56 protein-coding genes (2 of these 56 running past the window's edge) are annotated in these 57,671 nt (G+C 40.3%); 40 read left to right on the forward strand and 16 right to left on the reverse strand.

The window, feature by feature from the left end; translation table 11 throughout:
* The 3 genes from treC to AAYR28_RS03700 form a co-directional block, all read left to right on the forward strand.
* Nucleotides 1-1,003, forward strand: the 3' portion of a protein-coding gene (gene treC / locus AAYR28_RS03690; RefSeq protein ID WP_041116184.1) for an alpha,alpha-phosphotrehalase. 698 nt of this gene lie to the left of the window's left edge; the window shows 1,003 of its 1,701 coding nt (coding positions 699-1,701); the start codon falls outside the window, past its left edge; its stop codon occupies nt 1,001-1,003.
* A 19-nt stretch (nt 1,004-1,022) separates the two neighbouring features.
* Nucleotides 1,023-1,751, forward strand: a complete 729-nt coding sequence (gene treR, locus AAYR28_RS03695) for a trehalose operon repressor (RefSeq protein WP_061110564.1) — start codon at nt 1,023-1,025, stop codon at nt 1,749-1,751.
* A gap of 65 nt (nt 1,752-1,816) precedes the next feature.
* Complete coding sequence (locus AAYR28_RS03700; protein ID WP_111927623.1) at nt 1,817-2,251, forward strand: terpene synthase; 435 nt, start codon at nt 1,817-1,819, stop codon at nt 2,249-2,251.
* Nucleotides 2,252-2,289: 38 nt separating this feature from the next.
* On the opposite strand, the gene AAYR28_RS03705 is transcribed toward AAYR28_RS03700, so the two are convergent.
* Nucleotides 2,290-6,582, reverse strand: a complete 4,293-nt coding sequence (locus tag AAYR28_RS03705; protein WP_254001611.1) for a multifunctional 2',3'-cyclic-nucleotide 2'-phosphodiesterase/3'-nucleotidase/5'-nucleotidase — start codon at nt 6,580-6,582, stop codon at nt 2,290-2,292.
* A gap of 253 nt (nt 6,583-6,835) precedes the next feature.
* On the opposite strand from AAYR28_RS03705, the gene AAYR28_RS03710 reads away from it, so the two are divergent.
* Nucleotides 6,836-7,354, forward strand: a complete 519-nt coding sequence (locus AAYR28_RS03710) for a type 1 glutamine amidotransferase domain-containing protein (protein WP_070326778.1) — start codon at nt 6,836-6,838, stop codon at nt 7,352-7,354.
* A 107-nt stretch (nt 7,355-7,461) separates the two neighbouring features.
* Here the strand turns inward: AAYR28_RS03710 and AAYR28_RS03715 are convergent, their stop codons facing one another.
* The gene (locus tag AAYR28_RS03715) at nt 7,462-7,677 is read right to left on the reverse strand and encodes a DUF1128 domain-containing protein (protein WP_003214000.1); all 216 of its coding nucleotides are present in this window, start codon (nt 7,675-7,677) and stop codon (nt 7,462-7,464) included.
* A 77-nt stretch (nt 7,678-7,754) separates the two neighbouring features.
* Complete coding sequence (locus AAYR28_RS03720) at nt 7,755-9,110, reverse strand: alanine/glycine:cation symporter family protein (protein ID WP_217008924.1); 1,356 nt, start codon at nt 9,108-9,110, stop codon at nt 7,755-7,757.
* 173 nt (nt 9,111-9,283) lie between these two features.
* On the opposite strand from AAYR28_RS03720, the gene AAYR28_RS03725 reads away from it, so the two are divergent.
* The 3 genes from AAYR28_RS03725 to AAYR28_RS03735 are packed head-to-tail and all read left to right on the forward strand — an operon-like array spanning nt 9,284 to nt 10,944.
* On the forward strand, nt 9,284-9,754 hold the full coding sequence (locus tag AAYR28_RS03725; protein ID WP_024425273.1) for a low molecular weight protein-tyrosine-phosphatase: 471 nt from the start codon (nt 9,284-9,286) through the stop codon (nt 9,752-9,754).
* A 20-nt stretch (nt 9,755-9,774) separates the two neighbouring features.
* On the forward strand, nt 9,775-10,098 hold the full coding sequence (locus tag AAYR28_RS03730) for a YtxH domain-containing protein (RefSeq protein ID WP_111927625.1): 324 nt from the start codon (nt 9,775-9,777) through the stop codon (nt 10,096-10,098).
* A gap of 27 nt (nt 10,099-10,125) precedes the next feature.
* A complete protein-coding gene (locus tag AAYR28_RS03735) occupies nt 10,126-10,944 on the forward strand; it encodes a YihY/virulence factor BrkB family protein (RefSeq protein ID WP_024425272.1) in 819 nt (272 codons plus the stop codon).
* A 207-nt stretch (nt 10,945-11,151) separates the two neighbouring features.
* Here the strand turns inward: AAYR28_RS03735 and AAYR28_RS03740 are convergent, their stop codons facing one another.
* A complete protein-coding gene (locus tag AAYR28_RS03740; protein ID WP_120208611.1) occupies nt 11,152-11,658 on the reverse strand; it encodes a GNAT family N-acetyltransferase in 507 nt (168 codons plus the stop codon).
* Nucleotides 11,659-11,674: 16 nt separating this feature from the next.
* Nucleotides 11,675-12,838, reverse strand: coding sequence for an MFS transporter (locus tag AAYR28_RS03745; protein ID WP_046314260.1), 1,164 nt, complete (start codon nt 12,836-12,838; stop codon nt 11,675-11,677).
* A gap of 75 nt (nt 12,839-12,913) precedes the next feature.
* Here AAYR28_RS03745 and AAYR28_RS03750 point away from each other — a divergent pair, with 75 nt between their 5' ends.
* The 3 genes from AAYR28_RS03750 to AAYR28_RS03760 all read left to right on the forward strand — a co-directional run bounded on the left by AAYR28_RS03750 (nt 12,914) and on the right by AAYR28_RS03760 (nt 15,274).
* Complete coding sequence (locus AAYR28_RS03750; protein WP_046314262.1) at nt 12,914-13,291, forward strand: OsmC family protein; 378 nt, start codon at nt 12,914-12,916, stop codon at nt 13,289-13,291.
* Nucleotides 13,292-13,356: 65 nt separating this feature from the next.
* Nucleotides 13,357-14,424: a calcium/proton exchanger gene (cax, locus tag AAYR28_RS03755; RefSeq protein WP_034283700.1), complete on the forward strand. Its 1,068-nt coding sequence runs from the start codon at nt 13,357-13,359 to the stop codon at nt 14,422-14,424.
* A gap of 67 nt (nt 14,425-14,491) precedes the next feature.
* Entirely contained in the window at nt 14,492-15,274 is a 783-nt protein-coding gene (locus AAYR28_RS03760) for a YfkD famly protein (protein WP_024425268.1), read from the forward strand.
* A 353-nt stretch (nt 15,275-15,627) separates the two neighbouring features.
* Here AAYR28_RS03760 and AAYR28_RS03765 read toward each other — a convergent pair whose 3' ends face one another.
* The 3 genes from AAYR28_RS03765 to yfkAB all read right to left on the reverse strand — a co-directional run bounded on the left by AAYR28_RS03765 (nt 15,628) and on the right by yfkAB (nt 18,535).
* Nucleotides 15,628-16,347 (reverse strand): YebC/PmpR family DNA-binding transcriptional regulator, encoded by a 720-nt coding sequence (locus tag AAYR28_RS03765; protein ID WP_024425262.1) that lies wholly within the window; start codon nt 16,345-16,347, stop codon nt 15,628-15,630.
* Between the two features lie 222 nt (nt 16,348-16,569).
* On the reverse strand, nt 16,570-17,406 hold the full coding sequence (locus AAYR28_RS03770; RefSeq protein WP_024425846.1) for a mechanosensitive ion channel family protein: 837 nt from the start codon (nt 17,404-17,406) through the stop codon (nt 16,570-16,572).
* A 7-nt stretch (nt 17,407-17,413) separates the two neighbouring features.
* Entirely contained in the window at nt 17,414-18,535 is a 1,122-nt protein-coding gene (yfkAB, locus tag AAYR28_RS03775; protein ID WP_041106321.1) for a radical SAM/CxCxxxxC motif protein YfkAB, read from the reverse strand.
* Nucleotides 18,536-18,681: 146 nt separating this feature from the next.
* Here yfkAB and AAYR28_RS03780 point away from each other — a divergent pair, with 146 nt between their 5' ends.
* Nucleotides 18,682-18,873 (forward strand): SE1561 family protein, encoded by a 192-nt coding sequence (locus tag AAYR28_RS03780; protein WP_012009274.1) that lies wholly within the window; start codon nt 18,682-18,684, stop codon nt 18,871-18,873.
* A gap of 101 nt (nt 18,874-18,974) precedes the next feature.
* On the forward strand, nt 18,975-19,766 hold the full coding sequence (gene pdaA / locus AAYR28_RS03785; protein WP_034283706.1) for a delta-lactam-biosynthetic de-N-acetylase: 792 nt from the start codon (nt 18,975-18,977) through the stop codon (nt 19,764-19,766).
* A 97-nt stretch (nt 19,767-19,863) separates the two neighbouring features.
* On the opposite strand, the gene corA is transcribed toward pdaA, so the two are convergent.
* Nucleotides 19,864-20,823 carry a magnesium/cobalt transporter CorA gene (corA, locus tag AAYR28_RS03790; protein ID WP_024425843.1) on the reverse strand — a complete coding sequence of 320 codons (960 nt, stop codon included), beginning with the start codon at nt 20,821-20,823 and terminating at the stop codon, nt 19,864-19,866.
* A 133-nt stretch (nt 20,824-20,956) separates the two neighbouring features.
* A complete protein-coding gene (locus AAYR28_RS03795) occupies nt 20,957-21,466 on the reverse strand; it encodes a stress protein (RefSeq protein ID WP_345808932.1) in 510 nt (169 codons plus the stop codon).
* Between the two features lie 434 nt (nt 21,467-21,900).
* Between AAYR28_RS03795 and AAYR28_RS03800 the strand changes: the two genes are divergently transcribed.
* The 13 genes from AAYR28_RS03800 (at nt 21,901) to AAYR28_RS03860 (ending at nt 35,066) form a co-directional block, all read left to right on the forward strand.
* Nucleotides 21,901-22,770, forward strand: coding sequence for a DNA-3-methyladenine glycosylase family protein (locus AAYR28_RS03800; RefSeq protein WP_111927629.1), 870 nt, complete (start codon nt 21,901-21,903; stop codon nt 22,768-22,770).
* Nucleotides 22,771-22,872: 102 nt separating this feature from the next.
* Nucleotides 22,873-24,270, forward strand: coding sequence for a 23S rRNA (uracil(1939)-C(5))-methyltransferase RlmD (gene rlmD / locus AAYR28_RS03805; RefSeq protein WP_120208598.1), 1,398 nt, complete (start codon nt 22,873-22,875; stop codon nt 24,268-24,270).
* 967 nt (nt 24,271-25,237) lie between these two features.
* Nucleotides 25,238-26,257, forward strand: a complete 1,020-nt coding sequence (locus tag AAYR28_RS03810) for a DUF4062 domain-containing protein (protein WP_120208595.1) — start codon at nt 25,238-25,240, stop codon at nt 26,255-26,257.
* Between the two features lie 51 nt (nt 26,258-26,308).
* The gene (locus AAYR28_RS03815; RefSeq protein WP_217008931.1) at nt 26,309-26,488 is read left to right on the forward strand and encodes a hypothetical protein; all 180 of its coding nucleotides are present in this window, start codon (nt 26,309-26,311) and stop codon (nt 26,486-26,488) included.
* A 3-nt stretch (nt 26,489-26,491) separates the two neighbouring features.
* Complete coding sequence (locus AAYR28_RS03820; RefSeq protein ID WP_120208591.1) at nt 26,492-27,343, forward strand: LPO_1073/Vpar_1526 family protein; 852 nt, start codon at nt 26,492-26,494, stop codon at nt 27,341-27,343.
* A 275-nt stretch (nt 27,344-27,618) separates the two neighbouring features.
* The gene (locus AAYR28_RS03825; RefSeq protein ID WP_120208589.1) at nt 27,619-28,029 is read left to right on the forward strand and encodes a DUF6508 domain-containing protein; all 411 of its coding nucleotides are present in this window, start codon (nt 27,619-27,621) and stop codon (nt 28,027-28,029) included.
* Nucleotides 28,030-28,310: 281 nt separating this feature from the next.
* Nucleotides 28,311-28,580: a hypothetical protein gene (locus AAYR28_RS03830; RefSeq protein WP_254001613.1), complete on the forward strand. Its 270-nt coding sequence runs from the start codon at nt 28,311-28,313 to the stop codon at nt 28,578-28,580.
* 289 nt (nt 28,581-28,869) lie between these two features.
* Nucleotides 28,870-29,691: a MerR family transcriptional regulator gene (locus tag AAYR28_RS03835; protein WP_120208587.1), complete on the forward strand. Its 822-nt coding sequence runs from the start codon at nt 28,870-28,872 to the stop codon at nt 29,689-29,691.
* A 26-nt stretch (nt 29,692-29,717) separates the two neighbouring features.
* Complete coding sequence (locus tag AAYR28_RS03840; protein WP_120208584.1) at nt 29,718-30,905, forward strand: MFS transporter; 1,188 nt, start codon at nt 29,718-29,720, stop codon at nt 30,903-30,905.
* Between the two features lie 250 nt (nt 30,906-31,155).
* Nucleotides 31,156-32,340, forward strand: a complete 1,185-nt coding sequence (locus AAYR28_RS03845; protein ID WP_120208581.1) for a DUF1835 domain-containing protein — start codon at nt 31,156-31,158, stop codon at nt 32,338-32,340.
* Nucleotides 32,341-32,565: 225 nt separating this feature from the next.
* Nucleotides 32,566-33,135, forward strand: a complete 570-nt coding sequence (locus AAYR28_RS03850) for a hypothetical protein (RefSeq protein ID WP_034283720.1) — start codon at nt 32,566-32,568, stop codon at nt 33,133-33,135.
* A gap of 23 nt (nt 33,136-33,158) precedes the next feature.
* Nucleotides 33,159-34,442, forward strand: coding sequence for a hypothetical protein (locus tag AAYR28_RS03855; protein ID WP_120208579.1), 1,284 nt, complete (start codon nt 33,159-33,161; stop codon nt 34,440-34,442).
* Nucleotides 34,443-34,784: 342 nt separating this feature from the next.
* Complete coding sequence (locus AAYR28_RS03860; protein ID WP_024425245.1) at nt 34,785-35,066, forward strand: hypothetical protein; 282 nt, start codon at nt 34,785-34,787, stop codon at nt 35,064-35,066.
* 53 nt (nt 35,067-35,119) lie between these two features.
* Here the strand turns inward: AAYR28_RS03860 and AAYR28_RS03865 are convergent, their stop codons facing one another.
* Complete coding sequence (locus tag AAYR28_RS03865) at nt 35,120-36,628, reverse strand: helix-turn-helix domain-containing protein (protein WP_098676640.1); 1,509 nt, start codon at nt 36,626-36,628, stop codon at nt 35,120-35,122.
* A gap of 709 nt (nt 36,629-37,337) precedes the next feature.
* Between AAYR28_RS03865 and AAYR28_RS03870 the strand changes: the two genes are divergently transcribed.
* The 4 genes from AAYR28_RS03870 to AAYR28_RS03885 all read left to right on the forward strand — a co-directional run bounded on the left by AAYR28_RS03870 (nt 37,338) and on the right by AAYR28_RS03885 (nt 45,622).
* A complete protein-coding gene (locus AAYR28_RS03870; protein WP_345808933.1) occupies nt 37,338-43,490 on the forward strand; it encodes a SpaA isopeptide-forming pilin-related protein in 6,153 nt (2,050 codons plus the stop codon).
* A 17-nt stretch (nt 43,491-43,507) separates the two neighbouring features.
* Nucleotides 43,508-44,110, forward strand: a complete 603-nt coding sequence (locus AAYR28_RS03875; protein WP_065215141.1) for a class D sortase — start codon at nt 43,508-43,510, stop codon at nt 44,108-44,110.
* Entirely contained in the window at nt 44,103-44,429 is a 327-nt protein-coding gene (locus tag AAYR28_RS03880) for a hypothetical protein (protein ID WP_101676716.1), read from the forward strand. Before AAYR28_RS03875 ends, AAYR28_RS03880 begins: the two co-directional genes overlap by 8 nt.
* A 380-nt stretch (nt 44,430-44,809) precedes the next feature.
* Nucleotides 44,810-45,622: a leucine-rich repeat domain-containing protein gene (locus AAYR28_RS03885; RefSeq protein WP_101676717.1), complete on the forward strand. Its 813-nt coding sequence runs from the start codon at nt 44,810-44,812 to the stop codon at nt 45,620-45,622.
* Between the two features lie 93 nt (nt 45,623-45,715).
* On the opposite strand, the gene AAYR28_RS03890 is transcribed toward AAYR28_RS03885, so the two are convergent.
* The 3 genes from AAYR28_RS03890 to AAYR28_RS03900 form a co-directional block, all read right to left on the reverse strand.
* Complete coding sequence (locus AAYR28_RS03890; protein WP_041116238.1) at nt 45,716-46,030, reverse strand: DMT family transporter; 315 nt, start codon at nt 46,028-46,030, stop codon at nt 45,716-45,718.
* Nucleotides 46,031-46,375 carry a DMT family transporter gene (locus AAYR28_RS03895; RefSeq protein WP_034283735.1) on the reverse strand — a complete coding sequence of 115 codons (345 nt, stop codon included), beginning with the start codon at nt 46,373-46,375 and terminating at the stop codon, nt 46,031-46,033.
* An 81-nt stretch (nt 46,376-46,456) separates the two neighbouring features.
* The gene (locus AAYR28_RS03900) at nt 46,457-47,035 is read right to left on the reverse strand and encodes a TetR family transcriptional regulator (RefSeq protein WP_046314349.1); all 579 of its coding nucleotides are present in this window, start codon (nt 47,033-47,035) and stop codon (nt 46,457-46,459) included.
* Between the two features lie 176 nt (nt 47,036-47,211).
* On the opposite strand from AAYR28_RS03900, the gene AAYR28_RS03905 reads away from it, so the two are divergent.
* The 4 genes from AAYR28_RS03905 (at nt 47,212) to AAYR28_RS03920 (ending at nt 50,197) form a co-directional block, all read left to right on the forward strand.
* Nucleotides 47,212-47,757, forward strand: coding sequence for a VanZ family protein (locus AAYR28_RS03905; protein WP_034283737.1), 546 nt, complete (start codon nt 47,212-47,214; stop codon nt 47,755-47,757).
* The gene (locus tag AAYR28_RS03910) at nt 47,758-48,222 is read left to right on the forward strand and encodes a DUF6884 domain-containing protein (RefSeq protein WP_041116240.1); all 465 of its coding nucleotides are present in this window, start codon (nt 47,758-47,760) and stop codon (nt 48,220-48,222) included.
* Between the two features lie 151 nt (nt 48,223-48,373).
* Nucleotides 48,374-49,003: a rhamnogalacturonan acetylesterase gene (locus tag AAYR28_RS03915; RefSeq protein ID WP_120208574.1), complete on the forward strand. Its 630-nt coding sequence runs from the start codon at nt 48,374-48,376 to the stop codon at nt 49,001-49,003.
* A 153-nt stretch (nt 49,004-49,156) separates the two neighbouring features.
* Nucleotides 49,157-50,197 (forward strand): NAD(P)/FAD-dependent oxidoreductase, encoded by a 1,041-nt coding sequence (locus AAYR28_RS03920; RefSeq protein WP_061110584.1) that lies wholly within the window; start codon nt 49,157-49,159, stop codon nt 50,195-50,197.
* A 67-nt stretch (nt 50,198-50,264) separates the two neighbouring features.
* Here AAYR28_RS03920 and AAYR28_RS03925 read toward each other — a convergent pair whose 3' ends face one another.
* Nucleotides 50,265-50,591, reverse strand: coding sequence for a YnfA family protein (locus AAYR28_RS03925; RefSeq protein WP_034283743.1), 327 nt, complete (start codon nt 50,589-50,591; stop codon nt 50,265-50,267).
* 356 nt (nt 50,592-50,947) lie between these two features.
* Here AAYR28_RS03925 and AAYR28_RS03930 point away from each other — a divergent pair, with 356 nt between their 5' ends.
* The 6 genes from AAYR28_RS03930 to AAYR28_RS03955 all read left to right on the forward strand — a co-directional run bounded on the left by AAYR28_RS03930 (nt 50,948) and on the right by AAYR28_RS03955 (nt 54,795).
* Nucleotides 50,948-51,514, forward strand: coding sequence for an RNA polymerase sigma factor (locus tag AAYR28_RS03930; protein ID WP_061110585.1), 567 nt, complete (start codon nt 50,948-50,950; stop codon nt 51,512-51,514).
* Nucleotides 51,511-52,257 carry an anti-sigma factor gene (locus AAYR28_RS03935; protein ID WP_034283745.1) on the forward strand — a complete coding sequence of 249 codons (747 nt, stop codon included), beginning with the start codon at nt 51,511-51,513 and terminating at the stop codon, nt 52,255-52,257. Before AAYR28_RS03930 ends, AAYR28_RS03935 begins: the two co-directional genes overlap by 4 nt.
* Before the next feature lie 100 nt (nt 52,258-52,357).
* The gene (locus AAYR28_RS03940; RefSeq protein ID WP_034283746.1) at nt 52,358-52,861 is read left to right on the forward strand and encodes a hypothetical protein; all 504 of its coding nucleotides are present in this window, start codon (nt 52,358-52,360) and stop codon (nt 52,859-52,861) included.
* A 90-nt stretch (nt 52,862-52,951) separates the two neighbouring features.
* Complete coding sequence (locus AAYR28_RS03945) at nt 52,952-53,977, forward strand: zinc-binding alcohol dehydrogenase family protein (RefSeq protein ID WP_345808934.1); 1,026 nt, start codon at nt 52,952-52,954, stop codon at nt 53,975-53,977.
* Nucleotides 53,974-54,501 (forward strand): YfiT family bacillithiol transferase, encoded by a 528-nt coding sequence (locus AAYR28_RS03950; RefSeq protein WP_061110586.1) that lies wholly within the window; start codon nt 53,974-53,976, stop codon nt 54,499-54,501. The genes AAYR28_RS03945 and AAYR28_RS03950 overlap by 4 nt, the downstream gene beginning before the upstream one ends.
* A gap of 12 nt (nt 54,502-54,513) precedes the next feature.
* Nucleotides 54,514-54,795 (forward strand): hypothetical protein, encoded by a 282-nt coding sequence (locus tag AAYR28_RS03955; RefSeq protein WP_034283749.1) that lies wholly within the window; start codon nt 54,514-54,516, stop codon nt 54,793-54,795.
* 22 nt (nt 54,796-54,817) lie between these two features.
* On the opposite strand, the gene AAYR28_RS03960 is transcribed toward AAYR28_RS03955, so the two are convergent.
* Nucleotides 54,818-55,297: a MarR family transcriptional regulator gene (locus AAYR28_RS03960; protein WP_120208572.1), complete on the reverse strand. Its 480-nt coding sequence runs from the start codon at nt 55,295-55,297 to the stop codon at nt 54,818-54,820.
* A gap of 168 nt (nt 55,298-55,465) precedes the next feature.
* Here AAYR28_RS03960 and mprF point away from each other — a divergent pair, with 168 nt between their 5' ends.
* A protein-coding gene (mprF, locus tag AAYR28_RS03965; RefSeq protein WP_120208570.1) for a bifunctional lysylphosphatidylglycerol flippase/synthetase MprF crosses the window boundary here: on the forward strand, nt 55,466-57,671 show its 5' portion. It continues 365 nt past the right edge of the window; the window shows 2,206 of its 2,571 coding nt (coding positions 1-2,206); its start codon is at nt 55,466-55,468; its stop codon lies beyond the right edge, outside the window.

Consider the following 57,671-nt stretch of genomic DNA (forward strand, 5'->3'; position numbering starts at 1 on the left):
CGGGCCGAGAATTCATGAATTTCTGCATGAAATGAACCAGGAGGTTTTTTCGAAATACGATAGCATGACAGTTGGAGAAATGTCTTCAACGAATATCGCAGACTGCATTCGGTATACAAGACCTGATCGGCAGGAGCTGGATATGACGTTTAACTTCCATCATTTAAAGGTGGATTATCCAAACGGCGAAAAGTGGGCGATCGCACCATTTGATTTTCAAGAATTAAAGTCGATTCTGTCTGAATGGCAGACGAAAATGCATGAGGGCGGCGGCTGGAATGCGCTGTTCTGGTGCAATCATGATCAGCCGCGTATCGTCTCAAGATATGGTGATGATGACACGTATCATCAGCAATCAGCGAAGATGCTGGCGACCACGATTCATCTGATGCAGGGGACTCCTTATATTTATCAAGGTGAGGAAATTGGCATGAAGAATCCTCGCTTTGAGGACATTTCGTCTTACCGTGATATCGAATCACTCAATATGTACGAAGTCATGCTTGAAAAGGGAAAATCAAAGGAAGAAGCACTCGCCATTTTACAGGTCAAGTCAAGAGATAATGCGAGAACTCCAATGCAGTGGACCTCAGAGAAGAATGCAGGCTTCTCAACAGGAACGCCTTGGATTGAGCCAGCCGATAACGACATTTCGGTCGAAGCTGCGTTAAAAGACCGGACGTCCATTTTCTATCATTACCAAGCCCTTTGCAGACTGCGTAAAGAACTTGATGTGATCACATATGGCAGCTTCTCCTTACTTTTAGCAGAAGATCCAAAGATTTTTGCTTATGTTAGAGAAAGCAAGAATGAGAAGCTCCTCGTGATCAACCACTTTTATGCAGGGGAGGCGGACTTTACGCTTCCTGATGAGCTTGTGCAGGCTGTAGATGAGATGGAGGGGCAAGTCCTGTTATCCAATTATGAGGATGTGCCGGCACATATCAAGGGATTTACGTTGCGCCCATATGAGTCAATCGTTTATCATTTAACCAAACGCTAGAAAATGGGGCGGAGGGAAAATGAAAGAGAATAAGTTTCGAGTGATTTATGATCAGCTCGCAAGACGAATTGAGCAAGGTGAATGGCAGGATAAAGGCATCCTCCCATCAGAGCATGAACTTTCTATCATGTACGACACGTCCCGGGAGACGGTGAGAAAGGCATTAAATATTCTGGTGCAAAATGGCTATATTCAAAAAATCCGCGGGAAAGGTTCTGTATTGCTGAATCGGGAGAAAATGCAGTTTCCTGTTTCAGGTCTTGTCAGCTTTAAAGAGCTTTCCCAAACGCTTGGCCGAAAGACGGTCACAACAGTTCATGAATTTGGTTTAATCAAACCGGATCAGTATATTCAGTCTCAGCTGAAAATTGATGAACAGACAGACGTCTGGAAAGTCATTCGATCTCGCAATATTAGCGGTGAAGAGGTGATTTTAGACAAGGACTACTTTTTGCAAAAGCATGTCGAAGTATTGTCTAAAGACATATGCGAAGGATCAATCTACGAGTATATTGAGGGAGAACTCGGTGTATCGATCAGCTATGCTCAAAAAGAATTTGTGGTAGAGCCATGTACAGAAGAGGACGCCAAGTACCTTGATTTGAAGGGATTTGACCATGTCGTTGTGGTAAAAAATTATGTGTTCTTAGAGGATACGAGTCTATTTCAATACACAGAAAGCCGTCACCGATTAGACCGCTTCAGATTCGTCGATTTTGCTAGAAGAGAAAGAACGGACAGAGCCTAGGCTCTGTCCTTTTCAGGTTATGGGAAAAGTAGATGACGAATAGATCACTACTTTCTGGAGGAAAGATGATGAGAGTAAATAGACCATTAAAATTAAGAGATTTAGAAATATTCAGTGTGATGAAAGATCAGCAGATTTTATGTTATGTCATCATTGAAGATACTCGAAAACCGTTTACGGCAGAAGACAGAAAGCTGGAACCTTTATGTTATATGGATGAAGAAGATATACAAGCGTATTTGAATGTTTTTCATATTTCCATTATCAATGATGAAAAATTAAGTGAAGAGGATTTAACTCTTGTAGAAGATTATTTTGCAGACTTTGTGAATAATACAAACTTAACGAATTTTATTATAAGAGATTATGTTCAAGAGGATTTATATGCCGTCGATGATGAAGATGACATCACGTTCTTCAATAGAATGCTGCGTCATATAGGATCAGATGAGGTGAAACAATTTGATAAACGCAATTGGATTTATTTATCCCAAGATTGAGATGAGAAAAGACAGAGCATAGGCTCTGTCCTTTTCTTTTAGGATGATACATTTTTTCTTGTACGCTTGCGCTGGTAGTAATATAGGATACCGCCTGAGGCAAGCATGAGTACGCCAATCAATACAGCTGTATACATCATTGTTGCTGTATTCGGGAGTGTGCCGCCTGGGAGTCCGGTTCCATCTTGGTTTGGATCTGTACCTGTACCTCCGCCTGGCGCTGATGTACCGCCGTCTCCGCCAGTTTGATCTGGCGTTGTTCCAGCTGCCCCGCTTTGGTTGAGTACGGTATATTCGCTGAAGTGTTCAGTTTGACCTGATACGACACCATTTTCGAACGATCCGTTACTTGTTTTTGCATAACGGTTTTTCTTGCGGTCTACATAATATACACCAGGTTTCTTCGCCTTTTGAGGCTCATCTAATGTAAAGGATAGTGTGACAGAATCTTTAAAGGTAGAAACCTTTTTCTGATCTTGTTTGATTTGGAAATCATACGTATCCGTTAATGCATTTTTCACCTTATCCGTCTTTGTCATCCATATATCTGCGCTTTTCTCGGACAAGTTAGAGAGCGGTAATGCGAGTCCCACTTTGTCATGATAGATGGTGACGTTTGGATCTTGCTCTCTTTTCTTCAGCTCGGCTACCTGCGCTTTTGATAGAGACAATTGAACGTTTTTCGCTTCGCTCGCTTTGTCTAAATAGAGCAATGCTTTGTTTGTATGCTGCACATACGTTTGGAATTTCTCATCATCTTGAATGTCATAGGTGCCTTTTCCTTTCGCACGCGGAAGGAACACTTCTTTCACCCTGTGATCGATGACAGGAGAAATATGCCCGCCGTCTGCCTGTTCAATTTGCTCTTTGAAGATTTCATAGTCAACATAGCCTAAGTCTTCGCCGTGAGAGGCTTCTGTAAAGACACTGTAGCCATCTCCGCCTGTGCCGACAAATGCGTTTGTCGCCACGCGGTATGTTTTCTTATCATCAATGTCTGTTAGTTTGCCGTTTTCGTCTTTCAGTTTGACATCAATGAGTCTGCTGCCAGCTGGTTTACTCAGTGTAAACGTATATTCAATGCCGGCTACATGAGGGAATGCGCCGCCGCCTTCCTCAATGCCTGAAAGCCCTTGTTCGAGTGCTTTCTTAATTTGGCTGCCTTTTAAATCTGCGACATAGAGTGTGTTTCCGAATGGCATGACCGTTAAAATATCACCTAAAGTGATATCTCCTTTTTCAATGCTGCCTCGAATTCCGCCGCCGTTTGTGATGGCAAGATCAGCACCAGCAGATTCTTGCGCTTTCTTCAGCATGCCGTCAGCAATAAAGTTCCCAAGGTTCGTTTCCTTCGCACGGACATGCTCGCGTTGTCCATCTAAGAGGACATCAGCAGACCCGACTTTTTCCGTTTTTAAATCTTGAATATCTGCCTTGTACTGATCGAGGATCGCTTTTGCATCAGCATCTTCTTTGACAGAGTCATCGATGGTGATGAGATCAAAAGAAGATTCCTTTGGCTGTACGACTCCTTTTTGATTAAAGGCCACGTCTACTTTTCCTAAAAATTGTCCGTAGTCTTTTACCTGTGCGACAATCGTTGGTTCTTTCTTATTGACGACCTTTAATTTTTCAACAAGGGTGTGCGTGTGACCGCCAATGATTAAATCAATACCATCTACTTTTTGAGCAAGCTCAAGGTCACGGTTATAGCCAATGTGTGTTAAAGCAATGATTTTGTTGATTTTTTCTTCTGTTTGAATCGTGTTAACTGTTTCTTTTGCTTTCTTGTATGCATCCTTGAATTGAATGTTGGGACCGCTGCTGGATGTAATGGCCGTGTCTTCAGTGGTTAAGCCGAATACAGCCACCTTTTCACCGTTTACATCAAGCAGGATGTATGGGTATATCCCAGCTTCTTTTTTCTCACCAGCTTTAAATGTCGCTGGCTTTTTCACTAAGCCGCTCAATTGTTTTTCCTTAGAGACATCAACGTTTGATGACACAATTGGGAATGCAGGCTTTTCAAATTGGTGACGGTTTTTCGCATCTACATCTGAAGCATCACCCGTCAGGAATTGACGAAGAACAGAAGGACCTTTGTCAAATTCATGATTACCAAACGTCATGGCATCATATTTCATTAAGTTCATTAGTTTTAGGTCGGCAAGTCCTTGCCATTTTGTGAAATATAGGTCACCAGAGAAGACGTCTCCAGCATCTAATAAAATGTTGTTTTTGCTTTCTGCTCGAACTTCTTTAATCTTTGTTGCACGTCTTGCCGCATCATCAAGGTGGGCATGTGTATCGTTTGTATGCATCACCGTTAAATTCCAGTTGTCTGATGAAGGCGGTTCTGTTGTGCCATCCTCTTTAAAGGCGAGCTTGTACACGCCAAGACCATCTGTGCTGGCGTTACGAACAAAGTCTACGCTGCTTGATTTTTCAGCAAACGGCTTAGCTAAAAGAGAAGATTCGAATGTGACTGTTGCTCCTTTGATTGGTGCAATGGACCAGTTTTGATCCGCACTTGGGTTGATGGTTTTTTGTTCGATAATATAATCCATCAGTACTTGGCGGTTCTCATCAGCTGAGGCAAGCACCACTTTATCTTGCGTCAGATGCGGGAAGCCTCCGCCGCCAGAAGCTCGATAGTTGTTCGTCACGACTAAAAATTCTTGATTGTCAGAGACTGGTTTCCCGTTGTAGGACAGGTTTTTGATGCGGTTTGCATTTGCATTGACAAGGGTGCCTGTTGTGCTGTACTTAGCAGGCTGCGTCACATCGACTTGATAGGTGATACCATCGATCACATCAAAGTTATACGAGCGGTATTCTTCGTTTAAAATAGGCTGTTCATTTGAATCGTTTGGTTTGATTTGATTAAACTGTCCGGCAGACATCTCGAGCCAGTCTTTGACTTCACTGCCTCTCAGTTTGACAATCTGCACGGTGTTATCGTAAAGGTAGAGATCGCCGATATTTTTAATCGCTAAATCACCTTTTGCGATATTCGTATAATAATTCACACCGTTTCGACCGCCGGCTTTAAACGGGGCGCCTGCAGATAAAATCGGTAAGTTTTTGTACGCGGTATCCTTCATTTTTTCTTGTGCATACCATTTTTGTGCATCTGTCACAATTTGAATAGAGGGGTCATCCATCACTTGAGCAAAAAAGCTGTTAATGTCTGCTTCTGTTTTACCGACAGGTTTTCTCACATAATCAAGTGTGTTTTGATGCGTTGTTTGAATGGCATCTTTCACAGTGCTGTTTTGAGAAGTGACTCCTGCAACAGGTTCAATCTTTCCTGTTCCGTCTGTGACCTTCCATTTGCTGCCGTCAGGCTCTAATGTTAAATCAATGACTCCGAGGTAGCTTCCCCAGTTTTTTGACATGACGACTGGAATGCCGTTGATCGTTCCTTTTGAGACATCGAATTTGTCGACGCCGCTATATTCAGCGCTTGGGAATGTGCCGTGCTGGTGGCCGGACACGATCGCATTGATGCCTTTTGTTTTCGTGGCAAGATCAAAGATCATATTTTCTGACCCTTTAGGCGAAGCGGTTTTTTCAATTCCTGTATGGGCAAGAGCGACGATGATATCTGCCCCTTTTTCCTTCATTTCAGGAATGGTTTCATTGGCAGATTCGACGATATCCTGCACTTGAACTTGTCCATCTAAATGTTTCTTATCCCACGTCATAATTTGCGGTGGAACGAATCCTATGTAACCGACTTTTACAGTTTGTGAAGCTCCGTTTGCATCTTTAAAGGTTTTATCTTGGATCACATAAGGCGTAAAACGGTGTTCTCCATTTAATTTTTTGACGTTCGCATTGACAATCGGGAAGTTAGCGCCGGCAATGGTACCATCAAGAAATGATAATCCGTAGTTAAATTCATGATTGCCAAGTGTTCCTGCATCGTACTTTAGTTTGTTGAGTGTATGAATAATGGGGTGAACCTTTGTTTGATTAATGATGCGGTCTTTCTCATTTTTGTAAACGTATTCTCCAAGAGGGGTTCCTTGAATCAGGTCTCCGTTATCAACAAGGAGTGTATTAGGATTTTGTGAACGGTGCTTTTCTATCAGCTCGGCTGTTTTTGCCAAACCAAATTCATTTGTTTCTTTGTCGCTGTAATAATCGTAATTCATCATGTTGGCATGTACATCCGTTGTGGCTAAGATGCTGACTTTTACGGCATCGCCGTTTTCTATTGCTGCATGAGTAGGTACTGCTGGGAGAATGAGACTAATCATCATAATGGAAGTGAGCAGAATAGACAGGTTTTTCCTTCGTTTAGACCTATGTGCTTGCTTCTTCACCTGATCTCCGCCTTTCTAATTTTTTTGACCACAATACCTATTGTAGAAATGTTTCGTTAACTTTTGTAGTTATTTTTTGCAGATTATTGTAAAGATAACATAAATCATACGAATTACCTTGTTGAGGGAATATAAATAAGTCTAAATGCTTATTTTCATCATAAGGGGTTTTCTGATCGGGATAGGATGTTTGATTTCAATGTACCCGGGTATAGTGTGTAATGTAACGATAATCAAGCAGGAGGGTTTCTACATGGGTAAGAAAATTGCAGTTGTATTAACAGATTACTTTGAGGATGTTGAATTCACCGAGCCTGCAAAAGCCTTTAAAGATGCAGGCCATGAGGTCACAGTGATTGAAAACGAAAAAGGAAAAACAGTGAAAGGGAAGCAAGGAGAAGCAGAAGTGAGAGTGGACGCGTCCATTGATAACGTGAAGCCTGAAGACTTCGATGCACTTCTGATTCCTGGCGGGTTCTCACCAGACATTCTGCGTGCAGATGATCGCTATGTCCAATTTACAAGAGCATTTATGGACGAGAAAAAACCAGTATTTGCGATCTGTCACGGACCGCAATTGCTCATTACAGCGAAGTCGCTGGAAGGCAGAGGCGCGACTGGCTATACATCCATTCAAGTAGATATGGAAAACGCAGGCGCAAAATTCAAAGATGAAGAAGTTGTCGTTTGTCAGGATCAGCTTGTGACAAGCCGTACACCTGATGACATTCCAGCATTTAACCGTGAATCATTAAAACTGCTCGCAAAATAAGCAGTTTTGACAGGATAAACAAAGCCAGCACCTTGCGGGGTGCTGGCTTTTTCTGCGCATGGATGGAAGAAAACGGCGTAAACCGCAATCCAGTTTCCTTTGCACGATTATTTTCTTAAGTTTTTTAGCTCGCTTGCGATGGCTTGCATTTCACTTGGGCTGAATGAAGATTTTTTCATCACCATTTGGTGTAGAAATTCAATATCTTCGTACTTGTCTGGACTGAAGTCCTCGGCTTTGATGACTCCAATGTTCAGCATATTTAACTTTTGCGAAATGTCTTCAATCAGCTGATTGACTTCAGCCGCTTTTTGCTCTGACAAGGGCGGCACGTCCTTTCCTGCATATGTGTTGAATAATATGTCTATTTTAACAGAAATGCAAAAGAATAAAAGGGCTATTAAGACGACACCGAGATGTTTTTCTCCTTTTTCTCCTGCTTGATCTTATCAATGATTAGTTTAGATTCAAACACGACAACCCCAGATAAACCGATGAGGCCGATTAAGTTAGGAACAGCCATCAGTCCGTTTAGCATATCAGCCACGCCCCAGACGAAATCATTCTTAAACACGGCACCGAAAAAGACAGCAATAACAAACACAACACGATAATACATCACATATGAATCTTTCGCCAAATATGTAAAGCATTTTTCGCCATAATAGGACCAGCCAATAATGGTGGAATAGGCGAATAAAAGTAAGCCGATTGCAACAATGATTGAGCCGATTGGACCAAGGAAATGAGCAAAGGATAACGAGGTGAGTGCATCACTTTTTTCTGTGACGTACATATCGGCCATGACAATTGTGATCCCTGTAATGGAACAAACAATCATCGTATCAATAAAGACTTGCGTCATTGACACAAGCGCTTGACGAGCAGGCATATCTGTTTTGGCAGCAGCTGCAGCGATTGGTGCAGAACCAAGACCCGCTTCATTGGAAAATACCCCTCTCGCCACACCCCAGCGGATTACGGTGCCGATTGCACCGCCTGCAACGGCTTGACCTGTAAATGCATCCGTAAAAATGAGCCCGACGGCACTTGGGACAAGATCCGCATTCATGACAAGAATGATCAGTCCGCAAATGACGTAGAATAAAGCCATGACCGGTACAAAAATAGCCGTCACACGGCCAATGCTTTTAATCCCGCCTAAAATCACGAGGGCAGTAAAGGCCGTAATAATAATGCCGGTGATCCATGTTGGAATTTGAAAGGTTGAATTCATGACACCAGAAATCGAATTTGACTGCACGAGATTCCCAATCCCAAAGGCAGCCGTAGCGCCAAAAATAGCAAACAGCACCCCTAGCCATTTTTGCTTCAAGCCATGCTCCAAATAGTACATCGGCCCGCCGGACATTTCCCCTTTTTCATTTTTGACACGGTATTTCACTGCGAGAACAGCTTCAGCATATTTTGTCGCCATTCCAAAGAACGCTGCAAACCACATCCAAAACACAGCGCCTGGTCCGCCGGCAATGACAGCAGAGGCGACCCCTACAATATTTCCCGTTCCAACCGTTGCAGCAAGGGCTGTCATTAATGCTTGGAAGTGAGAAATATCACCTTCTGATGTCTTATCTTGCTTTGAAAATGCCAGCTTAAGCGAATAGGGGAGCAGCCTAATTTGAATGAAGAGCACGCGAAAGGTAAGGTAAATCCCTGTCCCCACGATCAAAAACAAAAGCGGCGGTCCCCATAATACATCATTGATACTGCTGACAATCTGTTCTACCCATCCCATATGTATCCCCCTTTATTTGTTTATTTCTCCTAAAGTGTCACCTTTTTTTGTATAATGTGTCAATGCCGATGGGAGTTTTTCTTGCAAAGTTTTCAAAAGAAAAAGGGCTTGATATGATAGAGAAAAGGTTTCCGAAAGCAGTTCTTAGGGAAAAGATAGGAGGAGAATGAAGGATGATTCATGTATTATTCGTATGTCTTGGCAATATTTGCAGATCACCGATGGCAGAGGCCATGTTTAGAAAACGAGTAGAAGATGAGGGGCTAAGCGAGCACTTTGTCATTGATTCAGCAGGCATTGGCGGCTGGCATCAAGGCAGCCCTCCGCATGAAGGAACACGAAAGCTGCTTGATGAAAAAGGGATCAGCTATGAAGGGATGTCCGCAAGACAAATCATAGATGAGGACATCACAGCATACGACTATATCATTGCGATGGATGCTGAAAATGTAGGAGCACTTCGCAGTATAGCCGGATATGGGAAACATCACTTTATTGGCCGTCTTCTTGACTTTGTTGAAGACGACGATCGTGATGATGTGCCAGACCCTTATTACACTGGAAACTTTGAGGAAGTACATGATTTAATTGAAAAAGGAATTGATCGTTTTTTGACGTATGTAAAAAAAGAGAAACACCTTTAACTGAAAGGAGATCAGACGAGATGGAAGAAAAAAATCAAATCATGCTTCGAGGAGCTGTGATAGGAGCAGCTTGCGGCGCACTGCTGACATTATTTCATCGGCCAACGAGAATCGCGCTCAAAGACAAATGGAATGACTGTCAGGAAAAGCTGGCGGAATACCGTCAGGAGCCAGCCAGAATTTCTGCTTGCATGAAAGAAAAAATGGAAGAAACGAAGCAGCTGATGCGAACAGTCTCAGATGATTTGTCATTTTTAAATGAACAAGTCAATCAGTTAAAGGAAACAACCCCAAAAGTATTAGAGATTATTGAAGAAACAAAGGATCACTTTCGATCGAAATAGAAAGATTGATCATTGGAGATGAAGCGTATGGGTTTTATTAAAGCGTTAATTGAACGCTTTTTGCTGCATGAAGGACCGGCAAAATCTGCTGAGCTTGCTTACTTCTTTTTGCTTTCATTATTTCCGTTTCTCATCTTCGTGCTGACGCTCGTTGGATATTTGCCGCTGACGTCGAAGGATGTCCTAAGCGTCATCTCTGGTTATGCGCCAGAAGGAGCGCTTTCGATGATTGAATCCATTGCCGAAGAGACACTGAACAGCCGTAACGGCGGATTGCTGTCATTCGGGATTATTGCCGCCCTTTGGTCTGCATCTAACGGGATTAATGCCGTCGTCAGAGCATTTAACCATGCTTACGAAGTTGAGGAAAATCGTTCCTTCATTCTCGTACGTTTAACATCCATCATCTTAACCATAGCAATGGTTCTTACGATTATTTTTGCCTTAATGCTGCCTGTCTTTGGAAAAGAACTTGGCTTATTTCTCGCTGAATTAGTCGGGCAGTCAGATGCCTTTCTCACCATTTGGACGGCCATGAGGTGGATCATTAGCCCGCTGATTTTATTGATTGTGTTTACAGCCTTGTACTATTTCGCCCCAAACATTAGATTGAAATTGAAATTTGTTCTGCCAGGCGCTATTTTTGCCTCGATTGGATGGATTTTGGTGAGCATGCTGTTCTCATTTTACGTAGGCGAGTTTGCTAATTACAGTGCGATGTACGGAAGTATTGGGGGAATCATTATTTTAATGATCTGGTTTTATTTAACCGGCATCATGATCATCCTTGGCGGCGAGCTCAATGCGCTTTTACATAAGCGTAAAATCGTACCAGGCAAGGTGTGAAGAAATCCGGGCATCCTAAAGAAGAACGAACATGTTCAATCTTGATGGATGGGGGAATCACATGTGTCCAAACAATCGAAAAAAGGCGGAAGCAACACGAAACAAAACAAAGGCCATCAGCCAAAGCACAAAACAAGCGGCAGTGCAAACGGGCAAAATGGTTATCATTAAATGAAAAAACTCCTCTGCATAGATGCAGGGGAGTTTTTATTTCGACAATCGTATATATCGCTTAAGAATAAAAGCTGTATCAGGTTTTGACTGGTAATGAGGATCATGCTGAAACCCTGCGTTTATCGCTACACGTTCACTTCTGACATGGCCAGCAGGACAAAAAATTTCAAATCCATCGACTTTAGGAGCAAAGGTATCTGTCATATATTTCACGATGGCTGTCACAATGCCCTGTCCCTGCGCGTCTTCATCAATCCAATAACCGATATTGCCTAATTGTTGATCAAATGTCAGACGGAACACACCGATTAATTGCTCGTTCAGCTGAATGCCAGCTTCCAACCCTTTTTGTTCATCGTAAGTGGTTTGAGTTGATTGAATAAACGTTTTGACCGCTTCTATGCTTTTGCAGTGATGAACCCAAGGCAGCCACTCCCCTAAATGGGCCTTATTCTTTTGAATAAGGCTAAATAGTGAGTCCGCATCATCTAATTGTAGAGATGCCAAAGTCAATTCATTTGTGATGTGATATGTAAACAACGATTGATCCCCCATTTTAGTGACTTTCCAGCACTGCCTGCGTTCTCCCAAATCGAACGCAGCAAAACACAAATAATATCACGATGCTGACAAGGTAAAGTAAATTCATTCCTTCAAACGTTTGCACAAAGAATCCTCCGAGTACCGGCCCGAGAATACTGCCTGCACTAAACGCCATCCCGCACATTAAATTCCCGGCGGGAAGAAGATGCTTTGGCAATAAGTCGGTCATAAAACTGATGCCAAGCGAGAAGGTAGAGCCTACAGCCATTCCAGCGATAAAGAAACAGATGGCCACAGCCAAAACGGATTGAATGAAAATCCCTGCCAAAAGGAAAAAGAATGATCCAGCGAGTGTCACACATAAAATGATGCGGCGCCTGCCAAACCGGTCACTAAGCATCCCAAGAGGAAGCTGAAAGACAATGCTCCCAATGGCAAACGCAGGTAAAATAAACGCAACTGCATCTACTGTCACACCGCTCCTGAGTGCATACACAGGGAAGTTACTATTAAGCGTCGTTTCTAAAAAGCCGTAGCAAAATGGCATCATAAAGGCGACCCAGCCAAATTGAAAGGCCTTTTTAAAGCGCTTCAAACTGTTTGTCTGCTCTGACGTTTGCACTTCGCCTGTATCTGGATATGTATTTTTTAAAACAAACACAAGCAGCCAAATACATAAACTAACGGCACCAGAAACAATAAAAGGCAAGGCTGGATTGATCTCAATGAGCGGCGTTAAAAAAGGGCCGGCGGCAAAACCGAGTCCAAATGATAATCCATACAATGAAATATTTCGTCCGCGATTTCTTGATGATGAAGCATAGGTCACCCACGTCTGTGTAGAGAAATGCAGCATATGGTCACCAATCCCGATCATGAGCCGGAGGAAGAACCAGACGACATAAGATTCAAAAAACACAAAGCTAAACAAGCTTAAAAAGACAGCAGCGCCTCCAATGACGATTAACGGCTTAAATCCAAACCGGCGAAGCGGTGCTTCCATAAAAGGAGACGCAAGCAGCACACCGAGATATAAGCCTGTGGCATGCAGGCCGTTTAACGTAGGAGAAGTACCGGCATGTTCAAAGATAATGGAAATGACAGGAAGTAATGCACCCTGTGAAAAACCAGATACGGATACCAGTAAAATTAAAATCATAAAGTGAATTCTCGACATAAGATGCTCCTTACAAGTTCATGCTTTCATCGTACAATGGAACCAGAGGGGTTTCAATAGAAAGGTGGAAAAGGAATGAAGCTGACATACGAAAAGGATCATTGGAACGCACTTATTGAGGACAGGCAGCTGCCTATTTCAGGAACAGAAGAACTGGGGTACCGCCCATCTCAATTGCTCACCTCAGCCATTGCAGGCTGCTTTGGAGAAATGCTCATTCATGTATGCCGTAAAAAGCGAATATCCTATGAAGGGATGACGATCACACCTGAAACGACAAGGGCAGGAGCTGTAAACAACATTTCCTGCATTCATTTACATATCTTATTTGAAGACATCAATACATCTGATGAACAAATCGATAAAATGATCACCCTTGCATTGAAGCACTGCTCTATGGTGCAGTCCGTGAAAGAGAGTATTGATATCACCTTCTCACACGCGCGAATCTAAAATGTATACGATGACGGCACTCACGAAAGAATAACAGTCAGACATATGTAAAGGAGAATGGCTGTATGAATCGTTTATTTCTTGTGATTGTTGCAATCGGTGTTCCGCTATCGGTGATTGGCAGTTTTCTTCATTTCCCGCAGGTCATCATGTTTACCGTTTATTGTATCGCCATTATTGGTCTTGCTAGTTTTATGGGAAGAGCCACAGAAAGTCTTGCCATCATTGCGGGACCTAGAATTGGCGGACTTTTAAACGCCACATTCGGAAATGCAGTGGAATTAATCATATCGTTTTTTGCCTTAAAACAAGGACTGACGGCCATCGTACTTGCTTCATTAACTGGATCAGTCATCGGAAATTTACTGCTTGTGGCGGGGCTGTCTTTTTTTGTTGGCGGATTAAAATATAAGCGCCAAGTGTTCAATGTCCATGATGCAAGGCACAATTCAGGCTTGCTCATGTTTGCCATCATTGTAGCGTTTGTCATTCCAGAAGTGTTTTCGATGGAGATGGCAGAGAATAAGCAGTTTGTTTTAAGCATTGGGATCAGCATTGTGATGATTTTGCTTTATGTCGCGGCGCTCTATTTCAAACTGGTCAGCCACCGCGGAGTCTATGTTGCTAAGCAGGACAGTATGCAAGGTGAAGCGGAGACGGAAGAAGAAACACCTGAATGGTCTGGAAAGTTTGCCACTGTCATTTTGCTGCTTTCGACGATTGCAGTTGCGTACATTTCAGAGCGTCTTGTTCATACTTTTGATACGGTAGGAGAACAGTTTGGCTGGAGTGAGCTGTTTATCGGTGTCATTATTGTGGCCATCGTCGGCAATGCCGCAGAACATGCCTCAGCTGTCATCATGGCGTATAAAAACAAAATGGATGTAGCAGTGGAAATTGCCTTTGGCTCCACACTTCAGGTTGCCATGATGGTCGCGCCAATCCTAGTCATTAGCTCGCTATTTTTTGATAAGCAGATGCCGCTCATTTTCTCCTTGCCAGAGCTCATTGCGATGGCATCCTCTGTGCTGCTCACGGTCATTTTATCTAATGACGGGGATACAAACTGGTTTGAAGGCGCCACATTACTCGCTGCCTATTTTATTATGGCGATTGGATTTTTCCTTTTATAATCTTTTGTGGATAAGGGACGTCTTTGCGGAAAATACTATGGAAAAATGAATGAGAAAGAGTGATGATATGAAAAAGATGCTCCGCATCATGTTTGTTGTTCTCTTATCCTTAAGTTTTCTATACAGCTTTCCAGCGGAGGCGGCAAAGCCATTTAAAGTGCCATCCTCTGTCGCCAGTATCTCCAAGGAGAATACGTATCCCAACGCGTCACAGGATCAGCCGCTGCTCCAGCCGAGCGAGCTGACGGCTGAATTGTTCAAAACAACAAGTGTACCGATTGAGAATACTCATTTGATTAAAATGCTGAATGAATCCAGCATTTCAGGGACGCCATTAGCTGTTGGATACCGTGCGACCATTTTCCTCGGAAGATGGGCGCTGAGCTACGATTCAAACGAAACGGTCGCCAACTGGGAATACAAAAAAGTGAATACGAACCACATTGATAACAGAGGCGGCAACAAAACAGCCATTGGAAAATACGTTCAAAAGCAGCAAGTGAAAGTAAGTGGCGGCCTCACAGCAAAAGTGCCGAACCCAGAAGATGTGAAAACATTGATGATGCAAAAAGCGATTCAAAAAACAAAGCTGCCCCTCGCTTTTGACACCGTGATTGGTGCAGGAACAAAACGAGATCAGTCATACCACGTCTCTCCGAAAAAAGCAGCATCGCTTCATGCCTATGCACCAGCGATTAACGAAAAAGGTAAGGTCACATACGGAGAAGTGTACCTTGTGCTAAAAGGAAATAAACGAAAACTCGTCGTAAAAAACGTGACCTCACAAGGAATCGGCGCTTGGATTCCTGTTCAGGATCACTTGACGTTTGGGTTTCAAGGGATGAATTAAAACAGTCATCTCCTCTTATCAAAAGAGGAGATGACTGTTTTTTTCTAAGAGGTTTTCTCTTTTTTTCTTTTTAGTTCATTCTTGTAAAAGTCAAAGGCGTTATATAAATACCAAATGATAAAAAGAAAGAAGATAACTTTAGTCAATATCGGTAAGTTGTTGAAAATAAGACATAGGCCAAAATAAGGGATGATCATAAATCCATAATAAGAAAACCACCATGTTTTAAAGATGAAACTCATCTCCTTGAAAATTGTAGACATTAACATCTTTATACATATATTACATTTTTTTTGAGAAAAAAACCATAGTAGAAGTTGAATGAACTCAACGACTACTATGGCTTAAATTTTTTATTCCCCTAAATCCACATTATGATAAACCTGCTGCACGTCTTCAAGCTCTTCTAATACATCGATCAGCTTTTCAAATTGTGCTTTCGATTCATCGTCTAATGTCACTTCGTTTTGCGGAAGCATTGTGATTTCAGCGACAGTGAATTCTTCTACGCCGGCTTGTTTGAATGCTTCTTGTACTTGATGGAATTGATCTGGTTCAGCGTACACAATCACCGTTTCATCTTCTTCCATGATGTCACGTACATCAACGTCTGCTTCCATTAATAGCTCAAGCGTTTCTTCTTCGCTTTTCCCTTCGACACCGATGACAGCTGTTTCGTCAAACATGTAGGCAACAGAGCCGCTTACGCCCATGTTTCCACCGTTTTTCCCAAATGCTGCTCGAACATCTGAAGCTGTCCGGTTTACGTTATTGGTGAGGGCGTCAACGATCACCATTGATCCGTTTGGACCAAATCCTTCGTAGCGCAGCTCATCGAAGTTCTCTTCCGCACCGCCTTTGGCTTTTTCAATGGCACGGTCCACAATATGTTTTGGGACACTATATGTTTTTGCACGTTCTAGGACAAAACGAAGTGCTTGGTTTGATTCTGGGTTTGGCTCACCTTGTTTGGCAGCCACATAGATTTCACGCCCGAATTTTGCGTAAATACGACTTGTACTGGCATCCTTTGATGCTTTCTTTTCTTTAATGTTGTTCCACTTACGACCCATCTTATTCACTCTCTTTCACTTAGAAAATACACAGTATGAGGGTCCCCATGCTGCATGAAATCATTCTGCTATCTATTATACATGAATCAGTCAAGAGGATAGAAGTTAGAGGGGCTGAAATGAAGAGAATTGTTAGCGAATGTTCAAGTGTTCCATGTTTCTCACAAGCCCGAGTCAGCCCGGCAACTTGTATATAAAAAAATAACCCCATCATAAATGAGGTTATTTTGCAGGCTGAGGATAAGCGAGATCCTCAAGCAATTTGACATCATGCTGATGAAGTTGTTTGATCATTTCTTTTCGCACAGCGAGGGCGGCGTCGAAGTATTTTTCGTCTTCGACCATTCCCTTTACTGTGATTTCAATCCCGCGATTCAGCTTATTCAGACCCATAATTCCATGAACTTGAAAGGGTTCAATGGCGTTTTGAAATTCGTCTTTTTTAAGAAAATCATGATGCATTTGATTTAAATTGTCACATGCTGTTTCAAGTGCTTGAAAGGCGATATCTGGGTTTTGATTCGCGCTAATTAACACAGATTCCGTAATCCGCATGTAGTGCATGTTATAGTTTTGGATTTGACGGATATCTCCGTTAGAAATGGTTAACAGCTTGCCGCTCCATTCTCTAATTTGCAATGAGCGGAGACCAATCTCTTCAATGGTTCCATTAAAGAGGTTATTCACCGTCACATAATCCCCTTTATGAATCTGGCGTTCATAGATGAGGAAAACGCCTGCTAAAATATCACGAATCAGCGTCTGGGCGCCAAAACCGATGACGATCCCAGCAACACCAGCACCCGCAAGAATTTTCCCAAAGTCATGAAAGAACAGAGAAATGACATAGAGCACAAAGCAAATCGAAGCGGTGTATTGCGTGACCGATTTGACTAAGCTCTCGATCGTTTTCTTCTTCTTGTCCTCTATAAACTCAGTTCGTTTAAAGAAAATTTGAAGGGCTTTGTTAATCATAAAGACAGCAAGCCAAAGAATGAGTCCAACAAGGAGAATTTCAATGTATTTGTTTTTGACCACTGTCAGAAATGTATCGTCCATCTATCGGTTACCCCCTGGCTGTACGAGAAGTAAAATCAACATCTTGATAATAGCTGTTTTTCACTAAAACATTCGGACCGAGGCACTGCACGCTTGGGCAATGACAATTCAATTCTTTTGCTAATTTTGTGTCCATCCAGCGTGTATAGGCTGATTGCAATGTATCAGTTGCGATGTTTCCAAGCGGCGGAGTATCGCCAAAGTCTGTCACAATAATATTCCCATCAAAAATATTCACATTCAACCGTGAACGTCCATCAGGGTCATTTCGTACCGTGACATTTTTCTCCTGGCGCAATCGGTTGAGGAGTCGCTGGTCTTCTTCATCTGTGCTGCATGAATAAAATGGCAGGGTGCCAAACAGCATCCATGTGTTTTGATCACGAATATCAAGCAGCTGATGAATCGCATCCCGCATTTGCGGAAGCGTCAATGATTCAAGGGCGCTGGCGAAATCACTTGGGTACATCGGGTGAACTTCGTGGCGCTGGCATTTCATTTCCTCGACGATTTGCCGGTGGATGTGTTCGATATATGGAAGCGTGCGCTTATTCAGCATGGTTTCAGCGGATACGGTTACGCCCGCTTTGACAAGTGCTTGACTATTTTCAATCATGCGGTTAAATAATTTCTCGCGCTGCTCAAAGGTTGGTTTTCGATCCATCATGGCAAAACCGACCGTTGCAAACTCTTCGACAGTGCCCCAGTTATGTGAAATGTGAAGGACATCTAAGTATGGAATAATTTCTTCATACCGGGCTAAATCAAGGGTTAAATTTGAATTGATCTGTGTACGGACGCCGCGTTCATGGGCATACTTTAATAAAGGGACGACATATTCCCGTACAGATTTAAGAGAAAGCATGGGCTCTCCGCCTGTAATACTGAGTGAGCGCAGAAGCGGAACTTCATCTAAACGGCGAAGCAGTAAATCTATCGGTAGCGCATTCGGGTCTTTAGGCTGTAAGGTATAGCCGACCGCACAATGCTCACATCTCATGTTACACAGCGTTGTTGTCGTAAATTCAATATTAGTCAGCTTCATTTCTCCGTAATCCTGCACATCGAGATAGGCTTCCCAAGGGTCGTATGCAGGTGTGATCGGACGAAGTGCTGTTTTTTGGTTCATGGTATCTATCTCCTTTTCATTCGGGCAAACGTAGACCCGCCAACAGTTAATTTTAAGCCTCATCACGGTTATACGCAAGAGGGACACAATTGATTTGCAAGGGAAAAAAAGATAAGCTATAAACAAACGCTAAAGGGAGTGTATCGATGGGTAAGGCAGCAGACAGCAAAGAGCAGCAGGTTGATTATTTAAAGAACCGATTAGATATGTTTATGAATGTGATTGATTCATTAGATCCTGAATCAACAGACGTTGAGGATATAGACAGACTGATCCAGATGATTGACGACCTAGAAGCGAAATATGAACGGTTTAAAAATGATTGGAAGGAAGAATAGCTCGCGCGGTGCGGGCTTTTTTCTTTAAATTGGCAGGTGAATCGGTGTATGAGTCTCGGTCTTATTCTGCACAATAGAAGAAAAACCGGGAAGTGACGTAAATGAAAAAATTCATGCTGATCTGTTTATGTGCGCTTTTTGTTTCCATGCCTCTCTCAGAAGCGGAAGCCGTGTCTAATAAGCCCATTAACTGGGGATTTGCGAAAAGTAAAGAGCACAGACCGCCGGATGCGGGCAAAGAATTGACGGCACTCTTAAAAAAGTATGATGCGTTCTATTTAGGCAACACGAAAAAGAAAGAGATTTATTTTACCTTTGACAATGGCTATGAAAATGGGTACACACCCAAGATCTTAGACGTGCTGAAAAAACATCAAGTACCAGGCACCTTTTTTGTGACAGGTCATTTTGTAAAGGACCAGCCGGGGCTTGTCAAACGTATGGCAGAGGAAGGTCATATCATTGGCAACCATTCTTATCACCATCCTGATTTAACAACAAAGAGTACAAAAGAAATCAAAGAAGAACTGGACCGTGTCAATGAAGATGTGTACAAAATCACAGGAAAACAGGATAACCTCTATCTTCGTCCGCCGCGCGGTGTGTTCAGTGAAAGGGTATTAAAAGAAACAAAACAGCTCGGCTACCAAACCATTTTCTGGTCAGTGGCGTTTGTGGACTGGCATATCCATCATCAAAAAGGAAAACAGTATGCATACGATCAAATGATGAAGCAGGCACACCCAGGTGCCATTTACTTACTTCATACCGTCTCAAGAGACAATGCAGAAGCGCTGGATGATGCCATCACCGCTCTGAAAAAACAAGGATATTCCTTTAAAAGTCTAGACGATCTCATGCTTGAAAAAGTATGGCATCTGCCACAGCTATAGAAAGAAGCCTGCAGAAGACCTGCAGGCTTTTTGATTTTCCCTCTCTGATTTTACGCTGAAACTAAAGAGGATGATGAGGTGAAAAAAGAGTCAAACACTATTTAAAAATCCTAAACCACCCTTTATGTTTAAACCACAAAAGCATCCCCGTGACGAGGAGGCCCATAAAAATCAGCACGCCAAAATAGCCGTATTTCCAGTGTAATTCAGGCATGTTGTCAAAGTTCATTCCGTACACCCCAACAATAAAGGTCAACGGAATAAAAATGGTCGATACAATGGTCAATGTCATCATGATCGCATTCATCCGGTTGGAATTCAGCGTCTGATAGCTGTCTCGCAAATCGGCTGTCATATCACGGTTTGACTCAACGATCTCGGTTAACTTCAAAAGATGATCATAAATATCATTAAAATAAGCATGGCGGTTTGGATCGCTTTTCATCATATTCGTGTTCACAATACGATATAAAAGGTCCCTCATTGGGATAATCGTTCTTCGCAGTTTGAGCAAATCGGATCGAATCCCAAATACTTCGTTCATCAGCGTGCCATACGTTTTATGCCCTTCTTCATCCTCAATTTCATTCAGCCTGTCTTCAATTTGATAAATAATAGGGAAATAATCATCAACAAGCTCATCAATCAGCATGTAGGCAATATGCTCAGGTCCGCTGTTTCTCGCTTTATCAGAGCCTTTGAGCTTTCGAATCACACGTTCAACGTACGGCGCTTCTTTCAAATGAAAGGTCACGATATAGTTTTCACCAACAAACAGATCGACTTCCTCAGAACGAAGCGTTTTTTGATTAAGGGCATGCAGCACGAAAAACAAATATCCTTCATAAAAATCAAGCTTGGGCCGCTGTAAATAATGAAAACAATCTTCAATCGCGAGTGGATGGAAATGAAAATATTCCTTTAAAAGCGCTGCTTCCTTTTCCGTTGGCGCATGAAAATCAATCCAATACCAGGCGATATCGGGGCTTGAAAGCTGCTGCAATGTTGCATGTTCAATCAAGTCGCCGTTTTTTGTCACTGCAAGTTTTCTCAGCATGTGCACCCCTCCAGACTTGCATTATATCATGAAGCAGCGCCGGTGAACTTATACGTTTTCTTCATAAAAAAAGCCGATCTCATTTTTGAGATCGGTTCAATGTGCGTGTATGATTGATGGATAAAACCGAGAATTAAGGGCGACGGAAGTTGACGAAACCACCATTACGGTCGAACCAGCCTCTAAATGCCCAGTTGATGTAGCCGCCGTCACCTTTGTTTGTGAAAGATCCATTTTCAAATACCCAGACTCCGTACGTAATACTTCCGTATTTCACAGTAGCAAACGTTTTGACGCCGTTGAAACGAGTCTCATAACCTTGACTTAAGTTAAATACCATGACATTGTATTTTGCGCCGGCAGCATAGAAAGCAGACTCCATTAATCCTTTGACAAAGCCTTCACGGTTTGTGTTAGCATTTGCAGCATTGATTAATGCATTTGCAATACCAAGTACATCAAAGTTAATATTAACGTTTCCTGCAGTTGTAGATGCTTTACCTTCAGCAGCTTTGTTTAAGACAGTTTGCTGAAGTGTAGTAGAAACAGGTCCTGAAGTTTTTGGCTCAGCAGCGTCAGCGAATACTGGCAGTGTCGAAGAAACAGCAGTGGCAAGGGCAACAGAAAGAATTGTTTTTTTCATTGGTCGGATCTCCTTTGTTTTTAAATTTTGGGTCTTCTTTTTTGTAAAATGTGAAACTAAGTGAAGCCGGTCATCAATGAGGTAAATATGTTCCTGCAAGATAAAACAAATGATTGCCTAATCCGCTAATTTCTTTGTTCACCTCCTTGATATGTCATAATTATACAAATATTTTTGGAATGGAAGATATCACCCAGAGGTTCTATTTCTAATTTAAGGAAAATGAGCCTAAAATGTTGCAGGATGCTGTCGAATTTTAGCTGAATTCGACTAAAAACTTTCATCTATCCAAAAGGAGAATGACCACAAATAAGGAAGATATAACTGATAAATTCTTGTACTCTTTATGTTTAAAAGTATTCAATCTAGAGAATCATTCATGCAAAATGAAACAATCACATCTGCGTATGTTTGCAGAAAGGAAGAGGACATGTATGTGGGAAAAACAGCTTGCGGTAGAGCCGCCGTATCATTTCGATCAAGTGCTTAGACGCTTATCAAGTGATCCATTAAAAGCAGTCGATTTGAGTCAAAGAGAAATAAAAGTGCCGATCAGATTAGAGCAAAAACCGTACGTGGTCATCGTTCAAGCTACTGGAACAAAAGATGCGCCTATGTTCCGTGTGCGATCAAACGGCCCAGAGGAACCCCTTCTTTCTGAGGTGAAACGGATATTTGGCATGGAGCATCAATTACACATGATTCAAGACCATTTTTCTCAAACCAATCTAGGGTCCATTTTTGAGCAGCATATTGGAACGCCGCTCATGCTGGATTTTCATTTATATCATTGTTTAATGAAATGCATCATTCATCAGCAGCTTAATCTTTCGTTTGCTTACGAGCTCACGAAACGATTTGTCCATACGTACGGCGAGCAAATAGAAGGTGTATGGTTCGATCCTTTACCAGAAACCATTGCTTCTCTTGAAACAGATGATTTGAGAAAGCTTCAATTTAGTCAGCGAAAAGCAGAATATGTCATCGATGTATCGAAACGAATTGTGAGCGGCTCACTTTGTTTAGAGGAATTACACGATTTATCTGATCTGGAGGTGGAAGAGCGATTGCTTCCGATTAGAGGGATTGGACCTTGGACGGTTCAAAATGTGCTTATGAATGGGCTTGGAAGACCAAATCTTTTTCCGGTGGCAGATATTGGCATTCAAAACGCAATCAAACGACACTTCGACCTGCCTGAAAAACCGACAAAAGAAGAGATGGCAGCGCTAAGCAAGGAATGGACACCATATTTAAGCTACGCTTCTTTATATTTATGGAGAAGCATTGAGACAGATAAATAAATGAAAGGCATTTTCTCTCTTTGTCTAAGACGTGGTATACTAATGAGATGGAATAAAATGAAGACAACCTATTAAGGGTTCAAATAGAACGGAGAGAATAAAGTGAAAGAAAAACAGCAAGGTGCCCTTTTGCAAAAGGGACAGCAGTTCCCGCTTACCATTAAACGCCTTGGCATTAATGGTGAAGGGGTCGGTTATTTTAAAAAGCAAGTGGTCTTTGTCCCAGGCGCGCTTCCAGGTGAGGAAGTGGTGGTTGAAGCAACGAATGTCCAAGCAAAATATGCAGAAGGCACAGTGAGAAAAGTGCGAAAGCGCTCCGAGCATCGAGTCAAACCGCCTTGCCCAGTATACGAACAGTGCGGCGGCTGTCAGCTTCAGCATTTGGCGTATGAGCAGCAACTAAATGAAAAGCGTGATATTGTCATTCAATCAATGGAGCGTCATACAAAGCTATCTGTTGAAAAGCTTGATATTCGGCCAACGATCGGCATGGAAGATCCGTGGCACTACCGAAACAAAAGTCAGTTCCAAGTAGGACGTTCTCATAGCGGAGACATCATTGCAGGACTTTATGGACTAAATTCCCATAAGCTTGTACCGATCAAGGAATGTATCGTGCAGCATCCAAAAACGAACAAAACAACAGGCGTTGTCCGCAAAATTTTAGAGAAATTCGGCGTATCGGTCTACAATGAACGGACAAGAAAAGGCGACGTACGATCGATTGTCGTGCGTGTCGGCTTTGAAACAGGGGAAGTACAAGTCGTTCTTGTCACATCAAAACCTGAATTTCCAAAGAAAAAAGAAATAGCCGAAGCCATTCAAAAACGTCTGCCTGAAGTGACGTCCATTATGCACAATATTAATGGTGAAAAAACGTCGGTCATCTTCGGCCATAAAACATCTCACCTAGCTGGCAATATGGTCATTCAAGAATTTTTAGGAGACGTCTCATTTGAATTGAGTGCACGTGCTTTCTTCCAATTGAATCCGAAGCAGACGCTAAAGCTTTACGATGAAGCGAAAAAAGCGGCCAAACTGACAGGCAAAGAAAAGGTTGTCGATGCATATTGCGGCGTTGGGACCATTGGGATGTGGCTCTCAGATGGCGCCAAAGAAGTACGAGGAATGGATGTCATCAAAGAATCGATTGATGATGCCAAGAAAAATGCCAAAAAACACGGCATGAAAAGCGCGACCTATGTAACAGGAACAGCTGAACATTGGCTACCAAAATGGGTCAAAGAAGGCTTCCGCCCTGACGTCATCGTCGTCGACCCGCCAAGAACAGGCTGCGAGCGCACCTTCTTAGACACCGTCAAACAAGTCAAACCAAAACGCTTTGTCTACGTCTCTTGCAACCCATCCACACTAGCAAAAGACCTTGAATACATGTCAAAAGACTACAAAATCGAATACATGCAGCCAGTCGATATGTTTCCGCATACGGCGCATGTGGAAGTGATAGTTAAGCTTGTTTTAAAAGATACAGTCCATTAAACTGTATCTAATAAGAGAAAAGAGAGAGGGAAGGTTGTAATGTACTTTAATCTTCCCTATTTCTAAATGAGCGGGTTTTTCTACTGTTTTATCCATTTTTTTTAATCACTTATAGTATGCTTGTCAAACAGATTTTTCAAGTGCAGTTTCATATAGCTTCAAATCTTTCTGCAAGTTTTAGAGCCTTTAACTTATCTTTCTTTATCCTCTTACGGATAGTTTGTTTTTGACATATAATACTCCGCTACAGTTTCATCGAAATAAAATTTTCCAAGTTCATTTATCACTATTACCCCAAACCAACATTGATATAAACTTAGTCATTCTGTAGCACTCATACCGAACTGCCTACTTTTAATAAGAGAAATATCATTTGTATTGTTGAGTACATAAACTCGATCTTCAGATAGCTTTAAGATTTTAGCAACCTCAGAAATCTTTAATAGTTCTAATAATTTAATCTCCTATCGTTCTATCTACAACACTTAAAAATGAGGAATAAAAAACTAAAGGTGGTAGAAGATGAGTGAACAAGGTCACTTTTAATAAAATTTAAATGGCTTATTTTGTATGATAATTAAAGTTTATTTTAGACGGTCGTAGCGGATAAACTTATCGATTTCCATGAAATTTCAGTGGTACTTGCTTATTTGTTAAGGTATCTACAGAAGACATTGTGAATTTTTTATGATATTTCACAGGGGGAAGTAAGGGTATTTATTCTTAAGTTGAGATATATTAATATTTGACAAAATTATTCGTGGATAAAGTAGAGATAATTGTTCTAAAAGTGAGATAGTTTATTTAATTGGTAGATGATATTTAGCGGCAATCCATACTAATTATTTTATCTCGCGACAATACTTGTCATTTTTTTGAACTTTCTTTTGATTTAGGAGATGTTTTGTGATTAAACTTTAATTTCTTTTTTATTATTTGATATAGAAGATTATCGGGAGGTTAGACCGTGTGTAAAAAGCTACAAGTATTTGTTTCTTCTACTTACTTAGATTTAATAGATGAAAGACAAGAAGCTGTTGAAGGTATTTTGAGAGCGGGTCATATTCCTGCAGGAATGGAGTTATTTATTCCTGCAAACAAAAATCAATGGACTATTATAGAAAAATGGATTAAAGAGTCAGATATACTCATGTTGATACTTGGTGGTAAGTATGGTTCAATCGAGCCGAGAAGCGGTAAAAGTTATACTCAGTTGGAATACGAATTTGCATTGAAAAATGGAATTCCTGTCTTTGCAGTAGTTTTAAATGAACAATACTTAGCAAATAAGAAGAGTCTTAACATTAATTTAAAGGTCTATCAACATGAGGTTGATAGTCATAATATTGATAAGTATGCAACATTTAAAGAATTGGTTACTTCAAATTTAGTTAGCTTTGTTCAGGATATAAATCAGATTTCGACCGAAGTTACTCTAGCTTTAAATGAATTTATGAAAAATGATGAAAAGGAATATAATTTTAAAGGTTGGATTAGAGGAACAAAAAAATTCAAAGATTTATTACAAGTAGAAAATGGTAAAAATAAGATATTAGAATTAGATGAATCCTTGTTAGATAAGATAATTATTCTTATAGAAGAAGGTAATTTTATTTCTCAAATAGAAACGATAGCTCTTCAAAGGTCTTATGTTCACGAAGGAAGAGAGATTGAGGAGCTGCTGTATTTTGCTGAAAAACCCAGCACCCATTTTTATAATAAAGATGTTCAGAGATTATTTGAAAAAATAATTGAAAAGTTAAATAAATATTTTTATTTTATATCAGTCAATTTTTTTACTTTACGTGGCACTTTAGGAGATAGGAAGTATTTATATCCTGACTTAAATGATAACTTTGGATTTGTAGATGATGAGAAAAGATTGAAATATCAAAAATATTATAAGGAATTGAATGATATAACGAATGAAACTATTGAAGAAATAAAAAATTTTGTTCGTCATTCAAGATTTGTTTTGTATAATTAATACAATTAGAAAATAAACGCTTACATATTATACAATTAATGGAGGATGACGATGATGGAATGGTATACATGGGTGTTTAGTGGGATTGGGGTTTTTGCTTTAACTTTTTTGACTAGTAAGCAGATGTCTAAATCAAAAAAGGTACTACAAAAGCAAAAAGGTGGGAATAATTCCAATAATTACCAATCTTCTGGAAGTATGACGATAAATGCACCTAGAAAGGAGGATTGAATTATGAAGCAAAGTGGTGGTAAGGATAGCACTAACTATCAAGCTCAAGTTATTAATGTTGGTGTTACTGCAGACGAGGCAAGAAATATTGCACTAGATTTGTTTAAGGCGAATTTTTTAGAACTTTCTCAGCAGGCTGCGGAAATTGCTGCTTATAGAGCTGAGAAATTAGTAATTGATACTCTTGAAAAGTTAAAGCAAGAAAATCCTATTGGAATTGAAAAAATGAAAAATCCTGATATGCAATTTGCAATGTACACTGCTCAAAAAGAATTTGCAAGAACAGGTGATGAAAATTTAGAAGAGGTATTAATTGAATTGCTTGTGGAAAGAACAAAAGAAGATGATAGGTCGTTAAAGCAAATTGTATTGGATGAGTCACTATCAGTGGTTACGAAGCTAAATCAGAAGCAAATTGATATACTCTCTTTAGTTTTTATTATCAGAAGAACTGTCAATAATCTATACATAGACTCTGATAAAGAAATTGATGAAATATTAGATTACTATGAGAGAATTTATTGTAAGTTTATTAATGAACTACCAACTGTAGAAGAAGTTACACTTTTAGAACATCTTATCTATGCTGGATGTGGAAGGTTATCAATCGGTCAAACTAAATATGAGGAATGTTTTAAGAAAAAGTATCAGAAGATATTTGATTCTAAAAATAACGCTGAAATAGTTCATAAAATTAACGGTTTCCCTTTATCTTCTCAGATAATGAAATCATGGAATGAAACATCTTTGAAAAATATGGATATCACTTCAGTTGGAATTGCAATTGGCCATACTAATTTAACTAGAAAAGTTGGTTCCTCGTATGGTGATTTAGATATCTGGATTGTAGGATAAAATTTTTGATTTTGATATTCTTATAATAAAACTTGAATAGATTTTTTGTGAATTACTTGTTTTTAATGTACTAATGAAATTTCTGTATATTCTATAACCCAATACTGTGGAGACCGTTGTATCAATGGTGAGAGTGTAAAAAAGTGAAGTGAATAAAGACTGTCCGTGATTTGAATACTGGTGTCTAGCCGGTAGGATAATCACGGATTTTTTATATACTGATCCATAGGTGTCGATCAGAGTAAACCATATGAATGAGGTAGAGGAGGATGGAAATGAGCCAATTCGAGAGTCTAACAAAATACATACCGATGCTCCGCGAGGACCATATCGGAGAATGGGTGATCGATCAAGAAAATGATGGAACAGCTGAACGCCCAATCCAGATGCCTTTTGTCCATTATTCCGAAACGGTCCGTCACTTTATCGAAGATGTCTATACCTTTGTAGAACAACATCAAGAGCTGGAGCTTACCCGCTACAGAGAGATCCTAAAAGATAATGGCATTGAAGGTGGATTGAACGATATCGAGAATGGGGACCTCTCAAATTTAAATGCGCAGTGTGTACTTGCTCTCATCATGGGAGTGGTGAGAGCTGAGCGATTTAGTGAGGGAGCCATATTCAATTTCTTTAAAAGTGGAAACATGTTGAAGTGTCTTGAAAGATTGGATTGTTTGGAGTAAGAGCGGTGGGCGGTTTATTTCAATTATTGGAGTGATCAAATGAAAAATAAAACCGATGTAGTCGATACTTTTCCTCCTTTGAAAATAGAAGAAATTGATCAAATTTTATTATATGAACTTGATGCAATAAAAATTTAAAAAGAAGATGAACGTATAAAATTCATTTTACAAGATCCCTATTGTCCTGATAAAAGTCATATTCACAGTGTGTATGTCATTTATAAGAAGTCTATACTCAATTTACTTGAAGGTACGATTCGTTCTATTCATAGGATGAATTCATGAGTGCTAAGAAAAAAGATCGAACGATTTCTAAAGAAGATATAGAATATGTATTAGAGATGGCTACAGTTGTGGTTCCTGCAAGTGAAAATAATGGAGTATTGACGAATTATTTTTATAGTGGAAATGGAGAAAGGTTAGATAGTATTTTTAATATATGCTTAGGTTATTCAACAGATTTACAAAAAAAAGAGCATAAAGTAAGTTTACAACGATTTATGAATGATATAAAGATTGTTGAACAGATGGGATTGTTAGAAAAACTTTAATCGATATATAGATGTAAATTTACAAAGTAACTCAAATTGTGTGCATGTAATGTAATCAGAATCAAAAAATTAGCAAAACCTAGATTTTAAGAAATCTAGGTTTTTTTACGTAACAGCAGTTATTTCATGGTGACTGAATGCTTAATAGATAATGAATGTGAAGTTGGAGTCTGTATTCTTCAACTTAATCTAATGATAATACGAATGAATATTAAATTCTTCTATTGACTTTCCCCTTTACTGAAAGGTTTATACTTTGATCAGATCAACAAATCGGAGGAGATGCAGGATGTTCAAAATCGGCGATTTTTCTATGTTAAGTAAAGTCCCTGTAAAAACCTTAAGGTATTATGACCAAATAGATTTATTAAAGCCTAAGCAGATCGATCAAGAATCTGGATACCGGTATTATTCAGCTGAGCAGCTGCTTGAGGTCAATCGAATTTTTCTGTACAAGGAATTAGGTTTTACGTTAAAGCAAATGGGACAGCTTCTTCGTGAAGATATTTCTGTCGAGCAGATTCAGGGCATGTTTCTCTTGAAAGAGAGTGAGATTCAGCAATTGATCGAGAGAGAACAACAGAAATTAGCGCGTATTAAGGAGCGGATGCACCTCATCAAACGAGAGGGGTGTGTTGAAAAAGAGCAGGAGGTTATCATCAAATCGGTTGAAAGCAAACGTTTCATGTCTTTTCAATCCAACGGAACTGTTGACGAAATCCCTTCCTTCTTTCAAACGTTTCATCATTTGTTACATCCGCAAGAATTGAACTCTGAGCCGCAAATCGTGCTGTGGAGGGAATCAATTGCTAAAGAAAGTGAGTTCGAATTTGAGGTTGGGTATTCCGCGAAAGCGATAAGGGGCTCTCTGCCTAAAAGCATCACGATACGTACGTTACCAGCCGAAGAAACCATGGCGACGCTCTTATTTCATTCAGATTCTCCATTTGCACAAACTGCTTGTGTTGATCTGGCGACATGGATTGAACATAACGGATATCGCATGAAAGAAGATCAGCCGGGGAGAGAGATTTATTACCCGTTGGCTGAAAATGGAGAAGGAAGACTCATTGAAATTCAAATTCCTATAAAAAATGAAGTCAAATCGTAAACATTGCCCAAAGGAGAAACGTCACGATGAAAAATAAAGCCGTTGTCTATTTACTTGCTTTAGCAGCCTTTTTAATCGGAACAATCGAATATATCATTACAGGAATTATTCAAATGGTCGCAGATGATTTACAGGTCACGACATCAGCTGCTGGTTTATTGGTCACATCACTAGCACTTTCCGCAGCAATTGGCGCGCCGATTGTCATTGCACTGACCATCAATATCGACCGCAGAAAAATATTATCATGGATGCTGATCATTTTTACTTTAAGTAATATCATCACAAGTGTCAGCCATTCGTTTGAAATGGTGCTAATGACAAGGGTTTTACAAGGAATTAGTGGAGGGACGGCCATTGTGGTGGCAATGGCAGTGGCTACTCGTCTTGTCGAACGAGAAAAAAGAGGAACAGCGATTGGCATCATTTTAATGGGATTAAGCAGCTCCTTAGTTTTAGGTGTGCCAATCGGGACGTTTCTAAGCAGCATGATTGGATGGAAAGCATTATTTGCAGCCATTGGATTGATCACGCTCATTCCGCTGATTGTTGTGTATAGGCGCATCCCTTCTATGAAAGAACAAGAAACGGTGACGCTAGGTATGCAGTTATCGATATTAAAGGATAAGAGAATTTTGCTGGCAGTGACAGTGACGCTGTTCTATGTAGGAGGATACTCCACCTTATTTACCTATTTAACGCCCTTCCTGCAAGAATCAGCTAACCTTAGCATCACAGAAATCAGTGGCATTTTGTTACTAGCGGGAATATGCAGCTTTTTGGGCTCCAGTCTTGGAGGGGTTGCAGCAGATAAAAAAGGCCCAACATTCACAATTTTCTCCGGAATTATTCTACAAATCATCATGCTTATGCTGCTGGCATTTGTGACAGGGAAACTCGTGGTCATGGTGGTGGTGATCATGATATGGATGATTGCTACATGGAGCACATCGCCAGCTCAGCAGCTGTATCTCGTCACACTTGTACCCAAATCTCCTGATATCGCATTAAGTGTCAATACATCATTTATTCAATTCGGATTTGCTTTAGGCTCGGGGTTAGGAGGGCTTGTATTGAGCAGGACATCTATATTGCACCTAAGCTGGATCAGCGCTGGAACGGTTCTTCTTGCTTTACTCATGACTATCTTGATGGTGGCGTTTGACCGAATCTCTCAGCAGAAGAGTTTGAAGGTGATGGAGCAAGGTAGATAACATGATCGATTCACTAGTGAACATACAAATTTAGTATTGTATTGTGGGAACTGCTTATTTCGGGTAGTTCCTTGGCCCATTTCGTGGGCTTTTTTTATAAAAATTCTTATCTCTACAGTTCTGCTTTATTACTTCTGTAAATACCTGATCTCCTTGTCATACTTTTGAATGAAATTGACTCAATAGAATTGACGTAAGAACCATGAATAGGTGAAGATGAAATAAACTGTAAGATAAAGGGAGACGGATGATGATACATATCATATTTGGGGCGGCAGCTGCCGGTAGTTTAAAACAAGCAGTACGTGAAATGAAGCAAGATCAAATAGATGATATCATCGCTTTTGATGATATTTATTCGATTGGACCACTTCTACATTTACACGAACATAAAGGACAAGCGAACCGTATAGAGTGGCTGCGTAACGTGATGTCAAATGAATTTGGCTATTTTGACGACATGGTCAACGATCAGCACAGAATGCTTCAGCAAATAAAAGAAATAAAAGCAGGCAGTCGTATTCTCATCTGGACAGGCAGTAATGCCCATGAGCAAATTGGCTTGCGATATGCCGTCTATTTATTAAAAGAAAAAAGGGTTGAATTGTCTGTAATCAATATAACGACAGCATTTGATCAGCTGTTCAATACAAATACAAGAAGAATGGATATTCGACATTCCGGAGAAATTGCATCTGAAAAATTTAAAATTTTGTACGAGAGTAAAGAGCATATTCACCCAGTGACAAAAGAAGAGAGAGAAAGATTACAAAACGAATGGCTTTCACTTGCTAAAGAAAATCATACGCTGCGGATATGGAAAAAAGGGCAAACGATCAGCGTACCAGAAGATGAATTTGATGCTTATTTAGTGAAAATGGCTAAGCGGCTTCATCAGTCCGCGCCAGAAGAAGAGTACATCGTAACTCCACGTCTAATAGGAGAAGTCATTGGTCATTTAGATCAGTATACCGGCGATGATTTTATTGAATATCGACTCAAGACATTAATTGATCAAGGGATTTTTGACATGAAAGGAAAACGAACTTCCATGCGTTATTACTCGATTAAACTGACAGAGTTTGGTCAGAACTTCAAAAAGTGGGTGTGCTGTCGAGAGTTTGTGGATCATCCTTTTGTGAAAATTGAAGGAGATTACGGTAGTGAACCCTTTCATTGCGGGCATTGTCAATGTCATTTAGAAAGAGATGATGTACCAGTAAGCGATACCCTTTTCTCAAAGATTTGGAATTGGAATATACAGTATGGTCGCTGGTTTGACGAAGAAATCGATGATTTACTGCCAAATGGCGTAGACATGGAAAGAAAGTTTAATCAAGAAGGAGAGCGAATCACGAAAGAAGTGAAACGTGAATTATCTCCTGCGTATCAAATTGAATACAGCCCAAGTGAAATGACGAGATATTTTATTTAAAACAATAGAATTAATTAAGTAAATGTAGGTTTTCTAAGAATTAGACATTCGTTGAACTGATGGAAATGAATGTTTAATTCTTATTTTTTATTTATGAAAGAATTTAAGATCCGCAGAAAAACGGAATCTGCAATGGAAAGGGAAAATATTGAAACATTTTTTCGGTAAAATCGTAATAAAGATAGAGCGTTCAACAGAAACATTTAAAACGGAGAGGAGTATTACATGGAACAAGCTGCACTGAAAAAAATGAGGACTAAACAAGTAGTTACCTCTAATTTGCTATTTGGCATGATGATCTTGATTTTTTTTGTTTTGATTCAAAAAGTTGAGATTCAATTTACATATTTCTTTCTTTGTTTAGGAATCTTCATGCTCCTTCAAGGCATTTACGGCTTGATCAAAAAAGGATCAACAAAGTCTATCATTCCCATATTTGAGCAGGTAGCCATTTATGAAAAAGAGAAATTGGGAAAAGAGTGGGAGAAAGAACAAAGAGTGGAAAACATTTGGAAATTGATATTGAGCGGACTAATGTTCTTCCAGTCATTTAGTTTTCAAACGATGCAAGATCCATTTTTTCATATAGAACCTAAGTTTCTCATTTTCTTATTTGTTATGGCTCTAGCCATTATCAATATAAGCATGCTCTTTCGCTTTAGAAAAATCGACCGATCGACGGAAGCGCATGGATTAAAAGGCTTTACAAAGGAATCAAACATGATGGCAATGGCTTTAGGATTATTATCAGTGATTGTCATATTCGGATTTATCGTCATCTTTTTTCTTCCATAAAACAGAATGTTGAGGTGAAACAAATGAATGCAAACATTCAACAACTGATCGATCAGACAAAGGCGAAATTTGGTTTAGATCTTTACTATTTAAAAAGGCACAGTTTTTATCGCTACGTCAATATGTTCAATGAAACGGTTTATACATTGAATATGGAATGGTTTCCCTCTCATGAAGCTGAACCCGAGGACGATGATCTAAACCCGGACGGCACAGCTGTGATTGACGTGAACTTAAATACAGGCCAGATTGAAACGGTCATTTTTGTCATGGACAAAACCTTCGCGAAGAATGGTGTCACATTTAAGAGGCCTTATCCAGCTCATGTCATTCAATGGATCGAAAAAGAAACAGGATTGGTCTATGGTGAGCATTTTCACATGCATCAAAAGGAGAAAGGGGAACTTTTTTTCGAAGAAGCAATAGATGGTGTGAAAGTGACGCCTTCAGGCAGAATCGAAGTGAAATGGGATGAACATGGGCAGCTCATTCACTATATACATCGAGGGCCATTTATGGCAAAAAAACGACTAAAAACTGAAGAATATGTGCTTTCCATTGATAGGATCGAGGATTTAGCTAAGCAGCAAGTGCAGCGGTTTGATTGGCCATCCTTCGAGCAGAATCGAATCCGCCCTATATATGCGTTAGAAGAAATTTATGTCAAGAACGATGGAACAGGAACAATACCGTTTGAAATTGGACGTGAAGAAACGCATTGTATACACATGCATCAGGTCATGGAGTGGAATGAACCGTTAAACAAAGCCTTTGAAAAAAAGGAAATCGATATAAACGAGGACATTACTGCTGAACAAGCCTTGTCACTGGAGCCTTCACCAGATACCTTCCCAATCTCAAAAGAAGAGCAAGCTGCGTGTATCAAAGCGGTTCGAACCTTTTTGGCGCAAAAATATTCAAAGGATACAGGGAAGTGGGTGCTAAAAACACTCCACCGTGATCATGGCTACATCCAAGCGATATTAAAAACGAATGAGCAAGAAGGCTGTGGTTTTATGGATAAGATCAAGGTCTTCATTGACGCCAGCACTTTTGAAGCCATTAATTACATAGATAAAAAAGAGATGTTTCAAGTATGCGGGATACTCAATCCATCTCAAACAGCTAGTGAAATCACCATATCTCCGAAAGAAGCCTTTGAAACATTGAGAGAACGCCTCGAACTTACACCCATCTATGTCTATGACGATGTGCAAAAACAATATGTTTTATGCGGAAAGCTCGACTGTCATGAAGGCGTTGATGCAGTGAGCGGTGAAGTGTTCTCTTTGACAGACCTTTCATAACTTCTAAAAGAACAGTGAGCAGCTGTTCTTTTTTGCCTATTTTCCTCTTTTTAGAATAAAAATGGAATTTTGTAGAAGGAAGTTGTCGTTTCATCACGAAAGAAACAGATAAGAATATGATCATAGGTCCATCGGTTGGAATTCGTATTTCATATAGTAAACGTCATACATATTGAAAACCCATTGCAGTCAAGTTGATCTACAAATCTTTTAGAAGAAAAAATGAAATCATGTCTCTAGTAGTAAGCGAAACTAGGCGGACTAAGATCATAGGATGAGTTGAACATGTTTGTTTTTAGGTAAGCTTAAAGCCATAAATAGAAGAAAGTGAGGATATCTACCTTGAGTACATTGGAAGTGTTTCGTCAGTTTTTGGTTGACCATTATCCTGCGTTACAAGATGAGCTTTGGCTGAAAGATGTTGATACCCTTCGAATCTCTCCTATTCTTCATCCTTTTCTGAAAAGCAAGCTGCCAGAAGGAATCGAAAAATTCACTTGTGTTCTATTCACGCAGCAGACAGATCAAACCGCTGCACCGCTCAAAGTCTACCTTCTATTAGATGAATATGAGCAATCGCTTTACGCCATTGATTTGATGAATGAACAAATAGCACTTCATTAATACAGAAGCAAAAAAGCTGCTTGAGAGCTCCTCAGCAGCTTTTCTTGTGAATATTAGTTTGTCATATCAACCAATCTTGAGTGCAAGTTGTCCACTTCTTTCTTTGTTGGAAAAGAGCTGATCAGCAGCGTAGACCGTCCTAATTGATTAGGAAGTTCAGTATCGGTCACAACCATATCAATCCCAAGTCGATCCATTGTCAGTTCATTTAATGTATTTTCTGGACTTGTGAAAATATGAATGAGAGGAGGCAATCTTAATTTAATTAAATCCGCAATCAACAAGCTATGATTATAACCTAATGTTGAAATGACAAAAATGTTCAACACGTTTCTCCGATCCATTTCCAAATGAACAAGCCCCCTCCAGTTAGAAGTAATGATACGAATCAATTCTCGTTCATTTTTCACTAAAGAAGCAAGTATATCGTCTGTTTTTAGCTCTTGGATGATATGAGTAATCCTCGAATAGAAGTAAGGAAGCTGTTTTTTTACCTCTGATAAATACCTCGATTTCTTTTTGAAAAGGAATCCATCTCTTACGGTAATTTCCCTAGAATACACATAATATTGGAGAAGAATCAGTGTCATCGCCTTGCGATTAGCCACCTCTTGATGAAAAATCAACTCCAATTGATTGATAAAGGAATGAATGGCTTCGAAGAGGTGTGGTGTATGCGATTGAAAGAACATCAATTTTTCTTCGACAGTTTCAATTGATTTATAATGGCCAATAGCTGGTTCAATCAATAGTAAAAAGACAAATTCGTGACGATCCAACGTAACACCAAAAGTGTCCTTTGTCATTTGGCAAACGTGTTCTTCCAAGTTTTTGATTTGATTATAGATACCTTTAGCTGTAGATGTTTGTTTTTCCTGATCCAATGAGTACCTATAATTGCGTCGTATTGAAAAATTTTTCCTCACTCGGTGTATGGAAACGGCGAGCCATAGGCAAAATTTATCTATAGCCACATCAGGTAGATTGACTTCGAGCACCTGAAAAAGCTTATGTAAAAAATCAACTGCATCCTGCTTTTGAATATCATCGAATGGCCAAAGCCTGCTTCCATAGACTTCAAACAAAAATTCCACAAAAAATTGACGAATCTCCTTCTCATTCCCATGGAACTGCATACTATCTGGTCGTAACTCAATGTCATACGAGATAAGAAGCGAATTGATTTTATGAATGGTGTTATACAATGTGGATCTACTGATATTCAGCGTGTCCATCCATTCATAGAAAGACCTGTTTTGTTCAAAGAAAACGCCGTCAATCAATCGAATTTCAATCGTATCTTTTAGAATTTCTTTGATATAGTAGTCGACTCGTATCGTCTGTGTATAACAAATGGATATGCCTTGTCTTGGCTTTATGTGGATTAACGGCTCTCCGTTCTCTGTTTGGAACGACTTCATTTGTTCTAAATCGCTTTGAATGGCACGAACGGAACCGATATTTTCATTCGATATCTCTTGAAGGCTCCACCACTTATCTTTTGATACAAGCAGTTTTAAAATGTTTATCCATCTCTTTGATTTATTATCAATGAGCTCCATTAAACAACTAACTCCTTCCCTTGGCTTGCCTCTATATGATGAAGTTCACTTAAAGAACATTTGATTTTCTAAATAGGCATAAAATGATTTTAATGTTTAGGCTAAATCGTTTTGTCTTCACTTTTCATGATAAAAGAGAAAAAAATTAGACGAAAACAAATGTTATTCCCTGATTCTCCATATATTTCTTTTAAAAGGTGATAAGTAAGCCATGAATCCTATAAAAATGGATCATTTTAGATATTTAAGTTTATTTTTTTGCTGTTGAAACGGTAAATGTAAGAATAAAACGCAGCAGATTTTTGATTACCATATGAAAGGGAGTAGAAAGGAATGCGATTTATATAATGCTGAACTGACTCACCTTACATACGATATGATACATGCTTGTTTCATATGAACGAACCATATGTGAATACATGCTTATATATGCATGTACACATCGTTTATTGTTCATTCCAGTATAAATATAAAAATTCACATTTAATCTTTTCACGATCCTCTCACTATTCCCCATTTCTATAGACCCCAATCCATTTACTCAATCCACTACTCATGATGACCTTTCAAGCTCATGATTGATCAACTCATTTTATTCATAGGGTCTTAAGGTGCAATTTTTAGAAAATATTGATCAGAAGCGGGGTGATTGATCTGACAGTATACGAATGATTTTTTTATCGTTGTTGAAAATTAATTTTAGAAAAGGGTGGATGTATTGAAAAGAATATTGTCGCTGGCACTCATTACAGTGCTAGTCATACAGTCTAGTATATTAGGAGTCTTGCCTTTAGCAGGGGCACAAGCAAAAGAAATTCAAGAAAACATTTATGGGGATATTGAATTTGCTGATAGCGAAGGCAATAAGTTATCAAGCATGGAAGATCAGCAAGTAAGAAAGGCCACTGTGCATTGGTCTATAAAAGGAATTGATCTAAAAAAACAATATCCGTATGTTCTCACTCTTCCTTCAGCCATCCAGGTAGAGAAGGAGCAGAAGGAACCCATTACTGTGGGTGACATACCTGTTGGCGAGTATACCGTTTCAAAACAAAATGAAGTGACGGTGAAATTTAAAGAAGATGTTGAGATCGATCCAAATTTAGAAGGATCAATTGACATCGATGTCACCAGTATAACTCAGCAAGAAGAGAAAACAAAGCAAAATAAGGGTGAAGAAAGCCTTCCAAAAGATGACTCAATCTCATCTGAGAAAGATAAAGCTTCTAACAATCAAGAAGCCGCTCAAACGAAACAAAACGATGAAGATGAATTACTAAAAAACAAAGTGAGCGTATCTAAGCGTGCAGGGCTGCAAAGTGTTTCAAAACAAATGCTGATACAAGAAAATCTCCTCACTGATGCGAAATTAATCTTTGAAGATCAGGAAGGAAATTCAGTTGAAAAGCCTGATATCAACTCGCTGATTTCCATTAACTATGAGTGGGCCATCCCGAACGGTCATAGCTATAATGGCGGGGATGAATTCCATTTCAAGGTTCCAGAGGAATTAGTGATTTATGAAAAAATCGATCGTCTTGAGATGAAATTTAATCAGGCAACCATTGGTTATTTTTCTGTAGATGAAAGCGGAAATGCCTCCATCGAATTCACTGATTTTATTAAACAATATTCAAATATCCATGGAACACTTCAAGTGTGGACGCAATTAGATAAAAAAACTGTCATTACTGAAGAAAAAGAAGTGGTCATTACCCCGATTGAAGGAAAGGATAAAATATCAATCCCGATTCAATACATTCCAAATGGCCCAAACGTCTCTAAAAAGGGAGAACCAAATCGATCTTACAATGCTGAAACCATTCAATGGACAGTAGATTTTAATATGGATTTAGAAGATGTGAAACAAGCGAAACTGTTAGATCCGATTCAAGAAGGTCAGGCGTTGAAAAAAGATTCAATCAAGCTTTATCGTATTGATACAAAGCTAAATGGTGAAACATCGCTTGGTCAGCAGCTTGACGAAAACCACTACACAATTGGCCAAACAGCAGATGGTCAAGATTTCACGATTGAATTTAAAGATGACGTTCATCTAGCTTACCGTTTAATGTATGAAACGGACATTACGAATCAAGACCAGTCTGCGTTTCGTAATAAAGCGTCCCTTGTCTCTGGTGATAAAGTGATCAGTTCAGCAGAAGGCACAGTGAATGTGACAAGAGGCAGTCCTTTAAATAAAAAAGCCGCCCAATACGACCCAGTCACACAAACAATTACATGGGAAATTCGTTATAACTATAACGAAAAAAAGATTGCTGAAAAGGACGCTTTGTTAGAAGACTTCTTTAACGGCACACAGGCGCTGATATCTGATTCCATTCAAGTCAAAGAAGTCACAATTGATCAAAATGGCAACGAAGCAGGAACAAAAGCGTTTGAAAATTATGTGGTTCAACCTCAAAAAAAGGATGAACAAAACGGGTTTACCTTGCAATTCAATCAAGATATTCAATCGGCTTATCTCATCACCTATCAAACAAAAGCAACCGAGCGGATTTTTGAAGCTGAAGAGATTATCAATACGGTAACAGCTGGCAAAGAGAGCAAACAAGGGAAGCAAAGAATTGACCAGCAAATCCTAACGAAAAATCATGGAACACCGAATTACAAGACCAAGACCATTCCCTGGCGTATCACCTTCAACAAAGATCAACAAACGATGAACAATGTGACATTAAAAGATACGTTTACAAACGAAGGATTGACGCTGCAAAAAGATAGTTTAAAAGTGACGACAGGTAATACAGTGCTTGAAGAAGGCACAGATTATCAAATCGTTGAACATGCAAATGGATTTGATATTCAATTTACGAAAGAAATAAAGACAGAACATACCGTCACATATACAACGTCTTTTGATTATGAAAAAAGAGCAGATAAAGACCAAAAGAACTTGCGTAATCATGTAAAGCTTGAATGGGTAAATGAAGATGGCAAAGATTTGACGAAGGAAAATCAGTCTGTCTTCACGCCTGACACATACACGCAGTCAAATGGCTTCAAAAACGGAACTTATAATGCAAAGAAAAAAGAGATCACATGGAATATCGGTGTGAACTATAACTTGAAACATCTAGAAGAGGCGAGAATCGAGGATTTCATTCAAGGAAACCAGCGTTTGCTTAAAGATTCAATCATCGTCTATTCGCTTGATTTACAAGGCGGGGAAAATGGAGCAGAAGAAAAAGAGGTATTAGCGAAAGAACATTATGACATCAAATTCCTTGAAAATGAAAAGGGAGAAACAGGCTTCGAAGTGATTTTCAAAAAAGCCATTGATTCTCCATACAAAATCACGTATCAAACAAGTGTTGAAGGAATGGATTTAGTACAGAAAACCTACGAAAATAAAGCGACCCTTTATGATGGGCAGACAAAAGAATCTGATGTGAATGCAGTGGTGTCCATTCCAAATGGGGGGAAATACACGAGCAAATCAGGAAATCAGCAAGGGAAAGTCATTGATTGGAAACTGAATATCAATTTTGGTCAATCAACAGTCCAAGATGCGACGATTATAGACCATCCAAGCAGTAACCAAGCCATAATAGAAAACTCATTTCATCTCTATTCGACGACAATAGATGAAAAGGGGCAAGTGACAAAAGCAGAAGAGCTGGAAAAAGGGAAGGATTATGAGCTAGACCTTGAATTTGATCCAGATTCTTTTCAAATTAAATTTAAAGAAGAAATCACAAGGCCATATATTTTAGAATACCAATCTCTCATTTTAGATAAAGTGGGAAGTACACTTCAAAACGAAGTAACGTTTAGAGGTGAAAATGTAAAAGAAATCAAAAAGGAATCCGAAGCCTCAATTGTGGTGAAACGCACCGCTGGCATGGGAGATGGCACAGGATCGATTGGTGCTTTAACCATTAAAAAGGTAGATGCGAGTAGTGGAAAAGCGCTAAAAGGAGCAAGTTTCTCTCTGACAGATGCTGCGAGCGGCATCGTCATTGGTACAAAGACAACAGATGAAGAAGGAGCTCTTCGATTTGATCGTCTTCTGTATGGTGAATATATCGTGACAGAAGAGAAAGCACCTGATGGTTATATTAAGACGAAGGATCCAATCCATGTAACGATTGATCAGCCTTACGAATCTGGAGATCAAGCGAAAACAGGAAATAGCATGACGGTGCAGAACCAAGAAATCCGCCAGCATGTCAAGTTAACGAAAAAAGACAAAGAGACGGGTGCAGCATTAGAGAATGCAGAATTTGAACTGAAAAATGAATCTGGAGAGACCGTCCAAACCGATTTGAAAACGGACGAAAAAGGAGAAATCCTTTTCAAACATCTTGAGCCAGGTTCCTATTATTTTGTTGAGACAAACGCACCGAAAGGCTATCAATTAAATCAGCAAAAATGGCCGTTCACCATTAAAGAAAATCAAACAGAAACAACGACTGTCACCGCAGTAAATGACATCATCAAAGGCTCAGCAGAATTGAGCAAAATAGGTGAAGGCGGAGAGCGACTAGAAGGTGCACAGTTCAAGCTCTTAGATCAAGACGGGCATGAGTTAAAAGATTCGCTTGTCACAGGAGAAAATGGCAAGATCACGATAAGCGAACTAAGGCCGGGTACGTATCAGCTCGTTGAAACAAAAGCACCAGATGGTTATGTATTAGATGAAACGCCAATCAAATTTGAAGTACCACTTGATCCAAAGGAACCAGTCGTCATTTCGCAAAAGAACCTATATGAGACAAGTGCATTAGAAGTGTTAAAAGAAGGGGAAGATGGCAAGAAGCTTCAAGGTGTTCGATTTGAAGTCTTGGATCAAAATGACAAAGTTGTGCGTAAAGATTTGACAACAGATGAAGATGGGAAGCTTTTGGTCGATAATCTCAAACCGGGCAAATATCAGCTCGTGGAGACAGAGAGTGTTGATGGTTACCAAAAGAATAATAAACCTTATCCTTTTACCATCGAAATCGCACAAAAAACACCAGCAGAGATCAAAGTGATCAATGATCTCAAAACTGGATCTGTTCAGCTCACGAAGCTCGGTGAAAAGGATGATGTGCTTGAAGGAGCAGAATTTAAGCTTGTAGATGCAAATGGAAAAGAGATGAAAACAGGTCTCGTCACTGATCAGAACGGGAAAATCATCGTCAACGATCTGAAACCTGGAACCTATCAGTTTGTTGAAACGAAGGCTCCATTCGGTCATGAGCTTGACGAAACACCTGTCACTTTTGCTATTCCATTTAACCCTGAGAAGCTGGTCAGTGTGACAAAAGAAAATAGCCGCAAAACAGGCGGAGTGCTGTTGCACAAAAAAGGCGAAGATGGGAAATCATTAGAAGGGGTTGTCTTTGATCTATCTGATGATAAAGGAAAGATAGTGGCAGGAGGAGAAGGAATCACAACCAATCAGGATGGAAAGATCACCTTCACAGGGCTAAAACCTGGAACCTATCAATTTGTTGAAAGAAAGAGTCTTGAAGGCTATGAATTGAGTGCGAAACCACTTGTCTTTGAAGTTGAATTAGGTCAAAAAGAGTTGATTCAAGTGGAGGCAATCAATCAGCTTAAGAAAGGTTCTGTAGAACTCACAAAAATAGGGGAAGAAAAAGAAAGATTGAAAGGCGCAGAATTTACCCTTTTCAATGACGATGGTAAAGAATTGATGTCAGGTTTAACAACCAACGAGAAAGGCATCATCACCGTCAACGATTTGAAACCAGGCGCTTACCAATTGGTTGAAACGAAGGCTCCTTTTGGACATAAACTAGATGCAGAACCAGTAGACTTTAAGATTGATTTCAATCCAAAACAACTGGTGAAAGTGACAAAAGAAAATATTCGGACGACAAGTGCTGTGCAGCTTCAGAAAAAAGGAGAAGATGGTCAGTTACTCCATGGAGTGACCTTCGATCTGCTTGATGAGCACGATCAACGTATAAAGAAAGACTTAAAGACAGACAAAAATGGTCAACTAACAGTCGATCAACTGAAGCCAGGCACCTATCGATTTGTCGAAACAGCAAGCATTGCCGGCTATGAATTGGATCAGACACCTGTCACCTTTACGATTCGATTAGGTCAAGACAAACCAGCAAAAGTAGAAATGATTAACAAGCTGACGCCGGGAGCAGTGGAACTGACCAAAGTGGATGATGAGGGACACCCGCTGGAAAATGCAGAGTTTGCTCTTCTGAGTAAAGAAGGAAAAACGTTGAAGAAATCACTTGTAACGGACCAAAAAGGAAAGCTTCACATCAATGATTTAAAACCGGGACAATATCAATTCGTTGAAACGAAAGCACCTCATGGCTATCAATTGGATGATAAGCCGATCCTGTTCACAATTGAGAAAAATCAGCAGAAGCCGCTTCACTTAACAGCGAAGAATCACTTGATCTTAGGAAGTCTGCGTATCATAAAGGTAGATCAGCAGACAGATAGAACCTTAAAAGGGGCATCCTTTGACATTCGTACAAAAGCCGGGAAAACCATAAAATCTGTGACAACAGGAAAAGACGGAGAAGCCATTGTCAAAGGGCTTAAACCTGGAGAGTATCTACTCACAGAGACGAAAGCACCGGATGGTTATGTAGCTTTAAAGAAACCGCTCGCTTTTACAATTCAAATGGGCGAAGTGGAGATCAAGACAATGATTGTGAAAAATGCACCAGTGAAGAATGAAGAGGACCACACGAATCCTCCAGCCTCAGATAAAGGGGATCAGCATCCGCCTCATGACTCAAACGGTGAGCTGCCAAAGACTGGAGAAGAATGGCTGCGTTATATGATGTATGCAGGGATTTTACTAGTAGTGTCTGGAACTGTTCTCCTTGTTCTTAGAAGAAGAACCATTCAGTAAAAGGAAGGAGTGTATTGATGAAAAAAAGAACCTTATTTGGCAGCTTTTTGGTGGTCGCGGGGCTAATGCTCATCTCCGTTCCTTTTCTATATGAGTGGCGAACTTCTCAAGAGACAGCAGCAATGGAACAGGCATTAAAGATGATTGAAGAAAATGACAGTGATGCTCTTTCTACTATTCCACATCTAACTGTGTCAGAAGAAGACCTGCGAAATGTGATGGAGCTAGAGATCCCGTCAATTGATTTAAACGAAAAAGTGCTTCCTGTTACAACAAAAGAAAATTTAGGTATTGCACTGACTCAAATTAAATCTCATCAAATGCCAGGTGAAGGGAATTTTACGATTGCAGGGCATAGAGGGTATAGAGGCGACCGTCTTTTCCGTCAGCTGCCAGAGGTACCTAAAGGAGAAAAAGTTGTCTTACATCATCAAGCGGAAACATACGAATATAAAATTGTCAGCTCTGCTACGATTGAACCGACGGATGTGGATGTACTAAAGGATCGTGGGAAAAATGAACTGACATTGATCACTTGTACACTTGATGGTCAGAAACGATTTGTCTTAAAAGGAATACGAATCAACGCTTCAAAGGGTGAGCAGCCATCGGATGTATAACACCAACATAATAAATGATGGATGCGATGGAAAAGCAGCGCTCACGACCGATATGTTACACCAATTGTTATCAGAGCATTATCCAACTTTAAAAAACGAACGTTGGGAAGTTGATGTAGATACAATTCGGTCTTCGCCTATTCTTCACCCTTTATTAAAAAGAAAGCTGCCAATTGGTATTGAAAAATTCACCTGTGTTTTGTTCACGCAGCAGACAGCAGCTTTTGGAGAGCCTTTGATTGTGTACTTTTTATTGGATGAGAAAGGCGAATCGATTTACGCAATGGATCTCTTGCTCGAGCAGCAAGACACCCATTAAACAATAAAAGGAAGAGGCTTGATTAATGGGTTCGATTTTAAGTTAGAAAAATGAAATCAGTCATAAATGAGGACTCTAATTCGTATATGAATTGGAGTTCTTTTATTATTTCAATTCGTACAAAAATTAGGATAAGAATGAATTGAAAACAGACGTAATCATCGGCGGATTGTAAAACAATTCGACATCGAGGACTTAGTGGAGACTGATTTCTAAATTGAAACGATTGGCGACCAAAGAAGATCATCTAGTTTTTATCCCTTCCCCTGTTTCTTCGGAAGAAATATCGGAAAGAGTTAAAGATGATCATGTTTTGACTCCAAACTTCTGATAAAATTTATTTTAGATCATCCGTAATTAGTAGGTGTGGAGGTAAAAGAATGCTAAAAGAACACCCTGAATATATTTTTCGTAATGATGCACGACCAGAAGTTGTTCATGATTTAGCCGATGTAGATGAAAATTCCACTGAGTTGTTAATCACAGGAAAAACAAAAAATATTGAAAGGTTGAAATCTTTTTCTAACCTGACGAAATTGTGGATTTACAAAGTGAACCAAAAGGAATTCAATATGATCTTAAGCTTAGTTAATCCCAAAATGCTCTTTGTGCATGAACTGAGAGTAGAAGATTTATCAATCATCAGTTCTCTTAAAGATGTTGAGGTATTGGCACTTGAATGGAATACAAAGGCACAAAGTTTATGGGATTTATCAAAAAACACGTTTTTAAAATCTTTATCCATAACAGATTTTTCAAAGTTGAATGACATAGCCCCTTTGCAAAAAAACACTGGTTTAGAATTTCTACAATTATCAGGCGGGATTTGGAATACATTAAATATAAATACTCTTCAACCTTTAAGATACCTCAAGAATTTAACATATCTGTGTTTATCAAATATAAAAGTGAAGAACGAGTCTTTAGAGCCGATATCGGAATTAGTGGGACTCAAGGAACTTGAAATTTCGAACCAATTCCCGACAGAAGAATATGCCAGGTTATCCGTAACCCTCCCAAATACGAAGTGTGATCGTTTTGCGCCATACATCTTTTTATCAAGTCCTATTGTAGATAAAGATGTGATGGTGATTGGAAAGCGAAAACCGAAATTAAATTCAAAAGTTGATGGGGCAAAGCTGCAAAAATACGAAGAACAATTTAAAGCGTACCAAGAAAAGTATATAAATTAACTTAAAAAGCAATGGAACATCAATTCCATTGCTTTTTCTATTGCTACTGTAATGGCTAATACCATCATAAATTTTTTCTTTCTTGTGATTCAATTACGCAAACAGCTTGAGCCCAACCACACCAATCACAATCAGCAGCAAACTCAGTATACGAACCATGTTTTTCGGCTCTTTAAATAGAATCATATTAAACAAGACAGAGCCCGCCGTTCCAAGTCCAATCCAGACCGTATAGGCGACGGATACTTGAACGGATGAGAACGAGGCGTATAAAAACAAAAAGGATAAGGCAAACCCGCCGACAAATAAAATGCCTGTCGTGAATTGCTTTTTCTTACTAAACATATTGAGGCCAATGGTTCCGCCGATTTCGCAGGCAGAGGCTAACAGTACAAAAAACCAGCCCATTTATACCGCTTCTCCTTTCTGCTCATGTGCATCTCCATCAGACACTTTCAGTCCGATAATTCCGAGAATTAAAATGCCCATAAATAAGAGCTTCTCTAATGAAAACGAACCGCCGAACAGCGCATAATCCATCAATGACGTACCAATCGTTCCAACTCCGGCAAACACGGCGTACACAGTCCCTGTCGGCAGCTTCTCGCAGGCCTTCATTAAAAAATAAAAATCAACCGGGATCAGGCAGATAATGACCGCCCACTCCCACACAGCATCAGCTCTATTTAAACCAAACACCCAAAGTAATTCGAATAAACAAGTGAGTGCAACATACATCCAGCTTTTTTTCATCGTATTTCCTCCTAAAACTTAAAAAATGACGAATCGTCATTTTGAAACCAAAAAAGAGCGTACAGCAAGTGCTGTACTAAGTTAAGGTGTCTCTAAGCCAAGTGCGTAAAGAAGAAATTGCTTCACCTCTCGCTTTTGAATCAGAACCTCTTCTGTATCTGTTTCCGTAAATAAATACATTTGCTCAGCAGAAGATTCAAGTAAACCGATAATGAATTTGGCTGCATATTGACAGTTCAAATTCGCACGGACCCTTTTGTCCTGCTTTGCTTTTTCTAAAAAAGCAGCGACCCATTTGTAAATTGGCTCATAAATATCTTCCCATTCCTTTAAATGCTCGGTGGCGGCTAAGCCTGAGTAGGTCAAGGCAAGGACATCACGGTATTGCCTTGTAAAAGCGAAAATGAATTCAACAAGCGCATCTGCTTGATCGAGGACATCTGCATGCTGAGTTAATTCCTTTTCGATCGCAGGCACCATCTGTGCGATCAAATGTTCAGCGATAGCAGGCATGACGGAAAGCTTTGAAGGAAAATATAAATAAAACGTTCCTTGCGCTACTCCTGCTGCTTTCACAATATCCGAAATGGTCGTCTTTTCGATTCCTTTTTCTTTAAACGCGTCAATCGCAGCAAGCATAATCTTTTCTCGTTTCGACATATCATCACCGGCCTTAACTGACTGAATGTCATTCAGTTTAGCGAGAAAATGACGATTTGTCAATATGGTTTTCTCTTCATTGAATGTGAGAATAAGTGATGAATAGATGCGGGCAAGCCTGAATAAGCTGTAAATATGGTCAAGCATCATCATGTGAGAAAGGGGCAGCTTTCTGTATGACATCCAGTGCTATGTTTTCCATTGCTTATTTTCTCCTGCTCGTCCCGCTCTATTTACATATGAGATACAGACAGGCAAAAAAGCACAATCGTTTTATTTATTTGCGGACAGAATTGGTTCTTGCCAGTCTGTTTATTTATACGAATGTTTTATTATATTTGACGGTCTTTCCAAATCGTTTTTCCGCCCCAAGAGATCAGGTGAGTGTTAATCTCTTGCCTTTGCAGTCCATTTATCAAAATCTTCACGCCTACCATCACGGCTATCCAAATCTTGTCTTTTTAAATTTAGCAGGCAACATATTGTTATTTGTACCACTCGGTTTTTTTCTATATCAAGCCTTTCGAACCATGCGCTGGCAAAAGGCGGTTCTTGGTGGCTTTCTCCTGTCAACCATGATCGAATTGCTCCAATGGATGTTCTCACAATCTGGTATCATTACAAGAAGCAGCGATATTGATGATATTCTTTTAAATACACTTGGCACAGCGCTAGGCTGTATCGTGTATCAGATCTATCGAAAAAGGAAGGAGAAAACCTGAGTGAAGCGAGTTTGTATCATTCCATGTGGCGCGAAGAAAATTTGGGACGTCGATCCAGAAGCAGGGAGCCAGCCGGCGAACCTCGTTTATTTAAGTCCGCTGCATCAGCGTACGAAAAGCTATGCCCAAACTTTTTTTTCAGACTGGATGATCTTATCAGCGAAGCACGGGTTCTTAAAGGCAGATGATATCATACATGAAAATTATGATGTTGCTTTTGGTACACCCCATGCTAAGCAGATCACACGAGAAGAACTGAGCCAGCAATTTCATCAAAAAAATCTTTTCGCATATGATGAATTGGTGGTACTAGGTGGAAAGAAATATCGAAAAGTGATCGACCCTTTATTACAGCCTCATCAAAAAGCAAATTATCCGCTGGCTCCATATAAAGGAATTGGCTACATGCTTCAGGCGTTACATCAAGCAGTGGAATCAAAAATAGAACTTCCGCCGCATATTTAACACATTCACATCTACCGGTAAGCAGGGTTTTGATCATTAAAAAGAGAATAATTGAAATAGCGATGCTGATTGTTTCATATCTTTTCAGCAGCCAATAGGATGCCCGTATCGCTCGGTGAAGTGGCTCAATGAAAAAGGGAGGCGTATGAACATGACAACCATCTATTTAGCTGGTGATTCGACCGTTTCATCTTATCCAGATCGTCCTGTTCAAGGAGGATGGGGAGAGTTTTTACACCGCTATACAGTGCAAGGGGTGAACGTCGAGAACCGTGCCATTGGGGGAAGAAGCTCAAAAACATTCATTGAAGAAGGACGCCTTGATGACATATTGGCTGACATTCAGCCAGGAGACTGGCTTTTCACGCAAATGGGGCACAATGATGCTTCCAGGGAAAAGCCTGAGCGGCATACAGATCCTTTCACGACGTATAAAAGCTACCTGTCTCAATATATTCATGGAGCAAGAGCAAAGGGGGCAACACCACTTTTACTCACGCCAGTCGGCCGTTTTCATGAAAAAGACGGAGAATTTATCAATGATTTTCCTGATTATTGTGCCGCTATGAAAGAATTAGCTGATGAAGAAGAAGTCCTTCTCGTTGATTTAAATACGGCAAGCCTTCAGTTTTATCAAATTTCTGGTATAGAGAAAACGACCTCTTACTTTATGCTGTCAACAGGAATTGAGGACCGCACGCACTTTACAAAAAAAGGCGCAGATGCGATTGCAAGACTTGTTTCTCTTGAATTAAAAGACCTTGGTTTAACCATTGTGTGATGGATGACAGGACGAGTGAGCGCTCGTCCTGTTCTTTTTTTGTAGAAAGCTATTGATTCCCTTCACTAGAGTAGACTACAATAGGTACATATGATAATGAGAATCAATATCACTGAAAAATAGATCATTCGATGGAAAACTGGAGGGACTCAAATGACAGATCAGCTTGAATTGTTTGACGTCACCATTATTGGCGGCGGTCCAGCAGGCATGTACACCGCCTTTTATAGTGGGATGCGGGACTTAAAGACGAAGGTACTTGAGTACAACGAAAGCCTTGGCGGGAAAATCCTTCTTTATCCTGAAAAGGTCATTTGGGATGTCGGCGGTTTGCCGCCAACAAGAGGAGAACAGCTGATACAGCAGCTGGAAACACAGGCGAAAACATTTGAACCAGAGATTGCACTGAATCAAAAAATCACGTCATTCGAGCGAGATGAACATAATCACATCTTACTGACGGCTGAAAATGGTGATCGTCATTTGACAAAGACCCTCATATTAGCGATGGGTCACGGCATTCCAGTTCAGCGGAAACTTGAAATCGAGGATGCAGACCGCTATGAAGTGACAAACCTTTATTACACTGTCCAGGAGCTTAAGACATTTGCAGGGAAGCGGGTTGTGATTTCTGGAGGCGGCGACTCAGCGGTTGACTGGGCCAATGCTCTTGCACCGATTGCTGAAAGTGTCACCGTCGTGCATCGCCGTGACATGTTTGGCGGACATGAGAAAAACGTCGCCAACATGAAGGCAACTTGCAAACGAATTTTAACCCCGCATGAACTAACAGAGCTGCATGGTCAAGGCGACAAAATTGATGCGGTCACCATTCAAAACATAGAGACAGGTGAAAAAGAACGAATCGAAACAGATGCTGTGATCGTCAATCACGGGATGAAAGGCGATTTAAGCGTGCTATCAGAATGGGGCCTCAAGCAAGGTGAATGGGGACTGATCGAGGTTAATGAAAAAATGGAAACCAATTTACCGGGCGTCTATGCGGTAGGCGACTTGTGTACACATAAAAGCAAGGTCCGCTTAATTGCCGGCACGTTTGTTGATGGAGTCAATGCACTGAATAGCGCGAAGCTTTACATCGAACCAGAAGCTGAAAAAGTGGCGTACGTTTCCTCTCATAACGAACGCTTTAAAGAGAAAAACAAAGAATTACAAACGGCTGGAGCTCGTTAAATCATTCAAATAACATAGCAAAAGTGCTGACCGCATCGCATGTGGCAGCACTTTTTATATGGGTCCATTAACTGCGAGGCGCAAATAACATCACACTGACTCCAGCCAAACAAATCAAAGCACCCATCCAGTCATATAGATCAGGTGTTTTTCGATCGACCCACCAGCCCCAGAATACAGCAAGAATGACAAAAACACCGCCATAGGCAGCATAAACCCGTCCGAAAGTCGGGAACTGCTGGAAGGTCGGAATGATGCCATATGCTACCAAGATGAGGCTGCCGGCGATCCCGAAGCTGACAGGCTTTGCTTCACGCAGCCAAAGCCATACCAAATAGCCGCCGCCAATTTCTGCTAAACCTGCTAATAAAAAAAGAACAATCGTCACCATCATATACGGACACTCCAATTTCTCCAATTTACACCCTATTATGACATGAGGAAAGAATGCGTTCTACCTCAATTGAATTGAGAGGGAGACGAGAGTTTGCTAAAATCAGCTGATCAGAGAGTGGTCACACATGGATTCTTGACTTTTGTACCACGAGTGATCCAAATGGTCTGTTATGTCGTAAAGTAAGTACATTCTCATGAGGAGCACACTTCCTTTTTCAGCACTCTTTTTTTCTCCTTGAAAAAAGAGTAAAGTACAAGGTAGGCTTATTTCAGTAAATCGAGTGATAAGCAATACGTGAAGGATTTCATGATGAATACGCATGCTCTTTCTCATGAAAAAGGAAGGAGATGACCATGGACACATTGCAAGATTTTGAGCTGTATCAAAAGATCAAATATGATCGTCACAAGCCCTCGCTTGAAGTGCTGTACGATCGCTATGAACGTGTGTTATATTCGTTTATTTATAAAATGACTGGCAACCGTGAGCTCGCGGAGGAAGTGCTTCAAGAGGTCTTCATCAAGCTCTGGCGCGGCATAGGAGAATATCATACGGATAAAGGGAAATTCTCCTCGTGGTTATTTATGATGTCACGCAACACGGCCATTGATCTTATAAGAAAGAACCGGAATGAAACGGCTTTGGAAGATGAGCATATTGAATATTTAGCTGATCATCAAGAAGATATATCAAAAGAAGTAGAATGGAACGAGGAAAAACAAATCATACGTGAAGCAGTATCTACATTGTCAAAAGAACAGCAAACCATCATAGAAGATGTCTATTTTAAAGGAATGACACAAAAGAGCATCGCAGACAAGCTGGGCATCCCTATTGGTACGGTAAAAGGAAGGGTTCGATTGTCATTGAAGCATTTGCGATCGAAACTGTCTCGCGGAGGAAAGGAGGAAGAGGCATGACTCAGTGTAAACATCAAGTGATTGATTATTTCAACGGGCATTTACAAGGAGAAGAAAAAACGCAATTTGAAGAGCACATCAAGCACTGCTCAGCTTGCAAAGAAGAGCTTGAAGAATTAACATCGCTCATGTCTGACATTCCATTTCTAGCAGGTGACCAAACACCTCCGGCAGGGATGAAAGACCGTATTTTATCCCAGGTGTTTGAAGAAGAGACAGTCGAAGAAAAGAACAGCCATAAAAAAGAGCTCAAGGCTGCACCTGAGCCAAACGAAATCAAACCGCTGCAAAAGAAACGAAACCAGTGGCTCTTACCGCTCGTTGCGGCACTGCTTCTCATATCAGCAGCTGGAAATGTGTATTTCTTATCGAATGGAAAAGAACAGGCGGAAGAACCTGTCAGGGTTGTTGCCACAAAATCATTGGCATCGGCCGCATCACCAAAAACGACAGGTGCTTTTTCAGTAATAGAGCATAACGGTAAAAAAGAACTTGTGGTGAGTGCAGACGGCTTAAAGGGTCAGCTTGATTCATCTGCTGTTTATCAAGTGTGGCTTATTAAAGGAGATCAGCCGGTTCCAGCCGGTGCCTTTAAAACAGATAACAAGGGGGAAGGAACCGTCACCTATGCGTTATCTGAAAAAGAAGCAGGCGAATCATGGGATACCGTGGCTGTTACACTTGAACCGAAAAAGGATAACAAGCTCCCGCAAGGCCCTGTCGTACTAAGCGCTGCTTTTTAAGTTTGATTCATGAAAAGGATGCCTTCTTGGGGCATCCTTTTTTGATAGCGAAGGGGAACATTTTGGCAATTGAAACGTAGTACATACGGAGGTGAAACACATGAAAACATCTATAGAAAAAGACCTATTTCTCTTATCAGTCAGACACGCATTGATTGCCATTTATTTTCTTGTGATCCCATTTGCAGTCCCCATTTTTTATCACCCATCTCCTTTATCGATAGCGCTTATTGCACTATTTATAACTCATAACTTAGCAGAAAGTATCATTTGGTTCTACAAATCGAGAAAAATTAGAAAGCACCAGTCTGGTGATTTATTAAAACGCGGGCAGCTTCTTAGCCAGCTCGTGCAAAGAGTTGAACAGCTCATCATCCTCGGTTTTGTGATTCTTTTGATCAATGAATGGATACAAGGAAGGGCGGATCTATCTACACTCTCATTCACTCTTTTTCTATTGACCGTTGTTTTTCTCCAGCACGTCCAGTTTTATTACGTTCAGCTATTTTTTAAAACGAGCAGCTGGTTCACTTATGTTCCTTCTTTGCAAAAGGCACGTCCTTCATACATGGCGAGGGAGCGAAACGCCCTGAAAAGGTCATAAATGTGCCGTCATTCGTTTGATCCAGCCATAAACATCAGAAAATTATGATAAAATGTGGAAAGAAAGAATGGAGAAGGGGAGTGCGAACGAGTGAAAGCAGTTGGACTATTGGAGTATTTGCCGATTGAGCATGAGCAAAGCCTGATGGATCAGGAGGTCGAAAAGCCTAAAGCGTCTGGCAGAGATGTACTGGTGAAGGTAGAAGCTGTGTCCGTGAATCCAGTTGATACAAAGGTGAGATCACCGAAGGATCAGAAGGAAGAAAAACTGAAAATACTAGGCTATGATGCAAGCGGTACGGTTGTTGAAGTGGGTGAATCGTGTATATTGTTTCAGCCAGGTGATCACGTATACTATGCGGGAGATATTACGCGTCAAGGCTCGAATAGTGAATACCAGCTTGTGGATGAACGTATTGTGGCGAAAAAGCCTGCCAATCTATCCTTTGCAGAAGCAGCCGCAATGCCCCTTACAACAATTACGGCTTATGAGGCTTTATTTGACCGGATGCATATGAAGCGGAATGCTGAAGGCTCAACCTTGCTGATCATTGGTGGTGCAGGCGGTGTTGGTTCTATCGCCATTCAACTAGCTAAATTAACGAAGGCAACTGTGATCGCTACCGCATCAAGACCAGAAACAAAAGAGTGGTGTCTGTCCTTAGGTGCCGATCATATCATTGATCATCATCAGCCGCTTTTAGCGCAGCTAGAGGAAAAAGGAATCGGCGAAGTGGATTTTATTTTATGCTTAAATGATACAGATGGACATTTCAAAGGCATGGCAGAAGCCATCAAACCGCAAGGAACGATCTGTACCATTGTCGAAAACCAGCACAACCTAGACATTCAATTACTCAAAAATAAAAGTGCGGCATTTGTATGGGAATTCATGTTCACACGCCCTATGTTTGAAACAGCGGACATGATCAAACAGCATGAGCTTTTGACAGAGGCGGGTGAGTTATTTGAGCAGGGAAAAATAACGCATACTTTAACAAAGGTTCTCAGTCCGATCAATGCTGCTAACTTGAAGCAGGCACATCAAACACTTGAGCATGGAAAGATGATTGGCAAATTTGTACTTGAAGGATTTGAGAAAGGGGAGAACGTATGACGTCATTACAATATCCGATTGGCTTATATGAACCGGTTGAAACAAAAACGAAAGCACAGCTTGAAGCATGGATTGATCAGCTGGCTGCAATCCCCGAAGAGTATGAAGCGGTGACTGCACCGCTTACAGATGCGCAGCTTGATACACCTTATCGGCCGGGAGGATGGACTGTTCGTCAGCTCATTCACCACGTAGCAGACAGCCATCTGAATGCATACTTACGATTCAAACTTGCTTTGACAGAAGATACACCGGACATACGTCCATATGATCAGGAGGGATTTGCCTCACTTCCTGACAGCAAGGCGCCCATTAGTTTATCCCTGCCTTTGATCAGCAGTCTGCATCGCAGGTGGGTCACTTTACTGCGGGGAATGTCAGAGGATGACTTCAACGCTTCTTATTATCACCCTGCCGATCAACAAACGGTGTCCTTATATAATGCAGCAGGAATGTACGTTTGGCATTCAAAACATCACCTTGCCCATATCACGGAATTAATCAAAAGAAATCAGTGGAATTAAAGGAGTAAACGCATGTCTGGTAGAAGAATTGTCGGCGCCATGTTTATCTGTATGGCGGGATTGTTTTATATAGCGAAATATGTTCTTTTTGAGATACGTTATAGTAACAGCTTAGGCTCAGAAAGAACGATTGAGGAACTTGAACAGCTGCTTCCTGGCGGTACGTGGATCAGCATCTTTTTTCTCATCATTGGCTTAGCCTATCTTTTATGGGATGACAGGGAAGTTCTTCAAAAAAATTTCGTCCTCTCAGATAAACAAGTAGAAGAAATAAAAAAGACGGACCTCAAGTGACCGTCTTTTTTCCTTTTCATATTTAGCCGCGTTCAGGACGCAGTGCTTTTTCTAAGATAGCAAGGCCTTCATTGACTTTTTCTTTTTCCTCGTCATTGAGCCGCTGCAGGGAATTTTTGATTTTTTCGTGTCCTTTTTGATAAATACTTCTGAAAATATTTTTCGCTTCCTCTGTCAGCTCTACGACAATGATTCTCCGGTCACGCTCAGAGTGCTTTCGCATCACAAAGTTAGATTGTTCTAACCTGTCAAGCAGGCCTGTCATATTGGACAAAGAAGCGCCCATTTTTTCAGCGATTTCGGATACTTTGAGAGAGCCATGGTTATTGAGCAGCATGAGCACCTTCATTTGAGGCATACTCATATCAAGCTTCATCCATTCAGAAACATCTCCAAGACCTGCAGCTGTGAGCACTTTCATATAAAGAACCCATGTCTTTTTTTCTTCTGGAGATAGAATCTCTTCTTTTAATACGGTGGTGTCATGAATATTATATTCCACGCTTGTTCACTTCCTTTAAGCGGCTCTTTTTCTTTATATTACTGATTTTTACTTCTAATTGAAAGGTTCGTCAAGCTTTTAAATGTTAAACTGCATGAATCAAGTGGTATTTGTTGTATAATAATGTTCAGTTGAAATAATGAAGCAACCTAGAAAGTTGGGAAAAACATGTGGAACAAAAAAACGGGTATGACGATCTTAAAAATGCTTTTTCCGATCGTAATTATCCTTGTCTTAATCTTCGTTGCGAAGCAGGAGCTGAGCGGACTTTCCATTAAAAAGACGTTTTATATTATTGACAGCTTGAACCGAATGGACTTGTTTATTCTTGTCTTTCTTGGACTTGTCGCGGTTTTATCGATGTCCTTATATGATTTTATTTTACGAAAAAGCCTGAATATGCCGATCAGCGGCTGGAAAACGATACGCATTTCATGGATTGCAAACTCCTTTAACAGTGTTCTTGGATTTGGCGGTCTATCAGGAGCAGGGCTTAGAACGCTTCTCTATAAGGAGTACATAACAGATACGAAAAAATTGCTGAAAGGCATTGCCCTTTTGACTTCCTCTGTCCTTTTGGGCTTATCTATTTTCAGTGATTTGATCTTGGTCAGGGTGCTTCCAGTTGAAAGTATTATCAGCCAGGAGCCGTGGCTATGGGCATTTGTCATTATCTTTGCCTGTATTGTACCGATATATATCGTCATGGCATCCATTCGAAAAAGCTCGATTGAGAGCGGTGAAAATGGACTGAAGCATCCAATTTACGCTTATATCGGAGCATCGTTTTTAGAATGGCTGGCAGCTGGACTTGTCATGTACATGGCTGTCGTCTCTATGGGGATGAATGTCGATGTCCGAATTGTCTTAGGTGTATTTGCGATTGCGTCAATCGGCGGTTTAATCAGTATGGTTCCGGGCGGCTTTGGTTCGTTTGACCTTATCTTTTTACTGAGCATGCAATACATTGGTTTTGATAAAGAGATGGTGCTGACGGCGCTCGTCTTGTACCGCTTCGTGTACTCGATTTTCCCGTTTATTTTAGGGCTTTGTCTAGCTGCTTACGATTTAACGGGAACGACGCTTAGACGTCTTGAAGGCAATCCGAAAATGGCACCTGCCATTGAAACAACGAACGTTTTAATTGTTTTGCACCGTGCTTTATTAATCCGTTTATTGTACGGATCTTTATCGATTTTAACCTTTGGAAGCGGCTTGCTTATCATGGCATCTGTTGTGCTTCCAGTCGATCGATTAGGTGTGATTACCAGCATTCCGCGCTTTCTGTTATCAGGATTTAATGGTCTTTCTTTAATGTTCGGAATCATTCTGATGATTTTGTCCATTGAAGTGTATAAAAGAACGAAAAGATCGTACGTGCTGACAATGATCTCCTTAGCAGGCGGTTTTGTGTTTACTTTGTTAAAGGGGTTTAACCTCAGTCTGATCTTTATTTTGCCAGTCATCATGGCTGTGTTTTTCTCTCTTCGAAATCAATTTGTGAAGCAGCAGGCACCTTACTCCTTAAATCAGTTTGTGACGGCTGCCGCTGGTTATTTATTCGTGCTCTTTAACTATAATGTGATTGGCAACTTTATTTGGACAAAAATCGGGCATTTCTTGAGTAAGGATTACTTGGTGCATAATGAACGGCATATCACGATGACAAGCATGATCGCTCTCATCGGTGTACCGCTTTTCTTCTTCATTAGTAAATTGATTTTTAATAAGAAAGCCTTTCCGATTGGAGAAAAAGCAGATGATGAAAAATTAAAAACGTTTTTAGAAGAAAAGGGCGGAAATGCCCTCAGTCATCTTGGCTTTTTAGGCGACAAAAAACTATTTTTCTCAAGTGATGGAGAAGCGATGCTTCAGTTTGGGCGAATTGGCCGCTGCGTCATTGTGCTCGGAGATCCATCTGGACGTGAGGCTTCTTATCCGCTTGTACTTGAAGAGTTTTTACAGGAGACAGAAAAAGCCGGCTACCGCGTCGCTTTTTATCAAGTAGAACGAGAAGGGATGGCTCTTTATCATGACTTAGGCTTTCACTTCTTTAAGCTTGGGGAAGAAGCCATGGTCGATTTAGAAACGTTTACTCTGTCAGGTAAGAAAAAATCAAATTTACGAGCTGTGGCGAATAAATTTGAACGAGAAGGCTACACCTTTGAAATGCTGGAACCTCCCTTTTCAAATGAGTTGATCTCAACCTTAAAACAGATCTCTGACAGCTGGCTCGGAAAGAAAAAAGAAAAAGGATTTTCGCTCGGTTATTTTCAAGAAGACTATCTTCAAAAAGCACCGATTGCGATTCTAAAGGATGAACAAGGGCAGATCATTTCCTTTGTATCATTGATGCCGATGTATCAAGAAGGGG

Source organism: Bacillus safensis (assembly GCF_039619585.1).
In the GTDB taxonomy this organism is placed as follows: Bacteria; Bacillota; Bacilli; order Bacillales; family Bacillaceae; genus Bacillus; species Bacillus safensis.

Bases quoted from the DNA above. Each gene is read 5' to 3' on its own strand.
- treR (WP_061110564.1), top strand. From the start codon at position 1,023: ATGAAAGAGAATAAGTTTCGAGTGATTTATGATCAGCTCGCAAGACGA.
- AAYR28_RS03700 (WP_111927623.1), top strand. From the start codon at position 1,817: ATGATGAGAGTAAATAGACCATTAAAATTAAGAGATTTAGAAATATTC.
- AAYR28_RS03710 (WP_070326778.1), top strand. From the start codon at position 6,836: ATGGGTAAGAAAATTGCAGTTGTATTAACAGATTACTTTGAGGATGTT.
- AAYR28_RS03720 (WP_217008924.1), bottom strand. From the start codon at position 9,110: ATGGGATGGGTAGAACAGATTGTCAGCAGTATCAATGATGTATTATGG.
- AAYR28_RS03725 (WP_024425273.1), top strand. From the start codon at position 9,284: ATGATTCATGTATTATTCGTATGTCTTGGCAATATTTGCAGATCACCG.
- AAYR28_RS03730 (WP_111927625.1), top strand. From the start codon at position 9,775: ATGGAAGAAAAAAATCAAATCATGCTTCGAGGAGCTGTGATAGGAGCA.
- AAYR28_RS03735 (WP_024425272.1), top strand. From the start codon at position 10,126: ATGGGTTTTATTAAAGCGTTAATTGAACGCTTTTTGCTGCATGAAGGA.
- AAYR28_RS03745 (WP_046314260.1), bottom strand. From the start codon at position 12,838: ATGTCGAGAATTCACTTTATGATTTTAATTTTACTGGTATCCGTATCT.
- AAYR28_RS03750 (WP_046314262.1), top strand. From the start codon at position 12,914: ATGAAGCTGACATACGAAAAGGATCATTGGAACGCACTTATTGAGGAC.
- cax (WP_034283700.1), top strand. From the start codon at position 13,357: ATGAATCGTTTATTTCTTGTGATTGTTGCAATCGGTGTTCCGCTATCG.
- AAYR28_RS03760 (WP_024425268.1), top strand. From the start codon at position 14,492: ATGAAAAAGATGCTCCGCATCATGTTTGTTGTTCTCTTATCCTTAAGT.
- AAYR28_RS03765 (WP_024425262.1), bottom strand. From the start codon at position 16,347: ATGGGTCGTAAGTGGAACAACATTAAAGAAAAGAAAGCATCAAAGGAT.
- AAYR28_RS03770 (WP_024425846.1), bottom strand. From the start codon at position 17,406: ATGGACGATACATTTCTGACAGTGGTCAAAAACAAATACATTGAAATT.
- yfkAB (WP_041106321.1), bottom strand. From the start codon at position 18,535: ATGAACCAAAAAACAGCACTTCGTCCGATCACACCTGCATACGACCCT.
- AAYR28_RS03780 (WP_012009274.1), top strand. From the start codon at position 18,682: ATGGGTAAGGCAGCAGACAGCAAAGAGCAGCAGGTTGATTATTTAAAG.
- pdaA (WP_034283706.1), top strand. From the start codon at position 18,975: ATGAAAAAATTCATGCTGATCTGTTTATGTGCGCTTTTTGTTTCCATG.
- corA (WP_024425843.1), bottom strand. From the start codon at position 20,823: ATGCTGAGAAAACTTGCAGTGACAAAAAACGGCGACTTGATTGAACAT.
- AAYR28_RS03795 (WP_345808932.1), bottom strand. From the start codon at position 21,466: ATGAAAAAAACAATTCTTTCTGTTGCCCTTGCCACTGCTGTTTCTTCG.
- AAYR28_RS03800 (WP_111927629.1), top strand. From the start codon at position 21,901: ATGTGGGAAAAACAGCTTGCGGTAGAGCCGCCGTATCATTTCGATCAA.
- AAYR28_RS03815 (WP_217008931.1), top strand. From the start codon at position 26,309: ATGATGGAATGGTATACATGGGTGTTTAGTGGGATTGGGGTTTTTGCT.
- AAYR28_RS03820 (WP_120208591.1), top strand. From the start codon at position 26,492: ATGAAGCAAAGTGGTGGTAAGGATAGCACTAACTATCAAGCTCAAGTT.
- AAYR28_RS03825 (WP_120208589.1), top strand. From the start codon at position 27,619: ATGAGCCAATTCGAGAGTCTAACAAAATACATACCGATGCTCCGCGAG.
- AAYR28_RS03830 (WP_254001613.1), top strand. From the start codon at position 28,311: ATGAGTGCTAAGAAAAAAGATCGAACGATTTCTAAAGAAGATATAGAA.
- AAYR28_RS03835 (WP_120208587.1), top strand. From the start codon at position 28,870: ATGTTCAAAATCGGCGATTTTTCTATGTTAAGTAAAGTCCCTGTAAAA.
- AAYR28_RS03840 (WP_120208584.1), top strand. From the start codon at position 29,718: ATGAAAAATAAAGCCGTTGTCTATTTACTTGCTTTAGCAGCCTTTTTA.
- AAYR28_RS03845 (WP_120208581.1), top strand. From the start codon at position 31,156: ATGATACATATCATATTTGGGGCGGCAGCTGCCGGTAGTTTAAAACAA.
- AAYR28_RS03850 (WP_034283720.1), top strand. From the start codon at position 32,566: ATGGAACAAGCTGCACTGAAAAAAATGAGGACTAAACAAGTAGTTACC.
- AAYR28_RS03855 (WP_120208579.1), top strand. From the start codon at position 33,159: ATGAATGCAAACATTCAACAACTGATCGATCAGACAAAGGCGAAATTT.
- AAYR28_RS03865 (WP_098676640.1), bottom strand. From the start codon at position 36,628: ATGGAGCTCATTGATAATAAATCAAAGAGATGGATAAACATTTTAAAA.
- AAYR28_RS03875 (WP_065215141.1), top strand. From the start codon at position 43,508: ATGAAAAAAAGAACCTTATTTGGCAGCTTTTTGGTGGTCGCGGGGCTA.
- AAYR28_RS03880 (WP_101676716.1), top strand. From the start codon at position 44,103: ATGTATAACACCAACATAATAAATGATGGATGCGATGGAAAAGCAGCG.
- AAYR28_RS03885 (WP_101676717.1), top strand. From the start codon at position 44,810: ATGCTAAAAGAACACCCTGAATATATTTTTCGTAATGATGCACGACCA.
- AAYR28_RS03890 (WP_041116238.1), bottom strand. From the start codon at position 46,030: ATGGGCTGGTTTTTTGTACTGTTAGCCTCTGCCTGCGAAATCGGCGGA.
- AAYR28_RS03895 (WP_034283735.1), bottom strand. From the start codon at position 46,375: ATGAAAAAAAGCTGGATGTATGTTGCACTCACTTGTTTATTCGAATTA.
- AAYR28_RS03900 (WP_046314349.1), bottom strand. From the start codon at position 47,035: ATGTCGAAACGAGAAAAGATTATGCTTGCTGCGATTGACGCGTTTAAA.
- AAYR28_RS03905 (WP_034283737.1), top strand. From the start codon at position 47,212: ATGACATCCAGTGCTATGTTTTCCATTGCTTATTTTCTCCTGCTCGTC.
- AAYR28_RS03915 (WP_120208574.1), top strand. From the start codon at position 48,374: ATGACAACCATCTATTTAGCTGGTGATTCGACCGTTTCATCTTATCCA.
- AAYR28_RS03920 (WP_061110584.1), top strand. From the start codon at position 49,157: ATGACAGATCAGCTTGAATTGTTTGACGTCACCATTATTGGCGGCGGT.
- AAYR28_RS03925 (WP_034283743.1), bottom strand. From the start codon at position 50,591: ATGATGGTGACGATTGTTCTTTTTTTATTAGCAGGTTTAGCAGAAATT.
- AAYR28_RS03930 (WP_061110585.1), top strand. From the start codon at position 50,948: ATGGACACATTGCAAGATTTTGAGCTGTATCAAAAGATCAAATATGAT.
- AAYR28_RS03935 (WP_034283745.1), top strand. From the start codon at position 51,511: ATGACTCAGTGTAAACATCAAGTGATTGATTATTTCAACGGGCATTTA.
- AAYR28_RS03940 (WP_034283746.1), top strand. From the start codon at position 52,358: ATGAAAACATCTATAGAAAAAGACCTATTTCTCTTATCAGTCAGACAC.
- AAYR28_RS03950 (WP_061110586.1), top strand. From the start codon at position 53,974: ATGACGTCATTACAATATCCGATTGGCTTATATGAACCGGTTGAAACA.
- AAYR28_RS03955 (WP_034283749.1), top strand. From the start codon at position 54,514: ATGTCTGGTAGAAGAATTGTCGGCGCCATGTTTATCTGTATGGCGGGA.